The organism is Nocardioides lianchengensis (assembly GCF_900101465.1).
GTDB lineage: Bacteria > Actinomycetota > Actinomycetes > Propionibacteriales > Nocardioidaceae > Nocardioides > Nocardioides lianchengensis.
Window position 1 is genome coordinate 55,189 of record NZ_FMZM01000010.1, and the last position, 57,217, is coordinate 112,405.

A 57,217-nucleotide genomic window follows, 5' to 3' on the forward strand; every position below is an offset into this window, starting at 1 on the left:
GAGCAGTGAAGGACGAAGTCCTGAACGCCCGTCGAGACCCCCGCAGCCCTGCCGCTGACCTGGTTCGAGTCGGTCTCTGCCGTGGCGTCTGCACGGGGCACCAGGCCGGTTCAAAGACATTTACTGAAAGAAGGGGGCTCACCGTCCGCGGTGATCAAGGGCCATCACCAGGCTGCTTCTGGCTTTCGGTTCCTTGGGGTCGACCGTTCGAACAAGGCTGTTGACAACCCTGGCATTCGACAATGTGTTCGAGTAGCATGGGCACATGGCTCGGGACCTCGACAACTGCGACACTGCCACCGCGGTGCTCGCCTTCGTCCGCGCCCGACGCACCGTCCAGTTGCAGGCCGAGGCCGACCAGCTCGCCGCCGCGGTCACCTGGGCCGGGATGCACTCCACCGGCTCCCTGTCAGATGCGGCAGCCGTGTGGATCCCGGGCTGTGAGGACGAGATGGCCATCGCCGGCCCCGGCGCACCGTTGATCGCGGAGTTCAGTGTGCTGGAGTTCTCCGCCGCACTGGGCCTGTCGTCGGACTCGGGGCGGATCTACCTCGGCCACGCCGTCGAGCTCGCCCACCGCCTCCCCAGGGTCTACGAACGCGTCCAGTCGTTGGACCTCCCGGTGTGGAAGGCCCGCCGGATCGCGGCCGAGACCATCGACCTCCCACTCGACGGAGCCGAGTTCGTCGACCTTCACGTCGCCGCGACCGCGCACAAGATCTCCATCGCCCAACTCGACCGGACCATCGAAGAAGCCCGGGTCCGCTTCGACCCCGAGACCGCCGCCCAGCGCGCCCGGGACGCGGCAGAGGTCCGGCACTTCGACATCGAGACCCAGCAGGTCTCCTACGACGGTCACGTCGAGGTCCGCGGCACCCTGGACCTGGTCGACGCACTCGACCTGGAGGACGCGGTCGCCCGCGGTGCGACCCACCTCGGCACCATCGCCGACGGCCTGTCACTCGACGCCCGCCGCTCCATCGCCGTGGGTGACCTGGCCCGACGCCAGCTCACCCTCGACCTGAACGCCGAAGCCGAGCCCGACCGGAAGCGGCCCCGTCAGGTCGTCGTGCACGTGCATCTCGCCGACGCCGCCATCGCCCGCGTCGAGAACACCCGCACCCTGATCTCGGTCGAGCAAGTGCGGTCCTGGTGTCAGAGCGGAGACAGCCAGGTCGTGATCAAGCCGGTCATCGACCTGGCCGGTCACGTGCACGTGGATGCCTACGAGGTCCCCGACCGGTTGAAGGAACGCCAGGCCCTCCTCCAGCACTCCTGCGTGTTCCCGTGGTGCCGACGCAGGGCCAGATCGTGCGACCACGACCACAGCGACCCAGCCTCGAACGGCGGCGCCACGTGCGACTGCAACATCGCACCACTGTGCCGACGACATCACCGCGCCAAGACCCACACCAGATGGCGCTACGACAAGGTCGACGACACCACCTTCATCTGGCGATCACCCAACGGTCTGATCTTCCGACGCGACCACACCGGCACCACCACCCCGCAGCCCTGACCGAGCACGCTCGGCAGGGCTACGGGCACGTGCACAGGCGCGGCACAGCCGTCTCCGGGTCCACGGATGACGCCGTCTCCTAGCGTCCGGGCCATGCCCTCCCCCACCCTGTCCCGCGAGGACGCCGCCAGCCGGGTCACGGCGTTCGTCTACGGGAACGTGGTCGCGCTCGCGAGCCTGGTGCCGCTGACCAGGGAGGACGCCGAGATCGGGCGCAGTGCGCTCATCGTGCTGGGGGCGGCGGTGGCGACGTTCGTGGCACACGCCTTCGCCGAGTCGGCGGGGCGGCGGGTGCGCAGCGACGAGCGGCTGACGGCGCGTCAGCTCGTGGACGAGGTCCGGGACTCGGTGCCGGTGCTGACCGCGGGGGCGGTGTGCGCGGTGGTGCTGGCCGCCGCGTGGGCAGGCGGGCTGCCCGGGCACCTGGCCGTGCTGGCCGCCGAGGGGTGGGTGCTGCTGCGGCTGGCGGCGACGGGGCCGATCGTCGGGGCGATCCGGGGCACCGCCGTCTCGATGCGCACGCTGCTCGCCGGGGTGGGGCTCGCGCTCGTCGGGGCGTGCGTCACCGGGGCCAAGCTGGCGTTGACCCACTGACAGGGACGCCCCGGCTCAACCGAAGGCGACCGAGAGCATCCCGAGGCACATCTCGTCGGTGGTGCCGTCGGCCCAGACGACGTACTTGTCCTCGCGCTGGGTCGCGAAGGCCGGCAGCCGGTCGCGCAGCCGCTGACCGTGCGTGCAGGTGATCTTGACCGTGTCCCAGGTGTCGAGGCGCACCGGGTCGATCGGCCGTGAGCCCTGGTCGTCGAAGTCCCACACCGGGATGTCGAGGATCGTCCGTGCCTCGGGCGTGCCGGGGTTGGTCTCGATGCGGAGCTGCTGGCCGAGCAGGTGCATGTGGCCCGCCGCGCCCAGGACGGTCACCGGCTGCTGGACCCGGCGTACGCACGAGCTGCGGCGCGACGCGACCGGCTTGCCGCCGCAGAGGAAGTAGAGGAGATCGGCGGTCGAGCCCGGTCCCTGGCCGAACCGCTCCTTGGCGTCCGCCACCGCGGCGTCACGCTCGCACAGCGGCGAGGCGTCGCGCCCCTTCCGGCAGGGCAGCTCGACCGGGGCCGGCATCAGGAAGGTGTGCAGCGCGGTCAGGTCGCGCGTGCGCGGCATCGTGCGGATCTGGGTCGACGACACGTCGGGCTCGGACCCGGCCAGCAGGTTGTAGTGGACCTGCATGACGATCCGGCTGCCCTTCGGCAGGTCGGTGCCGTAGCCGTCGCGGGTCACGACCTCGTCGCCGCCGGGCGCCCAGGCTCCGAGCCACGGGGCGTCGTCGAGCTGGGCGAACTCGCCCTCCAGGGCAGTGCCGCCGAAGCAGGTCCAGCCCTGGTCGTCGGGGGTCTCGGCGTCCTTGGCCTCGGCCTTCGCGACGTCCTCCGGCAGGATCCGGAACAGGATCACGTGGTGGACGACGTCGGGGTTGCCGGGCAGCACGTTGGTGCCGGTCAGCCAGGAGTCGCGCTTCAGCTGGGGGTCGAGCAGGAAGCAGCGGTAGTCGTCGGTGCCGACGCCCGTGGGCGCGGCGGGCGTGTACGCCGCCGGCATGGTGAGCGTCCGGCGGCGCTCGCCCTTCCGCAGAGGCTGGAGCTTCCCGGGCTTCGCCGCGTGGGCGGCGTGGGCGGTGGCGGCCTCGGACCCCGACGGCTCCGCGGCAGCCGCGGACGTCCCGGGCTCGGACGGCGCGGGGTCGCCGGGCTGCAGCCCCGGCTCGCTGTCGGCACTGCACGCGACCGTCGCCAGCAGCAGCGCGGCCGCCGCGGCGAGGACGCGCAGCCGGCTCATCCGGGCGGCCACGACAGCGGCCGTCCGGCGATGACGTGCAGGTGGGTGTGGAAGACGCTCTGCCCCGCGCCCGCTCCGGTGTTGTAGACGAGGCGGTAGTCGTCGTACCCCTCGGCGGCGGCGACCGCCGCGGCGGCCGTGACGAGCTCGGCACTGGCGGTCGGGTCGCCCGCGGCGAGCTCGGCGGCGTTCGCGTAGTGGTCGCGCGGCACCACGAGCACGTGCGTCGGCGCCTGGGCGTTGATGTCGCGGAACGCGACCGTCCGCTCGGTGACGTGCACGGTGTCGGCCGGGATCTCACCGGCCACGATCTTGCAGAACAGGCAGTCGTCCATGAAGTTCCTCCCGGGCGAGCGTAAACCTCCGGGACGGTTCGCGCGTCGCACTAGCGTGACGGTGGTGACCGAGCGGACCGCGTGGACGGCGGACGAGGCTCTCGAGCAGCTGTACGCCGCCCACTGGCGGCGGCTCGTGCGGCTCTCCGTGCTGCTGGTGCGCGACACCGCGACCGCCGAGGAGGTGGTCCAGGACGCCTTCGTCGCGGTGCACGCCCGCTGGGCCCGGCTGCGCGACCCCGACCGCGCTCTCGCCTACCTGCGCCAAAGCGTGGTGAATCGCTCGAGGTCGGCGTTGCGGCACCGCACGGTGGTCGCCCGGCACCTCGCCCGGGCGCCGGAGCCTCCCGTCGTACCGGGCGCCGACGAAGCGGCCCTCGACCGGGACCGTCGAGCGGGGGTGCTCGACGCGATGCGGGCCCTGCCCCGACGGCAGCGCGAGGTGCTGGCCCTGCGCTACTACCTGGACCTGAGCGAGGCCGAGATCGCCGACACGCTCGGCATCTCCCCCGGGGCCGTCAAGAGCCACGCCTCCCGCGGCGCCGCCACCCTCCGCTCCCTGCTCGAGAAGGACCTGTGATGGACGACCTGCACGCGCTGCTCGACGACGCCGTCGCCGACGTCGAGCCCGCCGACCGGCTGGGCGAGATCCGGGCGCGGACCCGGCGGCCGGCCCGCCGCCCGGGACGGTACGCCGTGGGCGCCGCCGTGCTCACGACCGCCGCGACGGTCGCGGCGGTGGTCGTCGTGACGGACGGGCCGGCCTCCGACCCCGAGGTCGCCGCCGGAGCGGACCCGTCGGTGCTGGTGCCGGTCTACTTCGTCGGCGACACACCCCGCGGCGCCCGGCTCTTCCGCGAGTTCGACCGCGTCCCCGGAGACGACCGGGGGGCAGCGGCCCTCGCCCTCCTGCAGGCGGAGCCGTCCGACCCCGACTACCGGACGGCGTGGCAGCCGGGATCCCTCCTCGACGTCACGCTGACCGACGGGACCATCGTGGTCCGGCTCGGCACGGGCGCCCCCGGCGGGGCCGATGGCGACCTGTCCGTCCAGCAGGTCGTCCACACGGTCCAGGCCGCCCTGCAGTCCCGGGCTCCGGTGCAGCTCGTCCTCCGGGACGGTGATCTTGTCGACCGGCCCGTGACCGCCCGACCGGCCCTCGACGTCCTCAGCCACGTCAACATCAGCGACCCCACCGAGGGTCGGGTGGTGAGCGGCTCGTTCACCGCCCGTGGCGTGGCCAGCTCGCCCGAGGCGACCGTGCCCTGGGAGCTGCGGCGCGGCGACGAGGTCGTGCGCGACGGCTTCGCGACGGCCGAGGGCTGGCTGGACCGCCTCTACCCCTGGGAGACCGCCGTCGACGTGTCCGGGCTGGAGCCGGGCGAGTACACCTTCGTGGCCAGGACGGCCGACGAGTCGGGCGGCGAGGGCCCCGGCCCCGACGTCGACACGCGTACCGTCGTGGTGGAGTAGGTCCGACGTGTTCACGCCGCTAGAGCAGAGGATGGAGCCATGACTGCGCTTCCCCGCCGTACCCGCGTCGCCGCCCTGGCGATGACCGCCGCCCTCGGGACCGCCCTCGCCGGCTGTGGATCGGACGACGGCTCCTCGAGCTCCGCGGCCTCCGACCCCACCGACAGCAGCACCGCCCCGTCCGAGCCGGCCGACTCCGCGGAGCCGACCGACGACGGTGGGTCGGGCGAGGAGGTGACCGTGCCGGTCTACTTCGTCGGCGACACCGGCACCGGTCCGCGCCTGTTCCGCGAGTTCCGCAAGGTCCCCTCCGACAACCCGCTCGAGGAGGCGGCAGCGCTGATGGCCGCCGGCGACGCGCTCGACCCCGACTACCGCTCGGTGTTCCCCGAGGGCTCCTTCCAGGCCGTCACGTACGCCGACGGCGCGTTCCGGGTCGACCTCGCCGACGACGCGTGGGTGGCCCCCGCCGGCCTGAACGGCTCCGACGAGGCGATCCTCGGCGTCCAGCAGCTCGTCTACACGCTGCAGGGCGTCCAGCAGGACCGTGCGCCGGTCACCGTCTACCTCGACGACGCCCCCGTCACCCTTTTCGGTGTCGACACCGCGGAGGGCGTGACCGCCGAGCCCGACATCGACATCCTCAACCTGGTCAGCGTGACCTCGCCCGAGGAGGGCGCCACGGTCGGCGACACCTTCACGGCCAGCGGCATCGCCAGCTCCTACGAGGCGAACGTCCCGTGGGAGATCCGGAAGGGCGACGAGAAGGTGCTCGACGGCTTCGCGACCGCCGAGGGCTGGATGGACGAGCTGTTCCCCTGGGAGACCGAGGTCGACGTGTCCGGCCTGGAGCCCGGCGAGTACACCTTCGTCGCGCTCACGGACGACCCGTCGGGCGGCATGGAGGGCCCCGGGGCCCAGCAGGACACCAAGACCATCACGATCGAGTAGCCCGCGGTGAGGCTCTCCCGGCAGCGCCTGAACCGCACGCTGCTGCACCGCCAGCACCTGCTGGCCCGCACCGACGCGGGCGTGGCGGAGCTGGTCGGGCACCTGGTCGGACTGCAGGCCCAGGAGAGCCTCCCGCCGTACCTCTCGCTGCACGCGCGGCTGCGGACCCTCGACCCCGAGGACGTCACCCGCGGGCTGGAGGACCGCAGCCTGGTGCGGCTGCTGACCATGCGCGGGACGATCCACCTCCTCCGCGCCGTGGACGCACAGCCGCTGCGCGCGTGGACGCAGCCGCGAATGGAGCAGGAGCTGCGTTCCAGCCAGAACGTGCGCGGGGCGGCCGACGTCGACCGGGCCACCTTCGACACGGCGCTCCGGACGATCCTGGCCGAGGGCCCGCTGCCGCAGAAGGCGATCGGCCAGCGTCTCGCGGAGGTCTTCGCCGACCGGCCGGCGACCGCCCTCGGGCAGGTCGCCCGGGTAGCCGCTCCTCTGGTCCAGCTGCCGCCGCGGGGGTGCTGGAAGCAGGCGGGCGGCGTGGTGTACCAGTACGCCGACCGCTGGCTGGGCGGTCCGGGCACGGAGCCCGACGTACCGGGGATCGTGCGGCGCTACCTGCGCGCCTTCGGACCGGCGTCGGCCGCCGACGTCACGGCCTGGTCGGCGATCACGCGACTCGGGCCGGTCCTCGCGGCGATGGACGACCTGGTCCGGCACGAGGACGAGGACGGCCGGCCGCTCTACGACGTCCCGGACGGCGTGCTCGCCGACGAGGACGTCCCTGCCCCCGTGCGGCTGCTGGGCTGCTACGACAACGTGTGGCTCTCCCACGCCCGGCGCGACCGGGTCACCGACCCGGAGAAGCGGACGGCGTGGATGGGCGTCAACGGCGGTACGGCGAACTCGCTGTTCGTCGACGGCTGGCTCGAGGGCCTGTGGCGGGTCGAGGACGGACGCGTGGTGGTCATCGAGACGCTGCGGACGCTGACCCGGGCCGAACGGGCGGAGCTGGCCGAGGAGTCGGCGCGGGTCGAGGAGCTGCTGAGGTCCTAGCCCCAGCGGGGAGTGCGGGCGAGCAGCGCCGCGACCGCGACGACCCCCGCGGTGGAGGTGCGCAGCACCTCGTCGCCGAGCCGGACCGAGGTCGCGCCGGCGGCCACGAACGCCGCGACCTCGTCGTCGGTGAGGCCGCCCTCCGGGCCCACCACGACCAGCAACGGCCCCTCGGCGGGGACCTCCAGCGCGGCCAGCGGGAGCGTGGCCTCCTCGTGCAGCACGACCGCGAGCGCGGCCGGCCCGACGAGCGCGACGACGTCGTCGGTCGAGGCCAGCGGGTCGACCTCGGGGAACCAGGAGCGCCGGGCCTGCTTGGCGGCCTCCCGGGCCGTCGCGCGCCAGCGAGCGAGGGACTTCTCGGCCCGCTCGCCCTTCCACACCGCGACGCTGCGGGCGGCTGCCCACGGCACCACCCGGGCCACGCCGACCTCGGTCAGCACCTCGACGGCCAGCTCGCCGCGGTCGCCCTTCGGCAGGGCCTGGACGACGGTGACCGCGGGCGTCGGGGCCGGCGCGGTGTCGACCGTCGTCGCGGTCACGGCGAAGACCCGCTTGCCGGTCGAGGCGACCTCGCCGACCACGGACGTGCCGCGGCCGTCGGTGAGGACGACCGACTCGCCGACCCGCAGCCGTCGTACGGCGACGGCGTGGTGGGCCTCGTCGCCCTCGACCGTCACCAGCGAGCCGACGCGGACGCCGTCCAACGACGGCACCAGGTGGACGGGGAGGGACATCAGCGCGACATCAGTGCTGGTTGAACGCGTCCCGGAGCCGGCCGAAGACCGACTTGGAGCCGGGCTTCAGCTGACCGGTCGGCTCCTCCTCGCCGCGGATCGCCGCCAGCTCGCGCAGCAGCTCCTCCTGGCGCGGGTCGAGCTTGGTCGGCGTCTCCACCGCGATGGTCACGATCAGGTCGCCGCGCCCGCCGCGCAGGCCGGGGACGCCCCGCGCGCGCAGGACCTGCTGGGTGCCGGACTGGGTGCCGGGGCGTACGTCGAGGGGGAAGGTCGTCTCGACGCCCGAGTCGCCGCCCTGCTCGACGTCGGCCTCCAGCGTCGGCAGCGTCAGCGTGGTGCCGAGCGCGGCCGCCGACATGGGGACGGTGACGGTGCAGTGGAGGTCGTTGCCCTGACGGGTGAAGACGTCGTGGGCCGCGACGTGGATCTCGACGTAGAGGTCTCCGGCCGGGCCGCCGCCGGGGCCGACCTCGCCCTGCTCGGAGAGCTGGACCCGGGTGCCGGTGTCGACGCCTGCCGGGATCTTGACGGTGAGCGACCGACGCGAGCGGACCCGACCGTCACCGGAGCACTCGCGGCACGGCTCGGGGATGACCGTGCCGAGCCCGCGGCAGGCCGCGCACGGACGCAGGGTGCGGATCTCGCCGAGGAACGACCGCTGCACGTGGGCGACCTCGCCCTGCCCGCGGCAGGTCTCGCACGGCACCGCGTGGGTGCCGGGTGCGGCGCCCTCGCCGTGGCAGGTGCTGCAGAGGACGGCGGTGTCGACGGTCAGCTCGCGGGTGACGCCGAACGCGGCCTCGGCCAGCTCGACCTCGAGCCGGATCAGCGCGTCCTGGCCGCGCCGGGTGCGGGGCCGCGGACCGCGCCCGCCGGCCGCGCCCCCGGGACCGGCCTGGCCGCCGAAGAACGCGTCCATGATGTCGGTGAAGGAGAAGCCCGCTCCCTGGCCGAAGCCGCCGGCGCCGCCGCCGAACGGGTCGCCGCCGCGGTCGAAGGCCGCCCGCTTCTGCGGGTCCGAGAGGATCTCGTAGGCCCGCGAGACCTCCTTGAACCTCTCCTGGGTCTCGGGGTCCGGGTTGACGTCGGGGTGCAGTTGACGGGCGAGGCGCCGGTAGGCCTTCTTGATGGCGTCGGCGTCCGCGTCGCGGGCGACACCGAGAAGCTCGTACGGGTCCTGGCTCACAGGTGGTTCCTATCGGTGGTTCGGTGGTGGTGGGTACGGCGGGGTGGGCGTCAGCCCTCGTCGAGGATGCGGGAGACGTAGCGGGCGACCGCGCGCACCGCGGCCATCGTCCCCGGGTAGTCCATGCGGGTCGGGCCGACGATGCCCAGCGTGGCCAGCGCGTCGTCGCGCGGGCCGTAGCCGGTGGCCACCACGCTGGTGGAGGCCAGCTCCTCGTAGGGCCCCTCGGCACCGATCCGGACGGTGACCATCCCGCCGGTGCTCGCCTCGCCAAGGAGCTTCAGCAGCACGACGTGCTCCTCCAGCGCCTCCAGCAGCGGACGGACGGCCGAGTCGAAGGAGTCGCCGTACCGGGCGAGGTTGGCGGCGCCGCCGACAGCGATCCGACCGTCGGAGCGGTGGTCGAGCATCGCCTCGACGAGCACGTCGACGACCGCCGCCGTCGCGCCGCCGTCGATTTCGGGCACGGCCGCCCGGAGTGCGGTCACGGCCTCAGCGATGATCTCGCCGGTGGCGGCCCGGTTGATCCGGGTGCGCAGCGCGGCCAGGTCGTCGTCGGCGAGATCGGCGTCGAGCTCGACCAGGCGCTGCTCGACGCGGCCGGTGCTGAGGATGAGGACGACGAGCAGCCGGTTGGGCGCGAGCGAGACCAGCTCGACGTGGCGCACGGTCGAGCGGGAGAGCGTGGGGTACTGCACGACCGCGACCTGGCGGGTCAGCTGGGAGAGCATCCGCACCGAGCGCTGCACGACGTCGTCGAGGTCGACCGCGCCGTCGAGGAAGGTCGAGATCGCGCGCTTCTCGGCGGCGCTCATCGGCTTGACCGTGGAGAGCCGGTCGACGAAGAGCCGGTAGCCTTTGTCGGTCGGCACCCGGCCCGCGCTGGTGTGGGGCTGGGTGATGTAGCCCTCGTCCTCGAGCGCGGCCATGTCGTTGCGGACCGTGGCCGGCGAGACGCCGAGGCCGTGCCGCTCGACCAGCGCCTTGGACCCGACCGGCTCCTCGGTGGCGACGTAGTCCTCGACGATCGCCCGCAGGACCGCGAGCCGCCGCTCCTCCTGCATCTCGCCTCCTCCGCTGCCCGCCTGGCACTCGATTGACCGGAGTGCCAACTCTACTAGCAGGCCTTGACGGAGCACGGTTCGCGATCCGGACCACCGACTTCCGCGTCGCCGATCGATCGCGTAGGTTAGCCTTGCCTAAGTTGACCAGGAGGCGCCATGACCGCGGATCCCACCACCCGTCCGATGCTCGACCCCGCCCAGCTCGCGGGCGAGGCCCGGAGCATCCTCGCGTGCCCGGCCGGCGTGAGCCTGGTCGTCGACGGCCACCCGAGCGTGCTCGCCGAGGACGCCCTCGGCATGCAGGACGTGCACGGCACCCCGACGTTCTCCTGCCCGCCGGGCAGCGAGCTCGCGGACGCTGCCGAGCACCACCGCAGCGCCCTGATCACGGTCGAGAGCGGCCTCGGCGGCCCCGGCTCCGACGAGCGGGCCGTCACGCTGACCCTCGCCGGTCGCCTCGAGACGCGTGGGGTCGAGGACTGTGCCTGCTGCGAGGAGACCCGCCACGTGGTCGTCCTGGAGCTTAACTTCGCACTGCTGACCCGGCCCACGCCGACGGGCGACGACCGTCCCGACCAGCAGCACCGGGTCCCGCTCGAGCACTTCCGCTCCCCGTCCCACCACCTCAACCGCGGCTACCTGCAGCGCTCGGTCGAGCACGCCAACACCTGCCACCAGGAGGAGCTGCGCCGGGCCGTCTCCACGACGACCGGCATCCCGATGTCCCGGCTGGTCGGGGTGGCGCTCGCCGACCTCTCCCCCGCCAGCGTCCAGGTGCGGTGGATCGACGTCGACGGCGCCCACCTCACCGACATCGAGTTCCCCCGCACCGCCCGCAGCACGGCGGAGCTGGGCGAGATGCTGCGCCGCGAGCTGCACGCCGGGCTCTGCTGACCCCGGTGGCCTAGCCTGCAGGCGTGCCCTTCACCGAGGTCGCGGACCGGATCTGGGTCGCGCGCTACACCTGGTTCGACGTCAACGTGACCCTCGTCGGCGGTGCCGACGGACTGCTGGTCGTCGACACGCACGCCTCCGGCCTCGCCGCGCGGGAGGTCGTCGAGGACGTACGCCGGCTCGGCGTGGGCCCCGTCGTGGGCATCGTCAACACCCACGAGCACTTCGACCACACCTTCGGCAACGACGAGTTCCGGACGTCGTACGGCGCCGTCCCGATCCACGCCCACGAGACCGCCGCGGCCGGCACCGTCGCCGCGGGCGAGCGGATCCGGGCCCTGTACGACGCCGACCGCGACGACCCGCAGCGCGAGGAGGTGCTGGCGACCCGGATCGTGCCGGCCGACCACACCTTCTCCTCGGCGCTCACGCTCGACCTCGGCGACCGGTTCGTCGAGCTGGTGCACCCCGGACGTGGCCACACCGGCGGCGACCTGGTCGTCCGGGTCCCGGACGCGGACGTGCTGCTCGCCGGCGACCTGGTCGAGGAGTCGGCGGCGCGGCACGCCGTCCCGGGGTTCGGGGGCGACTGCTACCCGCTGGAATGGCCGTGGACCCTCGACATCGTCCTGGGCCTGACCACCTCGGCCAGCGTCGTCGTCCCGGGGCACGGTGCGCCCGTGGACCGCGACTTCGTCGAGGAGCAGCGCAACGCGATCGGGATCGTCGCCGAGAACATCCGCACCCTGGCCGCACAGGGTGTGCCGGCCGAGCAGGCCCTGGCCGCGACCCAGTGGCCCTACCCGACCGAGGAGCTCGCCGACGCCGTACGCCGGGGCTACGAGCAGCTGCCCCGGAGCGGGAAGCGCCTGCCGCTGGCCTGAGCGGGTACCACCGGGGCATGAGCGAGCACGAGAACGAGCCCGGGGTCCCCGACGAGGCGCTGCCCGAGGACCTGGTCCCGGCCGACGACAACCCGCTGGCCGAGGGCCTCGACGACGGCGAGACCGTCGAGGGCCTGCTGGACGGCGGCAAGCAGGCCGACCAGTCCTCGGAGGAGTCGGAAGAGTCACAGGACGAGTGATCCGGCGCGGCCTGCCGTCAACTGTCGGCGGTGGGACCTAGCGTGATGACGTGGCAGATCGATACGGCTCCGACGTCCTCTCCGGCGACTGGCGCGCGCCCAAGCGTGGGCGGGCCGTCGAGGCGCCGGCCGAGCTCGGCGCCGTGGTCGAGGAGGTCACCACCGACTGGGTGGGCGAGATCGTCGCGGTCGACCGCGACCTGCACACCCTGACCCTCGAGGACCGGCGCTCGCGGCGGCGCACCTTCCCCCTCGGAGCCGGCTTCCTGCTCGAGGGTCGCCCGGTGATCCTGGTGGCGCCGGTGCGCCAGAGCGCCCCCGCGAAGCCGACGCACACCGCGTCCGGCTCGGTCGCCGTCCACGACGCGAAGGCCCGGGTCGCCCGGGCCAGCCGGATCTTCGTCGAGGGTCGCCACGACGCCGAGCTGGTCGAGAAGGTGTGGGGCGACGACCTGCGCGTCGAGGGCGTGGTCGTGGAGTACCTCGACGGCGTCGACGACCTCTCCGAGCACCTCCGCGCCTTCCGCCCCGGCCCGGACCGCAAGGTCGGCGTGCTCGTCGACCACCTGGTCCGCGGCTCCAAGGAGAGCCGGATCGCCCAGGCGGTCGCGAAGTCACCGGTCGGCAAGCACGTGCTGATCGTCGGCCACCCGTTCATCGACGTCTGGGCCGCGGTCAAGCCGGAGCGGGTCGGCCTCGAGCGCTGGCCCGACATCCCGCGCTCGATCGAGTGGAAGAAGGGCGTCTGCCAGCACCTCGGCTGGCCGCACCGCGACCAGGCCGACATCGCCCGCGCCTGGAAGCAGATCCTCGGCCGCGTCTCGTCGTACCACGACCTCGACCCGGCCCTCCTCGGCCGCGTCGAGGAGCTCATCGACTTCGTCACCGCCTCTCCGGCGTGACCGGGCGAGGCACGAGCCGGTCACGCCGGAGAGCAGGCGGGGAGGTCGAGTAGCCGGGTTCCGACCGAGCTCGCGAGGACGGAACCCGGCGTACCGAGACCCATCTGATCTCGCAGACAGATCAGCTGCGGAGCATCAGCCCCTGCGCGTCCTTGCTGTCCGAGGCCAGCAGGATGATGCCGTCGATGATCGGCCACAGCGAGCCGATGCCGCAGGTGAAGAGCGTGACCAGCAACTGCGCGACGCCGATGCCGGTGTCGCCGATGTAGAAACGGCCGATGCCGAGCGGCAGCAGGATCTGCAGCAGCCCGGCGACCAGCTTGGACTTCTCGGAGTACGGGATGCCGGTCGTCGGGTGGATGCCGTACGGCGCGGCGGGCGAGGCGCCGTACGGCGCGCCCGGGAAGCCGGGGTAGGCCGGGTAGCCGGGCTGCGGCTGGGTGTAGCCCTGCGTGTACGGCGGGGGCGGCTGCTGACCCCACGACTCCTGTGACGGAGGCGGCGGCTGCTGGCTGTAGGGCTCCTGGCCGTAGGGCCGCGCGCCGTAGGGCTGGGTGGGCTCCTCGCCCGAGGGGTCCTGCGGGCTGGGGTACTCCGGTCCCTGCGTCATGCGCACACCCTAGGACCCTCAGGGCAGCAGGTCGCGGACCACCGCGTCGGCGAGCAGCCGGCCCCGCGGGGTGAGGACCAGCCGCTCGGACGCGATCGTGAGCAGACCGTCGGCGACCAGGCCCCCGACCGCGGCCCGGCCGGCCCGGTCGAGCACGTTCACCGGCAGCCCGTCGCGCAGCCGCAGCTCGAGGAGCACCTGCTCGACCCGGCGGTCCTCCTGGCCGAGCAGCTCGCGGGCGTGGGCGGGGCTGCGGTCGGCGGCCAGCCGGTCGGCGTACGCGGCCGGGTGCTTGACGTTCCACCAGCGGACGCCGCCGACGTGCGAGTGCGCGCCGGGGCCGACACCCCACCAGTCGGCGCCGGTCCAGTAGAGGAGGTTGTGGCGGCACCGGGTGGCCGGCCCGGTCGACCAGTTCGACACCTCGTACCAGCCGAGGCCGGCGGCCTCGAACCGCTCGTCGGCGAGCTGGTACTTGTCGGCGAGATCGTCCTCGTCGGGCATCGGCAGCTCGCCGCGGCGGACCTGGCGGGCCAGGGCGGTGCCGTCCTCGACGATGAGGGAGTACGCCGAGACGTGGTCCGGCGCGCACGCGAGGGCCGCCTCGACCGACGCCTCCCAGTCCGCGACGCTCTCCCCCGGCGTGCCGTAGATGAGGTCGAGGCTGACGTTGTCGAAGCCGGCCTGGCGCGCCCACTGCACCGCCGCGGGCACCCGGAGCGGGTCGTGGGTCCGGTCCAGCACCTTCAGCACGTGGTCGACCGAGGACTGCATGCCGAACGAGAGCCGGTTGATGCCGACCGCGCGCAGCTCCTCCAGGTCCCACAGCGCGACGCTGTCGGGGTTGGACTCGGTCGTCACCTCGGCGTCGTCGGCCAGGCCGAACTCGGCCGCGATCGCGGCGACCACCGAGCCGAGGTCGGCCGCGCTCAGCAGGGTGGGCGTGCCGCCGCCGAAGAAGACGGTCGAGACCGGGAGGTCGACGTCGCCGAGCACGGCCCGCGCCCGTCGTACCTCCGTGATGGCGGCCTCGGCGTACGTCGCCCGGGAGGCGCCGGGCGCCCCGCCGACCGGGCCGAGCTCCTCGGCGGTGTAGGTGTTGAAGTCGCAGTAGCCGCAGCGCACCGTGCAGAACGGGACGTGGACGTAGAAGCCGAACGACCGCTGGCCGAGCTCCGCGAGCGCGGTCTCGGGCAGCGTCCCGTCGGCGGGGACGGGGTCGCCCGCGGGCAGGGCGGAAGGCACCCGCCCATCATCCCCCGGCGGACGCGCACCCCGGCAATCGCCTCAGATCGGGACGTTCAGGGTGAGCGTGTAGCCCTCGTCGATTGACCCCGTCGCCTTGGCCATCTGCAGCGAGTAGCCGTCGGAGAAGATGTTGTCGCTGTCCAGCGGGGTCTGCTCCATGTTGGTCGCGCTCTGCTCGTAGCCCTCGGTCGCGTAGACCTCGTCGCAGGTCGCCTCGGGGATGGCCAGCTGCGAGGTGCGGAGCTTGTTCGTGTACGTCGTCGCGTCGGCCAGCGACTGGTAGACCTCGAAGTGCATGTGCGGCCAGCGGCCGGAGTACGCCGCGGGGAAGATCGTCGTGAACTCGACCATCCCGTCGGCGTCGGTCTCCTGGACCCCGCGCAGGTAGTTCTCGTCGACGACCGCCTCGGAGTACATCGAGTAGTCGCCGTTGCGGTCGCAGTGCCACAGGTAGACCGCGGCGCCGCTGAGGACGGTGATGTCGTCGCCGTTGAGGTCGTAGACCTTCAGCCGGACCGTGGTCGGGACGCCCTCGGCCACCCCGGAGGCGTCGCCGAAGCTGGTGGTGAGGTCGCTGCGGACGATCCCGGACTCGCTGAGCACGTTGGGCCCGTTGGAGCCGTCACCCGGGTAGGGGCCGGCGGTCTCCTCGGGGATCTCGCCGTCGGCGACCTCCACGTCCGACTCGGTGCCCATCCGCCCGCCGCCGCCCGGCGCACCGTCGGGCGGGGTGCCGCCGGGGCCGCCGCCGGCGGACGCGGACGCGCTCGCGGAGGAGCTGATCGTCGTACTGCTGCCGTCGGAGCCGCAGGCGACCAGCGCCGCCGCGGCACCGACGCCGCCGAAGATCGACAGGACGCCGCGCCGGCCGAGCCGGTTGCGCTCCACGATCTTGGGGAGGTCGTGGGAGAGGCCGAGGTCGTGATCCTCTAGCTCGTCGTGGCCGTGGTGGTGATCGCTCATGGGGACCATGGAAGGCCAGGATCCTGTGCGTCGCCTGTGCGCCACCGGTGATTGAGCAGCGAAGGACGAAGTCCTGAACGCCCGTCGAAACCCCCTCAGCCGGCAGGTGACGGTGGGCACTGTCAGTGGAAGTCCCGTGACCGGTGCCGGGCCTTCAGGGCCGCTCCGGCGGTCGGATCGACCTCCTCCAGCGGACCGAGGCGGTCGGCGAGGAGATTGGTGGCGCCGTCCTCGTGCTCGAGCACGCCGCGGATGACCATGCCGGCCGACGAGGTGGCGACCTCGCGGTAGCGGCGCCAGACCCCGACCGTGACGATGACGTTGAGCATGCCGGTCTCGTCCTCGAGGTTGAGGAAGGTGACGCCACCGGCGGTGCCCGGGCGCTGACGGTGGGTGATCATGCCGGCGACGCTGACCCGGCGGCCGGAGTCGACCTGCTGGAGGTCGGTGACGCTGCGGATCCCGCCGGCGGCCAGCCGCGGCCGGAGGTGGACGAAGGGGTGCGCCTCGGGGGTCATGCCGGTGGCCCACAGGTCGGCGAGGGTGGTCTCGACCGCGCCCATCTCGGGCAGCTCGGGGGCGTCGGCGGTCATCCGCAGCCCCTCCAGCTGGTCGTCGCGCTCGGTCCAGCCGGCGTTCCACAGCGCGCGGCGGCGGCTCAGCCCGGCGCTCTCGAACACCCCCGCGGTGGCCAGCGCCTCCAGCTGCCGTGCGTCCAGGCCGGCGCGCCGCGACAGGTCGAGCTGGTCGTCGAAGGGCCGCTCGGCGCGGGCGGCGACGATCCGCTCGGCGACCGCGGTGCCGATGCCACGCACGGAGTCCAGCCCCAGCCGGACGGCGTACGACGTGTCGCGCCGGTGGGCCGGGGTCGGGTCGGGCGTCCCGGGGACGAAGTCCGTCCGGTCGGGGTGGTCGCGGAGGCAGTCGGCCAGGCCGGTCGCGCCGGGGGCGGCCCCGGGCAGCAGCTCCAGGTCGGCCGTGGCCCGCGATACGGCGAGGTCGGGGCGCAGCACGCTGACGCCATGTCGCCGGGCGTCGCCGACCAGGGACTGCGGGGAGTAGAAGCCCATCGGCTGGGCCCGCAGCAGCGCGGCCAGGAACGCCCCGGGGTAGTGCAGCTTGAACCACGAGCTGGCGTAGACGAGCTTGGCGAAGGACAGCGAGTGGCTCTCGGCGAAGCCGAAGTTCGCGAAGGAGAGGATCTTCAGGTAGATCGCGTCGGCGTCCTCGCCGACCAGCCCGCGGCGGGCCATCCCGGCGTACAGCTTCTCCTTGATGCTCTCGATCCGCTCGATGCCGCGCTTGGAGCCCATCGCCCGACGCAGCAGGTCGGCCTCGTCGGGGGTGCAGTCCCCGATGGCCTTGGCCATGTCCATCAGCTGCTCCTGGAAGAGTGGGACGCCGAGGGTGCGCTCCAGCACCGGGACCAGGTCCTCGTGGGGGTAGGTGATCGGCTCGCGGCCGGTGGCGCGGCGGATGTAGGGATGGACGGCGCCGCCCTGGATCGGGCCGGGCCGGATCAGCGCGATCTCGATGGCCAGGTCGTAGAACGTGCGCGGCTGCAGCCGCGGCAGGGTGCCGATCTGGGCCCGGCTCTCGACCTGGAAGACCCCGATCGAGTCGGCCCGGCAGAGCATGTCGAAGACCGCCGGCTCCTCCTTCGGCACCGTGCTCAGCTCCCACGCCTCCCCGAGGTGCGTCTCGGAGATCCGCATCATGTGGTCGAGGGCGGAGAGCATGCCGAGGCCGAGCAGGTCGAACTTCACCAGGCCCATGAACTCGCAGGCGTCCTTGTCCCACTGCAGCACGGTGCGCTTGTCCATCCGGGCCCGCTCGATCGGGCAGACCTCGCCGATCGGCCGCTCGGTGAGCACCATCCCGCCGGAGTGGATGCCGAGGTGGCGCGGCGCCCCGAGCAGGTCGTTGGCCAGCTCGACGACCTGCTGGGGCACGTCATCGCCGGCCGTCACCTCGCTCCAGGAGCTGACCTGCTTGGACCACGCGTCCTGCTGGCCGGGGGCGTGCCCGAGCGCCTTGGCGGCGTCGCGGACGGCCATCTTGGGGCGGTAGCCGATCACGTTGGCGACCTGGGCGGCGTTGTGGCGGCCGTAGGTGTCGTAGACCCACTGGATGACCTCCTCGCGGCGGTCGGAGTCGAAGTCGACGTCGATGTCGGGCTCCTCGTCGCGGTGGGAGGAGATGAACCGCTCGAACGGCAGCCGGTAGAAGACCGGGTCGATCGCGGTGATGCCGAGGGCGTAGCAGACCGCCGAGCTGGCCGCGCTCCCCCGGCCCTGGCAGAGGATCTGCTGGGACCGGGCGAACTCGACGATGTCGTGGACGATGACGAAGTAGCCGGCGAAGTCCTTGCGGTCGATCACCTCCAGCTCCATCTCGACCTTGGCCCGCGCGTCGACCTCGAGGTCGCGGCCGGCGTACCGCTCGGCGAAGCCGCGCTCGGTCAGCTCGCGCAGCCGGCTCATCGGCGTGTGCCCCTCGGGGATGCCGTTCTTGGGCAGCCGCGGGGTGGCCTTCTGGAGGTCGAAGGCGCACTCGTCGGCGAGGACGACGCTGCGCGGGACGGCATCGGGATGCCGGGCGAAGCGGCGGGCCATCTCCGCGCCGGAGCGCAGGCTGGCCGCGCCCGACGGCCGCAGCCAGCCGTCCATCTCGGCCAGGCTCCGCCGGGCCCGTACGGCGGCCATCGCCGCCGCGGTCCGGTGCCCGGAGGGGGTCGCGTGGTGGACGTTGTTGGTGGCGACGACCGGCAGCCCGCGGTCGGCCGCCACCGCGGCCAGCTGGTCGTTGTGGGACGTGTCGAGGGGGAAGCCGTGGTCGGTCAGCTCGACCGCGACGTGCTCGGCGCCGAAGCGCGCGACCAGCAGGTCGACCTCCTCGGCGGCCGCCCGGGGGCCGGCGCTCGCGAGGGCCTGGCGGACGGTGCCCTTGCGGCAGCCGGTGAGCACCAGCCAGTGGCCCCGCCCCCGCTCGGCCAGCTCGTCGAGGTCGTAGAGCGGGCGGCCCTTCTCGTCGCCGCGCAGCTGGGCGTCGGTGATCGCGGCGGCCAGCCGGTGGTAGCCCTCCACCCCCCGGGCCAGCACCAGCAGGTGACTGCCCTCCGGGTCGGCCACGCCCAGCTGCGGCCGGCTCAGGCCCAGCGAGAGCTCGGCGCCGTAGACGGTGCGCACGTCGTGCTGCTGCGCGGTCTCGGCGAACAGCGGAGCGCCGTAGAAGCCGTCGTGGTCGGTGATGGCCAGCGCGTGCATACCCAGCCGGGCCGCCTCGACGACCAGGTGGTCCGGCCCGCTGGCGCCGTCGAGGAAGCTGAAGCTGCTGTGGCAGTGCAGCTCGGCGTACGGCGTGACCGGGCCGGACGGGCGGGTGACCACGACCTGCTCGCGCCGGTGCTTGCGCGTCGAGATCGGGGCCTCGGGATCGGTCGGCCGCCGGCGGCCGGAGAGCCGGGCCTCCAGGTCGCCCCAGGACATGTTGGCGGGGTTGTTCCAGCCCACTAGTCGTACCCTGCCTCGGTCCACCAGACGTCGCCGTCGAGGGTGAGCAGCCAGGCCCGCCCGTCGACGCCGACCACCTGGAAGCGGGCCACCCGGCGGCCGCCGGACTCCCACCACTGCTCCTCGACCACCCACGGTCCGGCCCAGGCCGCGACCGGCTGGCGGTCCTCGTCGGGACCGGGCCGGAAGACCGCCGGGTCGGCGCTCAGCGCCCCTCGGTCGTCGAGGGCGACCGGGCGGCGGGCGGCGTCGTACACCTCGGCGGGCCAGGGGGTGCGCAGCACCCGCGCCGGGGCGGGCGGGGGCAGGCTGCCGGGCCACGGCGGACCCGTCGGACGCAGCCCGGTCGGCCGCTCGCCCCACGGCACCCAGGCCTGGCGGTCGGCCGGACCCCGCCCGCCCTGGAGGACGGGTACGACGACCGCGTCGTGGCCGAGCATGCCCTGCACCCGGGCGATGCCGCGCTCGACCCGCTCGTCGGTGCCGCCCCACAGCACGTCGGCGTGCACCGCGTCGGGGACCACGGTCTCGGGCACGAACCGAACCCGCTCCACCGGCCGGCTCACGTCACCGGCCCTGAACCCACCCTGCAACTGCCAGTGCAGCCGGTCGACCAGGTCGGCGGCGGTGAAGAACCGGGGGTGCAGCCAGCTCCGCACCGACGCCGGCCGACCCTCGGGGTCCTCACCCTCGCAGCGCGCCTCGACCCGCACCTCGGTGCAGACCAGCCCCTGCTGGGCGAGACCCGCCACGAACGCCTCGGCCGTACGGCGGGCGCTGAACACGATCGTCTCCGCCGAGTCGAGAGGCGGCTCGAAGTCGACGTGCCGCTCGAGCTCCGGCGGCGGCGTGCGGGTGGGGAGGTGGACCGCCCCGTCGCCACCGACCACCCGGTGCACCCAGGCGACGTGGCTGCCGAACCGGTCGCGGACGTCGGCCGCGCGCAGCCGGCCCAGGTCGCCGAGGGTGCGCAGCCCCAGCCGGCGCAGCAGGCTCACCGCGTCGGGGTCGTCGAGCACCTCGACCGGCAGCGTGCGCAGGAAGTCGGGCGACCCGCCCGCGGGCACCACCAGGCTCTCCTGCGACCGGGCCCGGCGCGCGGCCTGCTCGGCGGTGAACAGCTCGTCGGCCACGCCGGTGCGGCTGTCCCAGACCCCCAGCGTCACCAGCCGCTCGGCGAGCACCGCGCCCGCCTCCTCCTCGCCGCCGTAGAAGCGGCCCGGCGAGCGCAGGGCCACCAGCCCGGGTCGCAGCGGGGCGATGCCGGGGCGGAGCTGCTCGACCGCGACCAGCACGTCCTCGAAGGCGCGCGCGTCGCGCTCGGGCGACGCCGCCAGCACGGCCAGCTCGGGGCACCGGCCCTGGGCGTCGCGCCGCCGCATCCCCCGTCGTACGCCGAGGGCGCGGGCGGGCTCGTTGCAGGCCTGGACCAGGTTGGCGTGGAAGACCGCCGCGGGCAGCCGGTCGGGCAGCCCGGCCTCGCCGGCGGCCGCGACCACCGGCCAGTCCGGGCACCAGACCACCAGGACCCGCTTCTCCAGGACGCCGGTCATCCGGCCTCCTCCAGAGCGCGTACGGCGGGCTCGGCCCGGCGCGCCCCGGCCACCGGGTCGGGCAGCCACAGCTCGGAGCGGCGGGGCGGCGCCGCCCCCCGTCGTACGACGACCGCGGCCCGGCGGGCCCGGAGGTGCCCGTGGCCCTGCCCGACCCCCGACCAGACCGGCTCCTCGACGCCGAGCCGGGCCTCGCAGCGCGGCCACTCGCCCTGGACCAGCAGCACCGCGGCGCGCTTGCGCAGCCGCGCCCCCATCCGCTCGGCGACCGAGGCCGCGACCCGGCCGCCCGGGCGCACCAGCACGACCGGCGCGACGTCGACGAGCGCGGCGGTGACCTCCAGCCACTGCTCCCCCGGCTCGGGCACCAGCACGGTGCGCGACAGCTCGACGCCGGCCTCGGCCGCGGCCTCGACCCCGAAGTCGGGGATCCCGACGACCGCGCACCACTCCCCGGCCCGCGACGGCCCGGCCAGCAGGGTCATCGCCAGGCCCAGCCCGTCGACCTCGTAGCTGGCGCCGGCGTACAGCTGCACCACCCCGGACAGCGCCGGGTGGACCGGCAGCGCCGCCCGGGGCATCCCGCCGGCCATCCCCTGCATGCGCGCCCGCAGCTGGTCCAGCTGGCTCAGGTCGGGGGCGGCGGAGGACACACCCCATCATCGAACACCTGTTCGAACGAGTCAATCCGGACCCCGAACTGCCGAGTCGGCGCGAGCTCGCGCCGACTCGGCAGCGAGCTCACGCCGACTCGGCGTGGAGCGGGCTCAGACGTAGAAGGCCGCGATGCGGTCCTTGTTGTTGTCCTCGACGATGTTGCGCTTGACCTTCATCGAGGGCGTGAGCTCCCCGGACTCGATGGTCAGGTCGTGGTCGAGGATCTCCCACTTCTTGATGGTCTCCCAGCGGTTCAGCCTGGCGTTCAGCTGCTCGACGTACCCGCCGACGAGCGCCTTGACCTCCGGGGACGACACGATCTCGGTGTACGACTTACCGGCCTGGCCGTTCTCCTCGGCCCAGCCCGCGATCGCGTCGGGGTCGAGGGTGACCAGCGCGACCACGAAGTTGCGCTCGTTGCCGAAGACCATGAACTGGCTGGTGTAGGGGCAGATCGCCTTGAACTTCGACTCGATCGCCGACGGGGCGATGTACTTGCCGCCGGAGGTCTTGAAGAGGTCCTTGATCCGGCCGGTGATGGTGAGGAAGCCGTCGGCGTCGATGCTGCCCTTGTCGCCGGTGCGCAGCCAGCCGTCCTCGGTGAACGCCTTGGCGGTCTCCTCGGGGAGGTTGTGGTAGCCCTCCATGACGTGGGGGCCCTTGATCTGGACCTCGTCGCCCTCGCCGATGCGGATCTCCGCGCCGGGCAGCGCGGGGCCGACCGTGCCGATCTTGTACTCCTCGGGGTGGTTGACCGTCGCGCCCGCGGAGTTCTCGGTCATGCCGTAGCCCTCGAGGATGAGGATGCCGGCCGCGTGGAACCACTCCGCGATCTCGGAGTTCAGCGCCGCGGACCCGGAGATGAAGAACCGGACCCGGCCACCGAACCGGTCGCGCACCTTGCTGAAGACCAGCTTGTCGAAGAGCCCGTGCTGCAGGTTGAGCAGGAACGGGACGCCCTGCCCCTCGCGCTTGAGCTTGTCGACCTTGATGCCGACCTCGAACGCCTTGAGGAACAGCTTCTCCTTCAGACCGCCCTCGGCCGCCTGCATCGTGACGATCCGGCCGTGGGCCTTCTCGAAGATGCGCGGCGCGGCGCCCATGAAGGTGGGCTTCACGATGCCGAGGTTCTCGACGATCTTGTCGACCCGGCCGTCGATGGCCGTCGCGAAGCCGCAGGCCAGCTGGGTCGAGAGCAGCACCTTGCCGAACACGTGGGCCATCGGCAGCCACAGGAACTGCAGGTCGTCCTCGTGCAGGATGTCCTGGGCCTTGATCGCCGCGCCCTCATAGACCCAGGAGCTGTGCTTGAGCCGCACGCCCTTGGGCTTGCCGGTGGTGCCGGAGGTGTAGACCAGCGTCGCCAGCTGGTCCGGCGGGATCGACTTGGCGGTCTGCTCGATCACGTCGGGGTGGTCGGCGAGGTAGGCCTCACCGAGCTCGGCGAGACCGTCGAGGTCGATGATCCAGTCACCGTCGGTGGCGCCGTCGAAGGTCACGACCTTCGCCAGGTGCGGCAGCTCGTTCTTGTGCTCGCGCAGCTTGGCGATCTGCTCGTCGTCCTCGGCGAAGACCACGCGGCACTCCGCGTCACCGAGGATGTACGCCGTGTCCTCGCCGTTCGTGGTCGGGTAGACGGTGGTCGTCGCGGCCCCGGCGCACATCACGGCCAGGTCGGAGAGGATCCACTCGTAGCGGGTGCCGGCGGCGATGCCGACCCGCTGCTCGGGCTCGAGGCCGAGGGCGAGCAGCCCGGCGGCGAGCCGGGAGACCCGGTCCCCGGCCTGCTGCCAGGTGACGGACTCCCAGGCCTCCCCTCGCGGGAAGCGGAAGGCCTCGGTGCCGGGGGTGGCGGCCACCCGGTTGAGGAACTGCACGGCCACGTTGGGCTCGAGATGGTCGACGAAGCTCGTGTCATGGTTGGCGGGCATGTCACTCCTGCAGGGGATGGCGGCGGGAGGCTGGCGGTCCCCGGCACCCTCCCAAGCGCGGCTTGTTGCGGAGTAACCTACGTCACTAGACAACTCGCGGGTAACCCGAACGGGCGAGCGTGTCCGGAATCCTCAGGTGGGTTGCCCGCGTCGCGTCGTACGACTGGTCGGCGCCGGCCGGATGAGAGTTTCATCGGCTGGCCGATGAAACTGGAGCCTGGACGATGAACCTTTGTCGTCCCGGCGTGAGTTTCATCGGCCAGCCGATGAAACTCACGCGCCACCCCTCAGCCCTGCGCGGCGACGTACTCCTGGGCGCGGCGGCGCACCTTGGCCGCCAGGCCGTCGACGTCGACCAGCCGCGGGAGCAGGTGGTGGTCGAGCAGCAGGGCCCGGAAGACCAGCGAGACGGTCACCCCGTGACCGGGCTGGTGGACGACCTCGAGCGGGTCGCCGGCCGCGAGCTCGCCCTCGGCGAGCACCCGCAGGTAGGGACCGGGGCGGGCCACCTGGGCGAAGCGGCGGACCCAGGCGGTGTCGTCGTACCCGGAGCGGCCCATCCAGACCTTGAAGTCCTGGCAGGGGGTGCGGACCGAGGCGACCTCGAGGACGACGTCGCCGATCCGCCACCGCTCGCCGATCTCGGCCTCGTTGACGTCGATGCCGGCGGTGGTGAGGTTCTCGCCGAACTGGCCGTCGCGGACCTCCTGCCCGAGCTCGGCGGCCCACGCGTCGAGGTCCTCACGGGCGAAGGCGTAGACGGCCTGGTCGGCGCCGCCGTGGTGGCGCCGGTCGGACACCTGGTCACCGGCGAGACCGAGCCGGCCGACCATGACCGGTCCGGGGACGGCGAGCTTGTCGATGCTGGTGCGGCCGATCATCGCCCAGTCCGCCTCGCGGGGCGTGCCGACGTTGACGGAGACGAGGTGGCTCACTCCTGCACCGCCTTGGCGATCGTCACGCACGTGGTCAGCCAGCCCTTGTCCGGCGACCGCGGCTCCTCCAGCTCCCAGAGGGCCTGGTGCAGCATCCGCACCACCACCCAGTCGCGAGCCCGGTCCTCGTCGAGCCCCGCCGCGTCGATCGTCGCGTGGAAGCGCCGTCGTACGCCGTCGCGGTAGTCGCCGGCCAGCTCGTCCCAGCGGTTCCAGAGCAACGGCGCGACCTCGTAGTGCGGGTCGCCGCTGACCGGCTTGGGGTCGATGACCAGCCACGGCTCGCGGTCGGCGGCGAGCACGTTCTCGTAGTGCAGGTCGCCGTGGATCATCGTGCCGTCGCTGCCGGGGTCGGCGACCAAGTCGCGCCCGAGCGAGACCGCCTGCTCGACCAGCCGGTGTGGGACCGGGGCGTCGCGGGGCAGGGCGGCCAGCCGGTCGGTCCAGGCCTCGACGTACGACGTGAGCGGCCGCAGCTGGGGCGGCGCCGGGACGTGGATCCGCGCGTAGAGCCCGCCGACCACCTCGCAGGCCTCGACGTCCCACACCTGCGTCAGGTCCTCCTGGTGCAGTCGCTCGAGGAGCAGCAGCCGGCGGCCGGGGTCGGCGCGCAGCAGGCGTACGGCGCCGTCGCCCCCGATCCGCTGCAGCGCGAGCGCCTCATGCGTCTCCTCCTCGAGACCGGGCACCGGCGGGCAGACCAGCTTCAGGACGGCCCGGGTCCCCGAGCGGTCGAGGACCGGGAGCACCAGCGCGGTCCAGCCGTGCATCGGCTCGCCGTCCCGGGTCAGCTCCCACTCGGCCAGCACGTCGTCGACGAGCCGCGGCAGCCGGTCGACCCAGGCCGCCCAGGCGGGACCCCGATCGGCGAACCCGAGGACGAACGGCGGGAGCGTCAGCGGCACCTTCCCATCCTGGCAGGCGGGACCCGGGGTTTCCCGACCCCCGACCACGGGGCATGAGTCCCCCGTTCGTCTCGGCCGAGGAACGCCGAGGAACCCAGGGGGCCCGCATGCGCGCAGGCGCACGAGACGCACTGCCGCTGCGCGGCATCCGCCCGCTGCTGGTCCTGGTCGACCCGCTCTCGGTCCTGCTGGCCGTGGTGGTCCTCCGGCCGGGCTGGTCGGCGACCGTGGTCGCCGTGGGCACCGTCGCCGCCGTGCTGGCCGCTGCCGGGACCGGGCTGCACCGCTCACGCCTGGTCCTGTCGGTCATCGAGGACGTCCCCAAGCTGGCCTTCACCGCCGCGGTGGCGGCGACCGTGCTGCTGGTCGCCGCCCCCAGCCGCCGGCTCGACACCTCGACCCTGCTCGAGCTGGCGACCACCGCCGGCGTGACGTTCGTGGCGATGGTGGTGCTCCGGACGGCGGTCTACGCGCTGGCCCACGCGCTGCGGCGCAGCGGCCGCAGCTCCCACCCCGTGATCGTCGTCGGCGCCGGGACGGTCGGGGTCCGGTTGACCCGGACCTTCCTGGCCCGCCCCCAGCACGGCCTCCGCCCGGTCGGCATCGTCGACTCGGCCCCGCAGGTCGACCCGCGCGACCTGCCGGTCCCCTACCTCGGCGGCCTGGACCGGCTCGAGAGCGCGATGGTCGACCTCGGCGTCCACGACGTCGTCTTCGCCTTCCCCGACCAGCCGGACGCGGAGACCACCGACGTCGTACGCCGGTGCCTGGAGCGCGACCACCAGGTCTTCGTCGTCCCCCGCTTCTTCGAGATGATGGGGCTCGACCACCACCGCCGGGTCGAGGTGGTCGGTGACATCGCCCTGATGCGCCTGCGGCGCTGGGGGCTGCGCCCGGTGACCCTCCTCCTGAAGCGGCTGCTCGACGTCACCGCGTCCGGGGTCGCCCTGGTGCTGCTCGCCCCGATCATGCTCGCCTGCGCCCTGGCCGTGCGGGTCGAGACCGGACCCGGCGTGATCTTCCGCCAGCTGCGGGTCGGCCGGCACGGCCGGCCGTTCCAGCTCTACAAGTTCCGCTCGCTGAAGCCCGCCTCGGAGGCGGAGAGCGCGACCGCCTGGTCCATCGACCACGACGACCGGCTCGGCCCGGTGGGCCGGTTCCTGCGGCGGACCAGCCTCGACGAGCTGCCCCAGCTGGTCAACGTGCTGCGCGGCGACATGAGCCTGGTCGGCCCGCGTCCGGAACGGCCCTACTTCGTGCAGGAGTTCACCGCCCAGCACGAGCGGTACGACGACCGCCACCGGGTCGCTGCCGGCCTCACGGGGTGGGCCCAGGTCAACGACCTGCGCGGCGACACCCCCATCGAGGCCAGGGTCCGCTTCGACAACCACTACATCGAGAACTGGTCGCTGTGGACGGACGTGAAGATCCTGCTCCGCACCGCCCGCACCCTGGCCCGGCCGGCGCCCGGCGGGGACCGGCCGCTGGTGCTGATGCCGGCCTCGGAGGCCGAGGAGGACGCGCGCCGGACCCCGCCCACGCGGCTCGGTGACGCCGTACCCCGCGTCCTGCACGTCGCCCAGCCCACCACCGAGGGCGTGGCCGACGTCCTGCTCGGCTACGTGCGCGACCAGGTCGCCCGGGGCTGGGACGTGACGGTCGCCTGCCCGTCGTCCGGCTGGCTGGCCGCGGCCGCCCGCGGGGCCGGCGCCCGGGTGCTGCGCTGGGAGGCCCGGCGCAGCCCCGGCCCCACGGTCCCCGGAGAGGTACGACGGCTGCAGCGCATCGTCGATCGGGTCGACCCCGACGTCGTCCACCTGCACAGCGCCAAGGCCGGGCTCGCGGGGCGGCTGGCCGTGCGCGGCCGTCGTACCACCCTGTTCCAGCCGCACGCGTGGTCCTTCGAGGCCGTGCGCGGCCCGCTGCGCTGGGCGACGATCCGCTGGGAGCGGCACGCCCAGCGCTGGACCACCGAGCTGGTCTGCGTGAGTCGCGGCGAGCAGCTCGTCGGCGAGCAGCAGGGCATCCGTGCCGGCGCGACGGTGGCCTTCAACGGCGTGGACGTCGAGCGGTTCCACCCCCGGGGCGACGCGGCCCGGCAGGCGGCCCGCCGCCGGCTGGGCCTGCCCGACGTCCCCACCGTGCTGTGCGTGGGGAGGTTGACGGCGCAGAAGGGTCAGGGCGACCTGCTCGACGCCTGGCCGCACGTCCGCGAGCGGGTGCCCGGCGCGCTGCTGGTCCTGGTCGGCGACGGGCCCGACCGCGACGAGCTCCAGCAGCGGGCCGACACGCTCGACGACGTCAGGCTGGTCGGCTCCCGCAACGACGTCGAGGACTGGCTGGCCGCCGCCGACGTGGTGGCGGCGCCCTCGCGCTGGGAGGGCATGGCGGTCGCGCCGCTGGAGGCGATGGCCGCGGGCCGCAGCGTCGTGGCGACCCGGACCACCGGCATGGAGGACAGCGTTCCGCCGCAGGCCGGGGTGCTGGTCGACGTCGGGAACGTGCGTCAGCTCGCCGACAGCATCATCGCCCGGCTGGTCGACGCCGACCGCGCCGCCAGCGAGGGCGAGGCCGGTCGCGCCCACGTCGAGTCCCACCACGACGTCCGCGCGTCGGCCCGCGAGGTGGCCCGCCAGACGCTCCGGCACTTCCGCAACGGCCGCGGCGAGGGCGACGTCCTGGTCGCCCTCCAGCCGCTCGCCCTGACCGGTCAGGTCTCGGTCGACCGCCGACCCGCCGCCCGCTTCGCGGAGGTACGGCGGGTCCGCACCGACTGATCCGTCAGGCCGCGGCGCGCACGGTGCGCGGTGCCCGCGTCGTCTGCTTGGACAGCAGCACCGTGCCGAGCAGCCGGGCACCGACCGAGCGGACCCGGGTCGCGGCCCGGTGCAGCTGCTGCGGCGAGACCGCGCCCGACGAGACCGTCAGCACCAGCGACCCGCCGGCCGCCATCACCCGCGCGTCGTCGCAGACGTCCAGCGCCGGGGCCAGCACCACGACGACGTCGAAGCGCCGGGTGGCCTCCTGCATGACCGTCGCGAACCGGGTCTCCAGCAGCCGCTCGGTCGGCTCGCCGCCCCAGTCCCCCGACGGGAGCACCTGCAGGCCGTCGACCGGGCCCTGGCTGAGCCCGTCGACCAGGTCGGCCCCGGTCAGGACGTCGTACAGGCCGGCGGTGCCGGGGGCAGTCGCGATCGGGCGGCCGTGGCGCGTGCCCAGCCGTCCGTCGACCAGGACCACCTGCCGGCCGGCGACGGCCAGCGAGACGGCCAGGTTGGCGCCGAGCCAGACGCTGGCGTCGTCCTCGGTCGCACCGGCGACGACCAGCAGGTCGACCGGCTCGGAGCTGGCCTCGGCCTCGAGGGCGATGCGCAGCCGGCGGAAGGTGTCGGCGGCCGCCGTACCCGGGTAGAGCGACGGCAGCGTGGTCGAGTCGCGGGGCCGGGCGATGCGGGCCAGCACCGGCGCGCCGGCCGCGCTTTCGGCCTCGCGGGGCGTCTCGACGCTCGTCGTACGACGGTCGCGCATCAGCGCCGCCCCGGTGGCCAGGATCAGGCCGAGCACCACCGCGACGCCGCCGCCGAGCAGCAGGTCCGGGCTGGAGAAGGTGCGCGGCGGGACGGCCTCGTTGCTGACCGTGAACAGGAACGATCCGGTGCTGGGATCGTAGAGGGGCAGCACGTCCGCGACCAGGTTGGCGATCTCGGCCGCGACCTGCGGGTCCGCGTCGTCCACCGTGACCTGGATCAGGATGGTGCCCTCGACCCACGCCCCGGCGACCGAGCGGCGCAGCTCGTCGACCGAGCGGTCCACGCTCAGCCGGCCGCGCACCTCATCGAGGACGTCGCGGGAGTTGGCCAGCTCCGCGAGGGTCCCCCGCAGCGAGTCCGGGTCCTCCACGCCCGCGCCCGCGGGGTCCTCGGCGGTCGCGACCGTCGTCGTCGCGGTGTAGGTCTTGGGCGCGGCCCACAGGCCGAGGCCCGCAGCGCTCCCCGTCACCAGCAGCACGACCAGCACGAGCAGCTTGTGGCGCCACAGGGCACCACCGACTTCCTTCAGTTCCATGTCAACTCCACCGCGTGTCCCCCACGCAAGTCGGAGCGAGGGAGATCTTCCCTCGCTCGGTGCAACAGGCGACCCGGGTCACGGGCGCCTCGATCGGTTGAGCTCGTCGTAGATCCGCTGGTAGCGGGCCCGCATCGTCTCCACGGAGAAGCGCGCGGTCGCGGCCGCGCGACCGCGGGCGGCCATCTCGGCCCGCTGCGAGGCGCTGCCCAGCACGCGCAGCAGCCCGTCGGCCAGCGCGGCCGGAGACCCGGGGGCCACCAGCTCGACCGTGCGGGCGTCGAGGGAGCGCAGGCCGCCGACCGCGGACGCGACGACCGGTACGCCGGCCGCCATCGCCTCGAGCACGGTCATCGGCAGTCCCTCGCGGTCGGAGGGCAGCACCAGGACGTCGGCGGCCGCCAGCAGCCGGGCCGCGTCGCGCCGCTGGCCGAGCAGCCGCACCCGGTGCTCCAGGCCGGCCGCGCGGACCTGCTCCGCGACCCGGTCACGGTGCTCGCCGTCGCCCGCGACCAGGAGCACGGCGGGAGCCGGCACCCGCCGCCAGGCCTCGACCAGCAGATCATGGCGCTTGGGCGGGGCGAGCCGGGCCAGGCACAGCACGACCGGGACGTCGGGCGCGATCCCGAGGTCGGCCCGCGCCCGGTCGCGGCCCGGTCCGGCGCCCATCTCGGCCGCGTTCTCCACGACGTCCAGGCGGGTACGGCGCAGGCCGTGCTGCTCCAGGCGCGCGGCGACGTCGTCGGAGACCGCGACGACCCGGTCGGCGACCCGGTCGAGCACCCGGGCCGCGGTCGGGTAGTCGCTCTCGGCCAGGCCGTGCACGGTGCTCATCAGCGGCGTACGACGGGCGGGCCAGCGGGCCCCGAGGTGGGCCGCCACGGAGGCGCGCACGTTGTGGGCGTGCAGCACGTCGACCGGGCGGCGCAGCACCTCGCCCCGGATCCGCGCGGCGGCCACGCCGAGCGCGCCCGGGCCGCGCGAGCGCAGGGGTACGGCGACGGTGCGCACCCCGCGTTCCTGCAGGTGCTCGGCCCGCCAGCCCGGCTCGCTCGCCACCGCAACGTGGTCGCCCTGGTCGGCGAGGTGGGCGACCAGGTCGCTGACCACCGTCTCGGCGCCGCCCGTGCCCATCTCGGCGATGACCATCAGCGCCCTCACGCGACCGCCCTCCCGTAGACGGCCTGGAGCCCGTCGACGCAGTGCCGCAGCGTCCAGCCCGACCCGATCCGCTCGTGGGCGGCCGCCCCCATCGCCGCCGCCCGGCCGGGGGTGTGCAGGACGTCGGCGAGCGCGTCGGCGAAGGCCACCGGGTCACCGGCCGCGCAGAGCCGGCCCTCCACGCCGTCGCGCACCAGCTCGGGCACGCCGCCCACCGCGGTCGCGACGACCGGGCGCCCGGAGGCCATCGCCTGCAGCACGACGAGCGGGCAGTTCTCGGCCGCCGAGGTCAGGGCGAGCGCGTGCGCACCGGCGAGGTGCGGGCGCGGGTCGGCGACCCGGCCGGTCAGGGTCACGCGGGCGGCGAGCGGGCCCCGGCGTACCCGGTCCTCGACGTGGGCCCGGTCGGGCCCGTCGCCCACCACGACCACCCGGACGTCGGGCAGCCGCTCGGCGGCGTCGAGCAGGACGTCGAGCCGCTTGACGCCGCCCATCAGACCCACCCAGACGACCGTCGGCGGACCGTCCGGCAGCGGCGTGGCCGGGTAGTGGTCCGGGTCGACCCCGTTGGCGACGACGTGCACCCGGTCGGCGGGCAGGCCGACGTGCTCGACGGCGTACGACGCGACCGCGGCGCTCGGCGTCACCACGCGGGCCCGCCCCCAGCGGGTGACCAGCCGCTCGCCGGTCAGGTAGTAGAGCCGGTCGCGACGCCGGCGCGGCCCGGCGAGCGCGTTGCCGGCGACCAGGTCGGACAGCCCGTCGGCGACGCCGTGCAGGGTGTAGACGACCCGCGTGCCCGGCAGCAGTGGACCGGCCGCGCGGGCCAGCCAGCCGGCCCGGCGGTCGTGGGCGTGCAGAACCTCCGGGCGCAGCCGTCCGAGCAGGCGGCCGGTCGCCACGGCGCCGGCCGCGTCGCGCTTGCTGGTCGGCGCCACGTCGTGCCAGGTCACGCCGGCGGCCCGGGCCCGGTCGGTCCCGGGGCCGACCGGCCCGACGAGATGGCTGTCCACGCCCCGCGCCGCCAGCTCGGCGGCCACGTCGGCGGCGTGGTCGACCGGCCCGCCCTCGGCCTGGGACAGCAGCTGGACGACGCGGCTCACGTCGTCGCCCCCGTCTCCCGCGGCGACCGCACGGCGAGCCCGGCGCCGAGAGCCACCAGCAGCCAGAGCGGGAGGAAGTACTGCTCGGTGACGAAGGTGGCGGCGGCCGCCGTACCGGCGAGGGCGGAGCAGACCGCGCCGGCGAGCGGGTCGCGCTCGCGCCGCCAGGTCAGCAGGGCGGCCAGGAAGCCGGTGACCAGGACGGCGAGGAAGGCGAGCAGCCCGAGCAGGCCGAGCTCGCTGGACGTCTCCAGATAGGTGTTGTGGGCGACGTCGAGCCGGTGGTTGACGTCGTCGGGCAGCCGGTCGAGGTAGTCGCCGTGGGAGAGCTGGAAGGCACCGGGACCGAGCCCGAGCACCGGGTTCTCGAGCGTCATCCGGCCCGCGGACTCCCAGAGGTCGAGCCGCTCGGAGACGTTCTGGTCGGCGACGTGCTCCTTCTGGTCGAGGCTGGTCGCGACCAGGCCGGGGACGGCGACCAGGCTCAGCGCGACCAGCAGGCCGAGCAGCGTGGTCAGCCCGGCCAGCGCGCGCAGCGAGAGCTGCCCGAGCACGACGGCGACGAGCAGGGCCACCCCGGCGCCGACCAGGGCGCCGCGCGAGAGGGTGCCGAGCAGGGCGAGCAGGAGCAGCGCGGTCGCGACGCCGTACGGCCAGCGCGTGGTGGCGCGCGACCGCAGGCCGAGGGCGAGCGGGAGCGCGGCCAGCAGGAAGAAGGCCAGGTCGTTGGGGTCGCCGAGCGGGCCGACGACCCGCCGCTCGTCGGCGAGCAGGTAGGTCAGCAGGCCGCACAGCGCGGCCGCGGTGCAGGACCAGACGTAGGCCCGGGCCAGCCGGGCCGGGCTGACGAGCGCCGGCAGGCAGTCGAGGAGGACGGCGACGACGGCGAGGAAGCCGGCCCAGCGCAGCAGGACGGCGAGGCCCGCGGTCCCGTTGGTGTGCGCGACCGTCGCCGCGAGCAGCACGACGAGCAGGCCGAGCACGGACAGCAGCACCGGAGCGTGCACGGCCCCCGGCAGCGGCCCGCGGCAGCGGCGCAGCAGCCACGCCGCGACCAGCAGCACGGCCAGCACCTTGACCACGCGCCCGTCGATCACGTGGAGGTAGTCCTCGAACACCGCCGAGGCCACCACGGCCAGGGCCGCCCACTCGACGTGCAGCAGCAGGGCGGTGCCGACGACGGCGGCCGCCAGGCCGCCCACCACCAGGACCGGCTGCACGCCCGCGGCGAAGCCGAGCAGCGCGGCCAGCCCGACGACGAGGACGACCGGGCCCCGGCTGCGCGAGCCGGAGCCGGTGGTCTCCTCGACCACGGCCAGGGAGGTCACGCGGGCCCCCGGCGGCGCCAGGTGTCGAGCGGGCGCAGGTAGGTGTAGGCGCCGTCGAGGATCAGCCGCAGGTCGGCCGCCGCGGCCGGCACGAACGACCGGCGCAGCTCCAGCGGGTGGGTGCGGGCGGTGTTGGTGCCGCGGTCGACGGTGATGCCCGTGGTGTAGCCGGCCCGCTCGGCCGCAGCACGGACCGCGCCCGACCAGCCTCCCGTCGGGTAGGCGACCGCGCGCACGGGCCGCCCGAGCAGGTCCTCCAGCCGGGTGCGCGACTCCCCCAGCTCGTGCTCCAGCAGGGCCGGGTCCAGGCCCGGCAGCCACGGGTGGGTGACCGTGTGCGAGCCGAGCGCGAGCCCCTGGCCCGCGGCCTCCACGAGCTCGTCGGCGGTGGCCAGCCGGATCCGGTCCGGCTCCCGCTCGCCCTCGTCCCAGGCGAAGCGCATCGGTCCGACCAGGCTGCCCGTGACCACGAAGAGGGTGGCGTCCAGGCCGCGCTCCTTCAGCAGCGGCCAGGCCGTCTCGACCACGCTGGCGTAGCCGTCGTCGAAGGTCAGCGCGACGGCCCGCGGGGGCAGCGTCCCGGCCTGGAGCCGGGCGACGGCCGACTCCAGCGGCAGCACCTGCGCGTCCACCTTCTCCAGCACGTCGAGGTGGGCGCGGAAGTCGTCGACCCCCGTCGAGAGCCCGTCGGTACGACGGCCGTCGACCCGGTGCCAGCCGATCACGGTCAGGCCGTGCTGGCGGCGCAGCCGCCGACCGGTCCGGGCCAGCGGTCGCAGGGTCCGGGCGATCGCCCGGGTGGGAGCCTTCACGACGTCCTCCTGATGAGCCGGGCCGCGGCGAGCAGGTGCTGGCGGTCGAGCAGCCAGACCGGGACGGCGTACGCCGCGGCGCCGAGCAGCGCGAGCCCGACCAGGCTGCCGACGCTCGGGCCGTCGAGGGCGAGCAGGGTCCGGGCGGCGAGCACCACCACGACCATCGCCACGACGCCCGCGGCGGCGGGACGGAGCGCCCGGCCCAGGGCCCGCAGCGAGAAGCCGCGCACCAGGACCCGGGCCAGCGTGACGGCGAGCAGCGCGACGCACCCGGCGACCGCGAGCTGGGTGACCGCGACCGGGACCACGCCGTGGTGCGCCACCACCGACAGGCTGGCGACGAGCAGCAGCAGGTGGCACAGCCGCACGGTCATCGTCACGGCGGGCCGTCCCGACGCGTTGAGGGTCACCTGCACCAGCTGACCGACGCTGAGCAGCACGGCGTACCCGGCGAGCCAGGCGACGACGGGCACGCCCGGCTCCCACTTCTCGCCGAGCAGGGTGAGGTGGTCGGCCAGCAGCGCGACGCCCGCACAGAGCGGCAGCACCAGGGTCAGCGTCGCCGTCATCACCACGGTCGCGGCCTCACCCAGCCGCCGCCCGCGCATCCGGCACAGGTAGGGGAACGCGGCTCCGGTGATGACCACGACGATCATCAGGTACGGCATGAACGAGAGCCGGAAGGCCAGCGAGTACTGGCCGAGCGCGACCGGGCCGAGCACCGCGGAGACGATGAGATAGTCGACGTTGAGCTGGACCAGCTCCAGCAGGTTCGCGCCGGCGTACGGACCGCCGTAGGTCAGCAGGCCGCGGGCGTCCTCGCGGTTCCAGCCCGGCAGCACCGGCGGGTGCACGCACCACGACAGCAGCAGGGTGAGGACGGCCTGGACGACCTGACCCGCGACCAGCGCCATCACGCCGCTGCCGCCGGCGACCAGGGCGATGGCGACGACCGCGCCGACGACCGAGGAGACCGTGTCCGGGACGATCCGCCGCAGGAACAGCAGGCGCCGGCGCAGCAGCTCGTTGGTGACGGCGGCGACGGCCAGGCAGGGCAGGACGGCGGTCAGGCCACGGATCACCGGGGCGCCGTCGGCCGCGCCGAGGGTGCGGGCGAGCCAGGGCGCTGCGGCCCACAGCAGCCCCGCGAGCGCGATCCCCATGCCGGCGCCGATCGTGACCGCCGTGCGCGCGGCGCGCTCGACGTCACCGCGCCAGTAGACGAGCGCGCTCGCCGTCCCGAGGCTGGTGACGACCGCCGAGGCGTTCGCGACCAGGGTGCCGAGCGCGACCAGGCCCAGGGCCTCCGGGGCGAGCAGGGCCGCGAGGGCCAGCAGCACCACCGTCTGGGACGTCTTGACCACGATGCCGTTGGTGGCCAGCCACAGCGCGCCGCGGGCGGTCCGCGCCGCGGCCAGCCCCTCGGTCCCGGTGGTCGGGACGGCCACGGGTGTCTCCAGACCGGTGCGCGCGGCGCTGAGGTGGGCGGCCAGCTCGTGGGGCGGAAGGTCGTGCTCGGACCGGTTGCGCAGGTAGAGCACCACCGCGGCCAGCACCAGGGCCCGGCGCTCGGCGCGGTCCCACCCGGTCCACGGCCGGCCCGCCACCTCGGCGTCGCCGAGCAGGTCGACCTCGTCGACCAGCCGGAACAGCTCGGTGGTGACGTTGCGCCCCGGCTCCCCCGCCTCGCGCAGCGCCGGACGGAGCACCCGGTCCAGGCCCAGCGGTGCGTCCGCCGAGGCGTTGTCCCAGTCGATGACGACCCGCCGGTCACCGTCGGCGAGCACGTTGCCGGACCACAGGTCGCCGTGGCACCAGGCCGTCGGGACGCCTCGCTCCAGCACCGCCAGCTGCTCGGCCCAGGCCGCCCGCACCTCGAGCGGGACGACGTGCGCGCGCTCGCACCAGTCCGCAGCCCAGCCCGGCCCGGTCTCACCGGTCGGCCGGGCGGCCAGCGCGTCGACGACCGCCTCCGCGCCGTCGGCCTGCGACTCGGCGGTCGGCCACGGCCACCCGCCGGTCGAGCGGCGTCGCGGCACCCACTCCACCGCGACCCACGGAAGGCCGCGGACCGTGCCGGAGGCGAGCGTGGCGGGCAGCAGCGGCGCCAGCTCCGGCACGTCGGCGAGCACGGCCCGCGACGGGTCGGGATCGCGGTCGGGATGCACGATCGACAGCCGTACGGCGACGTCGCCGTCCGCGGTGCGCACGCGCAGGACCGTGTGGCCGGCGGTCACCACACCGACCAGTCGGCCGGGGACACCGGTGGCGTGCTCGAGCTGGGCGAGCACCTCGTCGGCGAGCGTCGGCCGATCCGCACCGGTGACGTCGAGGAAGCTGCCGTGCCGCCGCGCGAGGGCCAGCGCCGCGCGCCGTCGTACCCACGCGGCGGGATCGGCGACGCCCGAGACCGGCCAGCCCCGGCGCCAGACGAGCTCGGGCCGGTCGGCCGCCGGGTAGACGGCGTGCTGCCCGTGCGGTCCGAGCACGGCGACCGTCCCGCCCGGCGCGACCCGGTGGCGCAGCGCCTCGACGTCGTGGCCGGCCGCCTCGACGACGAGCAGCGTCCAGCCGTCGGCCGGGGCCTCGTCGAGGGTGGTCGCCTCCGGCAGCGCGGCCGCGAGGTGCGGCCGCAGGACCTCGCCGACGGCGAGCACCGGGACCGGCCCCGGCTCGGCCGGCAGCAGGACGCGGACAGCGGCCAGCCGGTCGCCGACCGTCCAGTGCGGCAGCGTCCGGGTCATCGTGTGCCTACCATGACGCCCGGCGCCGCGCGGCGCACGAGGACGGGGACACGGGTGCACACACGACGCAGGGCCGGGGCGGTGGCGCTGGCACTGACCGCGCTCGTCGCATCGCTCGCCGGATGCGCCCAGCTCACCGGCGCCGACGCCGACGTGGCGGACCCGGCCGCGGGCACGACGGGGTCGACCGAGGTGCTGGCCACCCAGGAGTGGGGCGAGCTCGACGGCCTGGTCTCGGTGCTCGTCCGCAACGACGGCGACCGGACCCTGCGGCGGGCCACGGCCGTCGTCACCGCCGTCGACGAGCGCGGGGTGACCCTGGCGTCATCGGCGGTCCAGTCGGCACGCGGCGACTGCTGCACGGTGCTCGACCTCCCTCCGGGAACGACGTACGGGCTGTACTTCGACACGCAGGTGGACCCGGCCGCGATCGCGGACGTCGAGGTTCGCTACCGCGACGTGTCGTGGGCCAACGACGAGACCATCTCGTCGGTCACGGCCGAGTCGGTCGGGATCCGCGGCAGCGCCGAGGGCACGGTCGTGCTCGCCGACGTGACACCCGCGGGCACGGCCGTCGACGTGGCGACCGTCCAGGCGACGCTGGCCCGGCCGGACGGGACGTTCCTCGCCGTGGTCTCCGGGCGCTGGCACTGCTTCCCCGCCGACCAGGTGCAGCGCATCGAGATGGAGCTGCTGCACCCGGTGCCCGCCGGGACCACGGTGACGGGCGTGCAGGTGCTCCCGATCCGCCCGCCCAACGCCGCGACGGACTACGTCGACGAGGCCACGCCCGTCGCCGAGGGGTGCGCCGACGGGCCGTGACCCGGTCACGTCCGGGGGGTGCGGAAGAGCCACCCGAGCGGGCGCTGGTCCGCCTCGGACTCGGGTCCGGACGGGTACGTCGGCGCCGGCGCCGGCTCGGTCGGCAGCGTCTTCACGGCGACGGTCGGCTCGGGCGTGGGCCCAGGCGCGGGCGGCGCCTCGACGGTGTCCGGCTCAGCGGCCGGGGCCTCGTCCGCGGTCGCCGAGGAACGAGCGGCCAGGTCGTCGAGGACGGCCTCGGTGCGCGCTGCACGCTCGGCCGTCTCGGCCGCCGCGGCGAGCTCGCGCGGCGACGGACCCGCCGGCGTCTCGGGCAGCCGCTCGACGGCGTCGCTGCGGACCTGGTGCAGCGAGCGCTCCATCTCGGAGACCGACCCCTCCGCCTGCTGCAGGGTGCTCCCGAGGCCGCGCACGACCGTCTCGATGCCGGCGAGCAGCTCCTCGGCGCGCTGTCGCACCCCGTGCAGCCGCTCGCGGTTCTCGGCCTCGAGCTCGGCCAGGAACTGCTCCCGGGCCGCCTCGGCGTCGGCCCGTGCCTGTGCCCGAAGCCGGTCCGCCGACTCGCGGGCCTGGGCGAGGATGCCGTCGGCGCGCTCCCGGGCCTCGGCGGTGACCTGCTCGGCGCTGCTGCGCGCCTGCTGGGTCAGCTCGGCGGCGAGCGTCTCGGCCTCGGCGACCAGGCGCTCGGCGTCGACCCCGGCCTGGCGGCGCACCTGGGCCGCCTCGGCCAGGATCGCGTCGGCTTCCTGGCGTGCTCCGAGCGTGGCCCGGAAGGACTCCGCTCGGTCTCGTACGTCGGTGCTGTTGGTGGCGTGGTCGGACATGGCTCCGCCCTCGTTGTTCGGCACGGACATTTCCCCCCTGGAAACGTTCGATCGCCCTAGGTGCCCGAGAAGGCGACACCCTGACGTCTGCTCGGAACCGCGATGGTGTAAACGTCAATCTCTCCTTGGCATCAGGCCTAGGCTCCGGGCGTGGACACCCCCCGGCCCGTCGCCGCGACCCTCGTCAGCGACCTCGAGGAGGCCGGTCCGGCGTGGGACCGACTGGTCGACGAGAGCCCGGTCCCGTCCCCCTTCCTGAGGTCCTGGTGGTTGCGGTACACGTGTACCGAAACAGGTTCTTACCTGGCCTTTCACCGAACGGGCGAGGGGCTGGTCGGCGGCCTCCCGATCGCCCGGGACCGGCATCTCGGCGTGCCCCGGATCCGGTTCGGGGGCGCCGGCGTGCTGTGTCCGGACCACCTCGATCTGCTGTGCCGGGCAGGGGTGGAGAACGAGCTGAACGCACCGCTTATGACCTGGCTCACACGGCATCGGAACCTGATCGTCGACCTGAGTGGTCTGGTCCAGGGCTCGGTCCTCGGCCGGGTCCTCGGACGACCCGTCGAGGCGATCGACGTGGCGCCGTACGCCGCCCTGCCGGTCGCGCCCGCCGAGTACCTCGCCACCCGGTCGTCGGGCACCCGGCGCAGCGCCCGGCGCTCCGACCGCCGGCTGGTCGAGGCCGGGGCCCGGCACCACCGCGTGCCGCGCGAGGGCCTCGCCACCGCCCTCGCGGACTTCCGCCGGCTGCACGAGGCCCGACCGGACCGCGCCCCCCTGCTGGCCGAGCTGCCCCGACTGGCCCGCGCGCTCGACGCCGGCCTCGCGGCCGGCGAGGCCCGGGTCGACGTGCTGGAGACCGGTGGGCGCGCGCAGGCGGTCTCGCTGGCCTTCGTCGTGGCGGGCCGACTGAGCCTCTACCAGGTCGCCCGCTCGCTGGAGCGCGCCGACGACGGGGCCGGCACGGTCCTGCTCCACCGGGTCGTCGCGGACGCGGTGGCCGACGGCTGCCACGAGGTCGACTTCCTGCGCGGCGACGAGGGCTACAAGGACTCGCTCGCCGATGATCGGCGCAGCATCGGGCGGATCAGGTTCGCCCGCGGCGCGCTCGCTACCGGTGTCCTCGGTGCGCGGTCGCTCGCCGCGACCGCGCGCCGACGGGTCGAGCGGTCAGTGTGAGGCGGAGGTGTCCGGGCGCAACCGCCGGCGCAGCGCGGCGTACCCGCGCATGGCGCCGGCCTTCGCGCGGTCGCGCCGCGGCGCGTCGCCGTACGGACGGGGCGTCAGGCCGGTGCGTCGTACCTTCTCGTTGAGGGCCTGGACCAGCGACTCGTCCTCGTTGTCGCGGTTGAAGAACGTCACCGTGAGCGACAGCGACGTGGTGTCGCCGTTGCTCAGCCAGTGCGGGGTGTACGGCGGGATGTAGGCGCCGTCGCCGGGCCCGAGCGCGAGCTCGTCGGTCTGCTCGGGCATCGTCTCCAGCTTGCCGAAGGACGAGCCGCCCCAGTAGCGACGTACCTCGCGCTCGCGCTGCTCGTCGTCGGCGAACCGGCCGAAGCCGAGCCGGCGGCGGCCCTGCAGCTGCAGGCAGAAGCTCTGCTCGATGTCGAAGTGCGCCGAGGTCACCGACCGCGGCGAGCTCGCGAAGACGAAGCCCATCCGGCGGCGCAGGGTGCCGGCCTCCACGCCGGCCTGACGGGCGAGCTCGTCGACGATCTCGTCGACCAGCCGGTGGTACGACGCCACCCGCTCGATGTTCAGCAGGGTGAACCAGGAGTCGTTGGCCGCCAGCGAGCGGATCTGCTCGCTGATGGCCCGGATCGCGAGCGCGTCGGCCGCGCCGTCGGCGGCGACCAGCTCCTTCTCGGCCTTCTCCGCCGAGATGGAGTCCGGGCCGAGCTGCTCGGCCAGGTCGGCGATGGCGTCGAGCTGCAGCAGCGGGTGGTCCGGCAGCCGGTGCCGCAGCGCCAGCGGCCGCCGCTCGGCCAGGTGTGCTCCGAGCAGGCCGTCGCCGTCGATCAGGGGTGCGTCGCTCATCGGTGGTCCTCGCGTACGGGCGGGCCCGGTCGCCCGCCGAGACGCCCGGTCACTACCCGTCCTGACGGACCGCCAACCGCACCGCCTACTTCTTGGCGGTCTTCTCGGTCGGCTGCGTGGTGGAGAGCGCGGCGACGAAGGCCTCCGGCGGGACCTCGACGGTGCCGATGTTCTTCATCCGCTTCTTGCCGGCCTTCTGCTTCTCCAGCAGCTTGCGCTTGCGGGTGATGTCGCCGCCGTAGCACTTGGCCAGGACGTCCTTGCGGATCGCGCGGATGTTCTCGCGGGCGATGACGCGGGCACCGATGGCGGCCTGGATCGGGACCTCGAACTGCTGGCGCGGGATCAGGTCCTTCAGCTTCCCGGCCATCATCACGCCGTAGGAGTACGCAGCGTCCTTGTGGATGATCGCGGAGAAGGCGTCAACGGGCTCGCCCTGCAGGAGGATGTCGACCTTGACCAGGTCGGCCGCCTGCTCGCCGGACCGCTCGTAGTCGAGCGAGGCGTAGCCCTTGGTGCGCGACTTCAGCTGGTCGAAGAAGTCGAAGACGATCTCGCCCATGGGCAGCGTGTAGCGCATCTCGACGCGGTCCTCGGAGAGGTAGTCCATCCCCTGCAGGCTGCCGCGCTTGTTCTGGCAGAGCTCCATGATCGTGCCGATGTAGTCGCTCGGGCTCAGGATGGTGGCCTTGACGACCGGCTCGCGGACCTCGGAGATCTTGCCCTCGGGGTACTCGCTGGGGTTGGTCACCACGATCTCGGAGCCGTCCTCCATGACCACGTCGTAGACCACGTTGGGTGCGGTCGAGATCAGGTCGAGGTTGAACTCGCGCTCGAGGCGGTCGCGGGTGATCTCCATGTGCAGCAGGCCGAGGAAGCCGATCCGGAAGCCGAAGCCGAGGGCCCCGGAGGTCTCGGGCTCGAAGGTCAGCGCGGCGTCGTTGAGCTGCAGCCGCTCCAGGGCGTCACGCAGCGTCGGGTAGTCGTCGCCGTCGATCGGGTAGAGCCCCGAGTAGACCATCGGGTTGGGGTGCTTGTAGCCGCCGAGCGCCTCGGTGGCGCCGTGGTGCTGGCTGGTGACGGTGTCGCCGACCCGGGACTGGCGGACGTCCTTCACCCCGGTGATGAGGTAGCCCACCTCACCGACGCCGAGGTCCCCGGCCTTGACCGGCTCGGGGCTGATCACGCCGACCTCGAGCATCTCGTGCACGGCACCGGTCGACATCATCTTGATCCGGTCGCGGTGGGTGAGCTTGCCGTCGACGACCCGGACGTAGGTGACCACGCCGCGGTAGGTGTCGTAGACCGAGTCGAAGATCAGGGCCCGGGCGGGCGCGTCGGCGTCGCCGACCGGCGGCGGGGTCTCCTTGACGATGTGGTTGAGGAGGCCCTCGACGCCCAGGCCGGTCTTGGCGCTGACCCGCAGCACGTCGTCGGGCTCGCAGCCGACCAGGCCGGCCAGCTCCGCGGCGTACTTGTCGGGGTTGGCGCCGGGCAGGTCGATCTTGTTGAGCACCGGGATGATGTGCAGGTCGGCGCCCATGGCGAGGTAGAGGTTGGCCAGGGTCTGCGCCTCGATGCCCTGGGCGGCGTCGACCAGCAGGATGGCGGCCTCGCACGCCTCCAGCGACCGCGACACCTCGTAGGTGAAGTCGACGTGGCCCGGGGTGTCGATCATGTTCAGCACGTAGGTGCCGGGCTCGGCGGCCTCGTCGTTGCCGGCGGGGACCGTCCACGGCATCCGCACGGCCTGGCTCTTGATGGTGATCCCGCGCTCGCGCTCGATGTCCATCCGGTCGAGGTACTGCGCCCGCGCCGCGCGCGCGTCGACGACACCGGTCAGCTGCAGCATCCGGTCGGCCAGCGTCGACTTGCCGTGGTCGATGTGGGCGATGATGCAGAAGTTCCGGATGATCGCCGGATCGGTGCGGCCCGGGGGCGGCGCGGTGTTCGTGGGCACGAATGTCTCTCGTTCGAGTGCTCGGGGACCCGTCGATTCTCCCACACGGGCCCCGCGATCACGCCTTCCGCGGTCCGGGGCGGAGCACCCGGGCGAGCACGTCGCCGGGGGCCGGCAGGGCATCGGGCCGATGGCGAGGGCGAGCGCCGCACCCGACCCCTCGGGGTTCGGGAGTGGGTACGGCGGGCACCGTGAGCACATGAGCTGGGACGTGGTGGTCGTGGACGTGGCGCGACCGAGGCCTCGGGTCGCCGAGCTCGACGAGGCCCTGGTGCGCCCACTCGGCCCGGCCGACGACCTGCGTGCCTGGCTGTCCGAGGAGCTGCCGGGCACGGACTGGTCCGACCCGCGCTGGGGCGCGTGGTCCGACGGCGAGCACCTCTTCGAGCTGAGCCTCGACGAGGACCCCGTCACGATGCTGATGATCGGGGTGCGCGGCGGCGGCGACCCGGTCGCGGTGCTGCGCCGACTGACGCAGGCCCACGACTGGAGTGTGGTCGACACCAGCACGGGCGACTGGCTCGACCTCGACGACGGGGACGACGGCGGCGCCGGCTGGATGGGGTTCCGGGCCTTCCGCGACCACGACGTCACTCGGGGCTCGTGACCGCCTCCTTGGTCTTGGCGATCGCGAAGCCCCACGCCTGACCGAGCGTCGGCTGGGGCGGGATCGACACCTCGTCGGGGTTGGTGAGCACGTCGAGCAGCACCGGGCCGTCGTACGCCATCGTCTCGGCCACCGCGGCCTCCAGGTCGTGGGGGTCCTCGACCCGGATGCCTCGCATGCCCACCGCCTCGGCCACCTTCGCGAAGTCGGGGTTGTGCAGCACGGTGCCGAACTCGGGCAGGCCGGCCTGCTCCATCTCCAGCTTGACCATGCCGAGCCGACCGTTGTCGAAGATCACCAGCTTCACCGGGAGGTCGTGGCTCACGGCCGTGAGCAGGTCGCCCATCAGCATCGACAGGCCGCCGTCGCCGCAGCAGGCGACCACCTGCCGCGTCCGGTCGAGCCCCGCGGCGCCGAGGGCCTGCGGCATGGCGTTGGCCATCGAGCCGAGGTTGAACGAGCCGAGGAGCCGGCGCTCACCGGTCATCCGGACGAACCGGGCGAGCCAGGTGGTGGCCATGCCGGTGTCGACCGTGAACACCGCGTCGGGGGCGGCGTACCGGTCCAGCAGCCCGGCGAGCAGCTCGGGCCGGATCCGGCCCTCGGGATTGTCGACCTTCCGGCGGAGCAGGCCCTTCGGCTTCCGGTCGTACGACGGGTCGAGGAACTGCTGCTGCCGCTCCCGCCACGCGTCGTACGACGCCCGCGCCTTGTCCAGGTGTCCTCCGTCGGTCCGGGGCCGGACCCGCTCCACCAGGGCCTGCACGGCGAGCCGGGCGTCGCCGACCACGGCGTGCTCCACCGGCGTACGGCGGCCGACGTGCGAGCCGTCCGCATCGACCTGCACCGTCGTGGTGCCGTGCGGGAGGAACTGCATGTAGGGGAAGTCGGTGCCGAGCATCAGCAGCAGGTCGCACTTCTCGAAGGCCACGGCGCTGGCGTGGTTGCCCAGCAGCCCGGACTGCCCGACCTCGAACGGGTTGTCCTGCTCGAGGCCCTCCTTGGCCTTCAGGGTCAGCACCATCGGCGCCTGCAGTCGCTCTGCGAGCGCGAGCACCTCGGCCCGGGCGTGCCGGGCGCCCTGACCGACGAGCAAGGTCACCCGCTCCGCACCGTCGATCGCCCGGACCGCGGCGGCGACCGACTCCTCCGACGGCGGGACCGGCGGCGGCTCGACGACGAAGCGCGGGACCGCCGTGCCCTTCGGCACCTCCAGCTCCCCCACGTCGCCGGGCAGGGTGAGCACGGCGACCCCGCGCTCCTGCAGGGCGGCGTTCCCGGCCTGCTCGATCAGGCGTGGCAGCTGGTCGACGCTGGTGACCGTCGCGCGGAAGACCGCCACGTCGGCGAAGAGGGCGTCGTTGTCGACCTCCTGGAAGAAGTCGCTGCCGATGTCCTCGCGCGGGACCTGGCCGCAGATCGCCAGGACCGGGGCATGGGACTTCTTGGCGTCGTAGAGCCCGTTGAGCAGGTGCACGGCACCGGGTCCGACGGTGCCCATGCACACGCCGAGCCGGCCGGTGAGCTGGGCCTGGGCGCCGGCCGCGAAGGCGCCCACCTCCTCGTGTCGGACCCCGATCCACTCGATCCGGTCCTCCCGCCGGATCGCGTCGGTCACCGGGTTGAGCGCATCGCCGACCACGCCCCACACCTGGGTCACGCCGTGCTCGGCGAGGGTCTCGATCAACAGCTCCGCGACAGTGGTCATCACCTCCGGTACCCGGACCCGGCAGGATGTCCCGGTGATCGCGACCACCGTGCCCTTCGGCCGCACCGCCCGCCGCCTGGAGTGGGCCCACCTGCCCCCACACGTGAGGGCCCTCGTGGAGCGTGAGTGCGGCTCGGCCGTGGTCGAGGCGACCTCGCAGGGCGGCGGCTTCACCCCCGGCTTCGCGTCGGTGCTGCGCTGCGAGGACGGCAGCCGTCACTTCGTGAAGGCGGCGTCCACCAAGGCCCAGCGGGCCTTCGCCCTCTCCTACCGCGAGGAGGCCCGCAAGCTCGGCGCCCTGCCGCCCGAGGCCCCGGCGCCGCGGCTGATGTGGCTGCACGACCGCGACGACTGGGTGGTCCTGGGGATCGAGCACGTCGAGGCCGCGACCCCGCGGCGCCCCTGGAGGGTGGGCGACGTCGAGGGCGCGGCCGCGATGCTCGAGTCCCTGGCGGCCACGCTGACCCCCGCTCCGCCGGCCCTCGACCTGACCCCGGTCGCCGACGACCTCGCCGACTGGCCGGCCGCGTGGGACCACGTGCGCCTCACCCGTCCGGACCTCACCCACCTCGACGACGCCGCCGGGCTCGCTGCCGGCTTCGCCGCCGTGGGTGCCGGCGACACCGTCGTGCACACCGACGTCCGTGACGACAACCTGCTGCTCGCCGCCGACGGCCGGGTCGTGCTCTGCGACTGGAACTGGCCCGTGCTCGGCGCCGCCTGGCTCGACACCGTGCTGCTGATGGTCGGCCCGCGGGGTGACGGCCTGGACGTCGACGCGCTCTTGGCGCGACTCCCCCTGACACGCGACGTTCCCGCCGACCACGTCGACGCGTTCCTCGCGCTGCTCACGGGCTACTTCTGGAAGCAGGGCGACGAACGGGTGCCGCCCGCCTCGCCGTACCTGCGCGACTTCCAGCGCTGGCAGGGTGACGTGGTCTGGGACTGGCTGGCCGAGCGTCGCGGCTGGCATGACCCGGCCTGACTCCTGCGTGATTTGGGCGGCCCGCCGCGCCACTGTTAATCTCGTACGTCGCGTGTCTGGCCGTAGCCGTCCGCCGACCGCGCACCACGAACTTTCCTAGCTTCATCCACACCTACGACGAAGGCGCAGAAGTGGCGAACATCAAGTCCCAGATCAAGCGGAACAAGCAGAACGAGAAGGCGCACGAGCGCAACAAGGCCGTGAAGACCGGCCTGAAGTCTGCTGTCCGCAAGTTCCGCGAGCTCGCGGAGGCCGGTGACAAGGAGGCCGCGACCGTGGCCGGCCGCGACGCCGCCAAGAAGCTCGACAAGGCCGCCTCCAAGGGCGTCATCCACAAGAACCAGGCCGCGAACCGCAAGTCCGCGATCGCCAAGAAGACCGCCTCTCTCTGAGTCGTTCTCGCCAAGGCGCCGCCCCCTCGGGGTCGGCGCCTTTTTGGCGTGGTGCCGCTGGTCGAGTGCCGCCGAGGGCCGAGGCGGTGTATCGAGACCTAGCGGCCCTCGCGCAGCCCCGTGACCGTGAGCACCAGGCGCTCCAGGGTGTACGACGCGTCGGTCGCCGCGCCCTTGATGTCGGCGTCGGCCTGGGCGACCGCGCGGATCGCCCGGGCGATCCCGGCGTCGCTCCAGCCGCGGGCCTGGTCGCGCAGGGTGCGCAGCTTCCACGGCGGCACCCCGACCTCGCGGGCCAGGTCGGCGTCGCGCATCCGGCCGGGCGCGGACTTGAACCGGGCCAGCCCGCGGGCGCTGCCGGCGAAGGCCGAGGTGACCAGGACGGCGGCGGTGCCGCCCTCCAGCGCCCAGCGCAGCTCCTCGAGGGCGGCCTGGCGGCGACCGGAGAACGCGGCGTCGGCGACGGCGAAGGACTTGGCCTCGGCGCGGCCGCCGTAGTACTTCTGCACCTTCTCGAGGTCGATGGGCGCGCCCGCGAAGTCGTTGGTGAGCTGGTGGGCGGCGGCCGACAGCGAGCGCAGGTCCTGGCCGACGGCCTGGACCAGGAACGCCGCCCCCTCCTGGTCGATGCTCGAGCCGTGGCTGCGCACCTCGCTGGCCACGAAGGCCGGCAGCTCGGACGGGCGCAGCTCGCCGGACTTGGACTCGGTGACCGTGGCCAGCTTGCGCAGCTTGGTCAGCACCCCGGAGCCCTTCGGGCCGCCGCCGTGGACCAGGACCAAAGCGACCTCGTCGGCGGGCGCCGCGGCGTAGCCCAGCAGTCCCTCGACCGACTCCTCCGGCAGGTTCTCCAGCGACCGCACCACGACGCAGCGGATGCTGGAGAAGAGAGACGGCGCCGCCAGCTCGCCGAGCGTGGCCAGGGACAGCTCGGACGCGGCGGTCTCGGCCAGCTCGGCCTCGGCATCGTGGGCCCGGACGGCGGCCCGGACGGCCACCACCGTGCGCTCGTTGAGGAACTCCTCCTTGCCGGTCACCAGGGTGACCCGACCGAGGACGTCTGCTGCCTGAGGACCGCTCGCCATGATGGGTCCAGCCTCCCACACGGGACCGACGCTCAGCCCCGGGTGGCGGTCGCCGGATCACCGTCGTCGGCCACCACCGCGAGGTCGCCGTCCTCGTCGGTGCGCAGCACCTCGGCGCCGGTCTCGGACAGCGGGTCCAGGACCTCCGGGGACGGGTGTCCGTAGTCGTTGTCGGCGCCCACGGAGACCAGCACGACCTCGGCCCCCAGCGCCGCGAGGAAGGCAGGGTCCTGGTGCCGGCTGCCGTGGTGGGGCAGCTTCAGGACGTCGACCCGCAGGCCGGGCAGCGAGCGGGCCAGCCCCGCCTGGCCCGGCGGCTCGAGGTCGCCGGTCAGCAGCATCCGGATCCCGCGCACCTCGACGAGCAGGACGACGCTCGCGTCGTTGGCGGCGCTCCCGTCCCCGGGACCGTCCCGCACCGGGCCAGCCGGGCCGAGCACCTGGACCGTCGCCTCCCCGACCCGCCGGGTGCCCGGGACCGCGGTCCGGACCGGCACGTCGGCCCCGACCGTGGCGTCCCGGACCAGGTCCACGCCCCCGGGCGGATCGAGCACGGGCGTGATCTCGACGACGCCGACCTCGCGCCCCCCGAGCACCCCGGACAGCCCGTCGACGTGGTCGGCGTGGAAGTGGGTGAGCACGACCAGCGGCACCGCGCTGACCCCGAGCCGGTCGAGGCACCCGTCCACCGCTCCCGGGTCGGGTCCGGCGTCGACCACCATCGCCGCCCCCGGCCCGACCCGGACCACGAGCGCGTCGCCCTGGCCCACGTCGCAGGCCACGAGCACCCAGCCGTCCGGCGGCCAGCCCGGGCTCGGCAGCCGGACCACGACGGTCACCACCATCACCAGGCAGCAGGCGAGGCCCCCGGCGCGGTGGCGCAGCAGCCGCGGGGCCAGGACGGCGATCGCCACGCTCAGCGCCGTCAGGACGAGCAGCGAGAGCGGCCCGGTCCCCCAGTCGACCGCCGACGCCGGCAGGTCCGCGCCGCGGCGCGCGACCAGCACGATCCACCCGACGCACCAGGACGCGAGCGTGCCCGCCACCCGCCCGAGCGGCCCCCAGACCAGCCCCACCAGGCCTCCCAGCAGCCCCAGCACCGTGGCAGGCCCGACGACCGGGGCGACCAGCAGGTTGGCCGCCACGGCGACCAGACTCACCTGGCCCGAGATCGCGGCGACCAGCGGCGTGCACGCCAGCTGGGCCGCCGCCGGCACCGCGATCGCCTCGGCCAGCCACCGCGGCAGCCACCGCGCGAGGGCGTCGCGCCACCCCGGCGCCAGGACCAGGATGCCCGCGGTGGCCAGCACCGACAGGGCAAAGCCGATCGACACCGCGAGCGCCGGCTGGAGCAGGAGCAGCGCCGTGACGGCCACTCCGAGGGCCCGGAACCCTCGCCTCCGACCGTCGGTCCCCATGCCCAGCAGGCCGACCGTGCCCATCGCCGCGGCCCGGACCACGCTGGGCTCCGTGCGGGCGAGCAGCACGAACCCGCAGATGCCCGCGGCACCGACCAGGTAGAGCCAGCGCCCGCGCACCCCCAGCCACCGGCACCCGACCAGCAGGAACCCGACGACCAGGGTCAGGTTGGTGCCGGACACGGCCAGCAGGTGGGTCAGCCCGGTCGTCCGGAAGTCGTCGGCGAGCGCAGGATCGAGGCCGCCGTCGTCGCCGTCGACCAGGGCCGGGACCAGCGCGCGCTGGTCGGCGGGCCGGTGGGCCACCGAGTCGCGCACCGATGCCCGCACCCGGTCGGCCGCGCGCCACCACACGTCCGGCGCCGCCACAGGCACCGGCTCCCCCGCCGCCCCGAGGACCGCGGCGACGTCGCCGTCGTCGGAGGGCGAGAGCCGGCCCGTCGCCCGCACCGTCGTACCGAGCGGCACCGACCTCCAGGCGTCGTCACCCAGCACCAGCACCGGCGTCGCCAGCGAGTACGACGAGCCGCGACCGGTCACGGCCCGGACCTCGACGCGGAGCATGACCTGGTCGGCGAACCGCCCGTGCACGACCCGCGGGTCGGAGGTCACCGTGGCCACCACCGTCGCCACGGCCCCGTCGGCCGCCAGCCGGGCCACCGGGTTGCGGGCGACCTGCTCCTGCCGCAGGAGGGCAGCGCCGGCCACGGCCGCGCCGACGAGCAGGACCGCCACCGCGGTCAGCGCCGCCCGCCGCCCGCGTCTCCGGGCGAGGACCGGCACCGCACCCAGGACCCCGAGGCCCGCGGCCAGGACCGGTGGCCACGAGCCGTGGTGGCCCAGGAGCCCACCCGCCCACGCCGCCAGGCCGAGCAGCGGCATCCGGAGGTCCGGCCGGTCCCGGACCTCCCCGGGGTCGAGCCGCACCTCACACCGTGACGTGCGGCGTCAGCGTCGCGAGCGTCTTGTCGCCGATGCCGTCGACCTCCAGCAGCTCCTGGACCGCCGTGAAGCCGCCGTGCTCGTCGCGCCAGGCCACGATCGCCTGGGCGGTCACCGGGCCGATCTCGGGCAGCAGCTCCAGCTCCGCAGCGGTGGCGGTGTTGAGGTTGACCAGCGTCCCGGCCGCCGGGGCGGCACCGCCGGGCGCCGCGGACCCTCCGGCCCCCGCCACCGGGCCGGCCGGCTCCCCCACCACGACCTGCTCGCCGTCGACGAGCACCCGGGCCAGGTTCAGCGACGAGAGATCGACGCCGCGGCGGGCGCCGCCTGCGGCCTCGACGGCGTCCACCACCCGCGAGCCGGCGTCGAGGACCGCGATGCCGGGTCGGCGTACCTTGCCTGTCACGTCGACGGTCACGGAGCCGCCTGCCTCCGGCGCGGCCGCCGCCCCGGAGGCGGGCGCTTCGAGGGCGGCCGGGGACGCCTCCGTGCCCTCTGCGGGCGCCGCCTCGAACCGCCCCGCCACCGGGTCGGCGTCACCACGGACGACCCACCAGCAGGTGACCGCCAGCCCCAGCGCCACCAGCACCGCGACCACCGCGAGGTGGGCCGGCCCCAGCCCCACGGGTCCGCGCAGCGGCTCCGGCAGCAGCCCCGCCAGGGCCCGGCCGGGAGCGAGCCGGCGCCGGGCGGCGTGCCGTCCGGGTCGGGGCACCTCGGGTGCGAGCTCGTCGAGGTCGGGCACGTACGGCGCCGGATCCGGCACCGGACCCGGCACCGGACCCGGACCCAGGCGAGGCGCGGCGAGGCGGGTGTGGTCGCTCCACCAGTCGTCGGGACTGTCCGGAACCTCCGGCCCCTCGTCTTCGGGTCGCGCCGCCGCCAGCTCGGCGCTCAGCTGCGCGAGCCGTCGCGAGACGGCCTCCTGGTGCTCGGGGCTCGGGCGGCGGGTGCGCATGGCACCAACCTAGGAAGATCCGTGGCCGTCCGGGACCGGGTGGCGCCGACCTGTGGAGAGCGTGCGCCGGGCGGGGTCCTGTGGACGCTTCGGGGGTTTCGAGACGGGACTTCGTCCCTCCTCAACCACCGGGTCAGAGCCGGGGGGCCACGCAGACCGCGATCATGCCGGGACCGACGTGGGCGCCGAGCACCGCCCCGAGCTCACCGCACCAGATGTCGCGGTCGCCGTCGGGTCCCGCCAGGTTGGGCGCGAGCCGGCCGGCGAGCCTCTCGACCAGCTGGGCCGCCCGCTCGGCGTTGGCGAGATGGCCCACCCACACGTCCACCTGCGCCTCGCCCGCGGCCGTCACCGCGATCTCCTCGAGCCGACCGAGCGCCCGGGCCGACGTACGCACGCGCTCGAGCGAGGCGACCTTGCCGTCCTCGATCTGCAGCAGCGGCTTGACCGCGAGGGCTCCTCCGAACAGCGCCGCGGCCGCGCCGATCCGACCGCCCCGGCGCAGGTACTCGAGGGTGTCGACGTAGAACAGCGAGGTGGAGGCGGCCGCGCGGGCCCGGGCGGCCTCGGCGGCCTCGGCGGCGCTCCCGCCCCGGGCGACCACCTCGGCGGCGGCCAGCGCGGCGTACCCGGTCGCGACGCCGACCTGGCGACTGTCGACGGTGACGACCGGGACCGGCGAGTCCCGCGCAGCCAGCTGGGCCGACTCGAAGGTGCCGCTCATGTCGCCGGAGAGGTGCACGGACACGATCTCGGTCGCGCCCTCGCGGGCCGCCTCCTCGTAGACGGCCAGCATCGCCGACGGCGAGGGCCGCGACGTACTGACCGGCGTCCAGGCCCGCAGCGCCTCGGCGAGCCGCGCGGGCGTGGCCTCCGGCGACCCCTCGTCGTGGACCTCGGCCCCGATCACCACCTGGAGCGGGACGACGACGATGCCGTGCTCGGCCGCCACCTCCGGCGGGAGGCTGGCGGTCGAGTCGGTGACGACGACCACGGGCATGCGACGAAGGTTAGAGGACCGGCCTCAGACGACCACGTTGACCAGCTTGGGGGCGCGGACGACGACCTTGCGGACGGGGCGACCGTCGATCGCGGCCACGACGCCCGGGTCGGCCAGGGCCAGGGCCTCCAGGTCGGCCTCGGTGATGTCGGGAGACACCTCCAGGCGGGCCTTGACCTTGCCCTGGATCTGCACGATCGCGGTCACCGAGTCCTCGACCAGCAGCGCCGGGTCGACGACCGGCCAGTCGGCGCGGGCGACGGTGGGCCGGTGGCCCAGGCGCTCCCACATCTCCTCCGCCGTGTACGGCGCCACCAGCGACAGCACGATCGCCACCGCCTCGGCGGCCTCGCGGACCGCCGGGTCGGCGGGGCCGCAGCCGGAGTCGATGGCCTTGCGGGTCGCGTTGACCAGCTCCATGACGCGCGCGATCACCACGTTGAAGCGGTACGACTCGACCAGCACCTCGGCCTCGTGGACGGTGCGGTGGGTGAGCTGGCGCAGCGCCCGGTCACCGGTGGTGACGTCCGCGCCGGGCTCGGAGGTCACGTCGTTGGCCAGCCGCCAGGCGCGCTGCAGGAAGCGCAGCGAGCCGGCCGGCGACACGTCGGCCCAGTCGATGTTGTCCTCGGGCGGGCTCGCGAAGACCAGAGTCAGCCGGACGGCGTCGACGCCGAACTCGTCGAGCTGGTCGCCCAGGCTGATGCCGTTGCCCAGCGACTTGCTCATCTTGCGGCCGTTGTTGATGACCTTGCCCTGCGACAGGTACGCCGAGAACGGCTCGTCCCAGTCGATCAGCCCGATGTCGCGCAGCACCTTGGTGAAGAAGCGCGCGTACAGCAGGTGCAGCACGGCGTGCTCGTCGCCGCCGATGTACAGGTCGACCGGGCCCCACGCGTTGGCCAGCGCGGTGTCGAACGCCTGGGTGTCGTCGTGCGGCGACAGGTAGCGGAAGAAGTACCAGGACGAGTCGACGAAGGTGTCCATCGTGTCCGTGTCGCGCCGCGCCGGGCCGCCGCACGACGGGCAGTCGACCTCGACCCACTCGGTGGCCGCCCCCAAGGGCGACGTGCCCTTGGGCTTCAGGTCGGCGCCGCGCAGCTCGGGCAGCTCGACCGGCAGCTGGTCCTCCGGGACCGGGACCTCGCCGCACGCCTCGCAGTGGATGATCGGGATCGGGCAGCCCCAGTAGCGCTGGCGGCTCAGCAGCCAGTCGCGCAGCCGGAAGTTGACCGTGCCCTCCCCCGTGCCGGCGGCCTGCAGCTGCTCGATGGTGGTCCGGATGCCGGTCGCCTTGTCGGCGATCCCGTCCAGGGCGCCGGAGTTGACGTAGGTGCCGTCCCCCGTGGTGGCGACGTACGACGACGCCGGGTCCTCCTCGCCGGTGTCGACGACCATCCGCACGGGCAGGTCGAACTTCCGGGCGAAGTCCAGGTCGCGCTGGTCGTGCGCGGGCACCGCCATGATCGCGCCGGTGCCGTAGTCGGCCAGCACGTAGTCGGCGGCCCACACGGGGATCCGCTCGCCGTTGACCGGGTTCGTGGCGTGCACGCCCAGGAAGACGCCGGTCTTGGGGCGATCGGTGGCCAGCCGGTCGATGTCGGAGGCCTTGCGGATCTCCTCGACGTACGCCTCGTACGCCGGGCGCTGCTCGTCGGTGACGACCTCGGCGGCCAGCCCGGCGTCGGCCGCGACGACCATGAACGTCGCGCCGTGCAGCGTGTCCGGGCGGGTCGTGTAGACGGTGACCGGTTCGTCGCGGCCATCCAGGACGAAGTCGACGTGGGCGCCCTCGGAACGGCCGATCCAGTTGCGCTGGGCGTTGACGACCTTGCCGATCCAGGTGTCCTGCAGCGCGTCCAGACCGTCGTACAGCTCCTGGGCGTAGTCGGTGGTCTTGAAGTACCACTGGGTCAGCTCGCGCTTGGTGACCTCGGCGCCGCAGCGCTCGCAGGTGCCGTCGGCCAGCACCTGCTCGTTGGCCAGCACGGTCTGGTCCTGCGGGCACCAGTTGACCGGGGAGTTCTTGCGGTAGGCCAGGCCCCGCTCGCGGATCTTCAGGAACAGCCACTGGGTCCAGCGGTAGTACTCCGGGTCGGAGGTGTGCAGCCGGCGCGACCAGTCGAAGCTGGTGGCGTAGCGCTGCATGGAGTGCAGCTGGGTCTCGATGTTGGCGTAGGTGTAGGTCGCCGGGTGCTCGTCGTTGCGGATCGCGGCGTTCTCGGCCGGCAGCCCGAACGAGTCCCAGCCCATCGGGTTGAGCACCTCGAAGCCGCGGAACCACCAGTAGCGCGCGATGACGTCGTGGATCGCGAACACCTCGGCGTGACCCATGTGCAGGTCACCCGAGGGGTAGGGGAACATCGTCAGCGCGTACTTCTTCTCGCGCGGCGAGTCGTCGTCGGCGCGGAACGGCTGCAGCTGGTCCCAGACCGGCAGCCACTTGTCCTGCACGGCCTGCACGTCGTACGTCTCGGCGCCGGTCTCGGTGGTCTGCTGCTCGCTCATCTCGTTCTCTCTCGCGCTCTCTCGTCTGGCTGCTCCGGGCACAAAAAAACCCCTCGGACACGAGGGGCGGCCGCGTCGGGTGGTGCTCGTCGACGCGGCTAGGTAAGGAGCAGGGTCCTGCGCATGCCGACCACTCTACCGGAGGGTCAGGACGCGGCGGAGTCGACGACCCGGGCCCCGAGCAGCAGCGGCATCAGGGCGCGCACCTGACCGGTGATCCGGTCGAGAGCAGCGGCCTCGCCACCCGCCAGCGCGAGCAGTGCCTGCTGGAAGACCCCGTCGAGGACGCCGTACGCCGTGTCGCTGGTCGCCACGACCTCGCGCCCGGCGAGCTCCGCGTAGCGGGTCACGACGCGCCAGATCATCTCCTCCAGGGTCCGGTCGATCATCGTGACCGCCTCACGGAGCTGCTCCTCGAACATGCTCTGGGCGCGGAGGTCGTACCAGAGGCGGTGCATCGGGGCCTCCTCGTGCAGCGTCTCGACCAGCTTGGCCGCGAACGCGTCGAGCAGCCCGTCGGCGGTCGTCGACTCGGAGACGACCGCGTCGTAGCGGGTCACGCAGCGGGCCTTGTAGTAGCGCACGCAGTAGACGATCAGCTCGATCTTGTCGCGGAAGTAGTAGTGCACGACGCCATGGCTGAACTCGGAGTTGGTGGCGATCTCGCGCAGGCTCGCCCGCGCGTAGCCGAGCTCGCCGAGCGTCTTCAGCGCCGACTCGGCGAGCTGGTTGCGGCGGGCGTCGACCTTGTCGGCGGCCCGGGTGGTGAGCGCGGTCATCGGTCGCATCCTAGGACTTCCTGATTTTCTTGACAATTGTCCAGAGAAATCTTGACAGTCGTCAAGATCCTCGTAGGTTGTGAGCGGCACCACATCCACCGTTTTCCGCTGACGAAGGAGTCACGATGACCGTTCTCGACCTGACCGGCCGCAAGGCACTGGTGACGGGAGGCGCCCAGGGCCTGGGCGAGGGCATGTCCCGGGCGCTGGCCGCGGCCGGCGCGCACGTGGTCGTCGCCGACCTGCAGGACGACCTCGGCGCCCAGGTCGCGGAGTCCCTGGGCGAGGGCCACGGCTTCGTGCACCTCGACGTGACCGACGACGCCAGCTGGGAGTCGGCGGTCGCCGAGGCCACGGCGCTGCTCGGCGGGCTCGACATCGTCGTGAACAACGCCGGCATCGAGATCACCAGCCTGATCGTCGACCTCGACCCCGACCAGGTGCGCAAGCAGCTCGACGTCAACCTGCTCGGCACCTCGCTCGGCATCAAGCACGCCTTCCGCACCATGCGACCCGGCGGCGCCGCGGGCCAGGGCGGCGCGGTCATCAACGTCGCCTCGGTCGCCGCGACCATCGCGTTCCCCGGCATCGCCGTCTACTCCGCCACCAAGTCCGGCGTCGACCGGCTGACCCGGGTGGCGGCCATGGAGTCGGGCAAGCTCGGCTACGGCGTACGCGTCAACTGCATCTACCCCGGCCTGGTGCCCACCGCCATGGGGGCCGGCCTGGCCAACGACGTCGCCGGGCTCGGCCTCTTCAGCTCCCCCGAGGAGGCCGTCGGCGCCGTCATCGAGCTGACTCCGTCGGGCCGCCTCGGCGAGGTCGCCGACATGGCCGACGCCGTGGTCTTCCTGGCCTCCGACGCTGCGCGCTTCGTCAACGGGGCCGGCCTGCCCGTCGACGGCGGAATGGGGATGTGAGATGAGCACCGACAAGCAGGTCGTCGTCTACGGCGCCTCCGGCTACACCGGCCGGCTCATCTGCGAGTACCTCCGCGAGTACGGCGTCCCCTTCGTCGCGGCCGGCCGCGACGAGGACCGGCTCCAGGCGTCCATGGACAAGCACGTCCCCGGCATCGAGACCGCGTCGTACGACGTCGTGCAGGTCATCCACGACGTGGACTCGCTGACCGAGCTGTTCAGCGGCGCGTCCGTCGTCCTGAACACGGTCGGCCCGTTCAGCAAGTGGGGACCGGAGGTCGTCGAGGCGTGCCTCGCCGCGGGCGCGCACTACACCGACACCACGGGCGAGCAGGACTGGCTGATCACCTGCGACGAGCAGTACGGCGCCGACTTCGCCGCCGCCGGACTGCTGCTCTCCCCCGGCCTGGCGCAGATGTACACGACCGGGGAGATCGCCGCCGAGATCGCCCTGGAGACCCCCGGGCTCGACACCCTCGACATCGCGGTGTTCTGGGGCGGCAGCCCGACGATCGCCTCGACCCAGACGATCCTGTTCAACGCGGCCCTGTCCGGGGCGCACTACCTGGAGCAGAACGCCTACGTGCCGTTCGACCCGGAGGGCGGGCACACCGAGCTGGTGCTGCCCGGGCAGCACGAGGTGGCACTCGCCCTGCCGTGGGGTGGCACGTCCCACCCGGTCTGGTACCGCCGGGACCCGCGGGTCGCCAACGTCAAGGCGCTGGGCGGGGTGTTCAACAAGCAGCTGATGCTGGCCGTCCCGCAGATCGTGGCCGGGGCCGTCGAGGCGACCAAGGACATGAACCCCGACGACAAGTACGCCGCGCTGGTGGCCACCGCCTCGCAGGTGATGAGCGAGATGCCGCCGCGCGAGAACCCGCGGCTGAACAAGTCGCTGGACTCGGTGCACGCGTCCGGCCCGCTCGGGCGTGCGCACTGCGTGATCCACGGCAACCAGAACTACAAGCAGACCGGGCTGATGCAGGCGTACGCGGCGTACTCCCTGCTCCAGCAGCCGCCCCGACGGGTCGGCTTCGCGTCGGGCTGCCAGGCCTTCGGCCACCGCGAGCTGCTCGGCGTGCTGCGCTCGTTCGGGCTCGTGCAGGCCCCCGTCCTGACCGTCGAGGGCTGACGTCGTGCGGCTCGTCGACTACCTCGACAAGGGCTGGTCGATCGGGCCGGACGCGCCCTGCCTCACGACCGACGGCACCACCAGCTCGTACGCCGAGGTGCGGGAGCTGAGCTTCCGCATCTCGGCGGGCCTGGTCGGCCAGGGCGTCCGGCCCGGCGACGCGGTCGCGATCCTGTCGGCCAACGACCCGCTGGCCTTCACCACGGTCCTCGGGATCAGCCGGGCCGGCGCGGTCTGGTGCCCGATCAACCCCCGCAACGAGGCGTCCGAGAACCGTGACCTGCTCGCCCTCTTCGGCTGCGGGGCGCTGGTCTTCCAGGCGTCGTTCGCTCCCCTGGTCGACCAGATCCGCGGCGAGCTGCCCGAGCTGACGACCCTGGTCTGCCTGGACGGCGACGTGGAGTGGGCGCTGGACTGGGAGTCGTTCCTGGACGCCGAGCACCGGGAGGTCACCCCGGTCGACGACGTCGCCATGATCGTCGGCACCGGCGGCACCACGGGCACCCCGAAGGGCGTGCTGCTCACTGGCACCAACCTCGAGACGATGACCGCGATCACGCTCATGAGCTACCC

49 protein-coding genes (1 of these 49 cut by a window edge) are annotated in these 57,217 nt (G+C 73.9%); 19 read left to right on the forward strand and 30 right to left on the reverse strand.

Annotated elements, in window-relative coordinates; genetic code table 11:
* The first annotated feature begins 265 nt into the window (after positions 1-265).
* Both BLT76_RS17855 and BLT76_RS17860 read left to right on the forward strand, forming a co-directional pair.
* Positions 266-1,519, forward strand: a complete 1,254-nt coding sequence (locus tag BLT76_RS17855; RefSeq protein ID WP_090859294.1) for an HNH endonuclease signature motif containing protein — start codon at positions 266-268, stop codon at positions 1,517-1,519.
* Between the two features lie 93 nt (positions 1,520-1,612).
* A complete protein-coding gene (locus BLT76_RS17860) occupies positions 1,613-2,113 on the forward strand; it encodes a hypothetical protein (RefSeq protein WP_211753046.1) in 501 nt (166 codons plus the stop codon).
* A gap of 15 nt (positions 2,114-2,128) precedes the next feature.
* Here the strand turns inward: BLT76_RS17860 and BLT76_RS17865 are convergent, their stop codons facing one another.
* Positions 2,129-3,355, reverse strand: coding sequence for a hypothetical protein (locus BLT76_RS17865; protein ID WP_090859619.1), 1,227 nt, complete (start codon positions 3,353-3,355; stop codon positions 2,129-2,131).
* Positions 3,352-3,690 carry an HIT domain-containing protein gene (locus BLT76_RS17870; protein ID WP_090859298.1) on the reverse strand — a complete coding sequence of 113 codons (339 nt, stop codon included), beginning with the start codon at positions 3,688-3,690 and terminating at the stop codon, positions 3,352-3,354. The genes BLT76_RS17865 and BLT76_RS17870 overlap by 4 nt, the downstream gene beginning before the upstream one ends.
* 64 nt (positions 3,691-3,754) lie before the next feature.
* On the opposite strand from BLT76_RS17870, the gene BLT76_RS17875 reads away from it, so the two are divergent.
* From BLT76_RS17875 to BLT76_RS17890, 4 genes are read left to right on the forward strand one after another with little or no spacing between them, the layout of a single operon-like run.
* A complete protein-coding gene (locus BLT76_RS17875; RefSeq protein WP_244509465.1) occupies positions 3,755-4,270 on the forward strand; it encodes a SigE family RNA polymerase sigma factor in 516 nt (171 codons plus the stop codon).
* Positions 4,270-5,163 carry a Gmad2 immunoglobulin-like domain-containing protein gene (locus BLT76_RS17880; RefSeq protein WP_090859302.1) on the forward strand — a complete coding sequence of 298 codons (894 nt, stop codon included), beginning with the start codon at positions 4,270-4,272 and terminating at the stop codon, positions 5,161-5,163. Before BLT76_RS17875 ends, BLT76_RS17880 begins: the two co-directional genes overlap by 1 nt.
* A 39-nt stretch (positions 5,164-5,202) precedes the next feature.
* The gene (locus BLT76_RS17885) at positions 5,203-6,114 is read left to right on the forward strand and encodes a Gmad2 immunoglobulin-like domain-containing protein (protein ID WP_090859305.1); all 912 of its coding nucleotides are present in this window, start codon (positions 5,203-5,205) and stop codon (positions 6,112-6,114) included.
* Positions 6,115-6,120: 6 nt separating this feature from the next.
* Positions 6,121-7,167 carry a winged helix DNA-binding domain-containing protein gene (locus BLT76_RS17890; protein ID WP_090859306.1) on the forward strand — a complete coding sequence of 349 codons (1,047 nt, stop codon included), beginning with the start codon at positions 6,121-6,123 and terminating at the stop codon, positions 7,165-7,167.
* Here BLT76_RS17890 and BLT76_RS17895 read toward each other — a convergent pair.
* From BLT76_RS17895 to hrcA, 3 genes are read right to left on the reverse strand one after another with little or no spacing between them, the layout of a single operon-like run.
* The gene (locus BLT76_RS17895) at positions 7,164-7,904 is read right to left on the reverse strand and encodes a 16S rRNA (uracil(1498)-N(3))-methyltransferase (protein ID WP_090859307.1); all 741 of its coding nucleotides are present in this window, start codon (positions 7,902-7,904) and stop codon (positions 7,164-7,166) included. The genes BLT76_RS17890 and BLT76_RS17895 overlap by 4 nt on opposite strands.
* 10 nt (positions 7,905-7,914) lie before the next feature.
* Positions 7,915-9,093 (reverse strand): molecular chaperone DnaJ, encoded by a 1,179-nt coding sequence (gene dnaJ, locus BLT76_RS17900; protein WP_090859309.1) that lies wholly within the window; start codon positions 9,091-9,093, stop codon positions 7,915-7,917.
* A 50-nt stretch (positions 9,094-9,143) separates the two neighbouring features.
* Positions 9,144-10,157: a heat-inducible transcriptional repressor HrcA gene (gene hrcA / locus BLT76_RS17905; RefSeq protein ID WP_090859311.1), complete on the reverse strand. Its 1,014-nt coding sequence runs from the start codon at positions 10,155-10,157 to the stop codon at positions 9,144-9,146.
* 156 nt (positions 10,158-10,313) lie between these two features.
* On the opposite strand from hrcA, the gene BLT76_RS17910 reads away from it, so the two are divergent.
* Genes BLT76_RS17910 through BLT76_RS17925 form a run of 4 tightly spaced genes read left to right on the forward strand, consistent with a single transcriptional unit; the run spans position 10,314 to position 13,037 of the window.
* Complete coding sequence (locus BLT76_RS17910) at positions 10,314-11,051, forward strand: hypothetical protein (RefSeq protein ID WP_090859312.1); 738 nt, start codon at positions 10,314-10,316, stop codon at positions 11,049-11,051.
* Between the two features lie 23 nt (positions 11,052-11,074).
* Complete coding sequence (locus BLT76_RS17915; RefSeq protein ID WP_090859314.1) at positions 11,075-11,935, forward strand: MBL fold metallo-hydrolase; 861 nt, start codon at positions 11,075-11,077, stop codon at positions 11,933-11,935.
* Positions 11,936-11,952: 17 nt separating this feature from the next.
* Complete coding sequence (locus BLT76_RS17920) at positions 11,953-12,135, forward strand: hypothetical protein (RefSeq protein ID WP_090859316.1); 183 nt, start codon at positions 11,953-11,955, stop codon at positions 12,133-12,135.
* A 50-nt stretch (positions 12,136-12,185) separates the two neighbouring features.
* Complete coding sequence (locus BLT76_RS17925) at positions 12,186-13,037, forward strand: DUF3097 domain-containing protein (RefSeq protein ID WP_090859318.1); 852 nt, start codon at positions 12,186-12,188, stop codon at positions 13,035-13,037.
* Between the two features lie 121 nt (positions 13,038-13,158).
* On the opposite strand, the gene BLT76_RS17930 is transcribed toward BLT76_RS17925, so the two are convergent.
* The 9 genes from BLT76_RS17930 to BLT76_RS17970 all read right to left on the reverse strand — a co-directional run bounded on the left by BLT76_RS17930 (position 13,159) and on the right by BLT76_RS17970 (position 25,351).
* Positions 13,159-13,647, reverse strand: a complete 489-nt coding sequence (locus BLT76_RS17930; RefSeq protein ID WP_090859320.1) for a TM2 domain-containing protein — start codon at positions 13,645-13,647, stop codon at positions 13,159-13,161.
* Positions 13,648-13,665: 18 nt separating this feature from the next.
* Positions 13,666-14,892 (reverse strand): radical SAM family heme chaperone HemW, encoded by a 1,227-nt coding sequence (gene hemW / locus BLT76_RS17935; protein ID WP_090859322.1) that lies wholly within the window; start codon positions 14,890-14,892, stop codon positions 13,666-13,668.
* Positions 14,893-14,934: 42 nt separating this feature from the next.
* The gene (locus tag BLT76_RS17940) at positions 14,935-15,858 is read right to left on the reverse strand and encodes a dioxygenase family protein (protein ID WP_090859621.1); all 924 of its coding nucleotides are present in this window, start codon (positions 15,856-15,858) and stop codon (positions 14,935-14,937) included.
* Positions 15,859-15,980: 122 nt separating this feature from the next.
* Entirely contained in the window at positions 15,981-19,370 is a 3,390-nt protein-coding gene (locus BLT76_RS17945) for an error-prone DNA polymerase (protein ID WP_090859324.1), read from the reverse strand.
* Positions 19,370-20,923: a DNA polymerase Y family protein gene (locus tag BLT76_RS17950; RefSeq protein WP_090859326.1), complete on the reverse strand. Its 1,554-nt coding sequence runs from the start codon at positions 20,921-20,923 to the stop codon at positions 19,370-19,372. The genes BLT76_RS17945 and BLT76_RS17950 overlap by 1 nt, the downstream gene beginning before the upstream one ends.
* On the reverse strand, positions 20,920-21,576 hold the full coding sequence (locus BLT76_RS17955) for a hypothetical protein (RefSeq protein ID WP_244509466.1): 657 nt from the start codon (positions 21,574-21,576) through the stop codon (positions 20,920-20,922). The genes BLT76_RS17950 and BLT76_RS17955 overlap by 4 nt, the downstream gene beginning before the upstream one ends.
* A 114-nt stretch (positions 21,577-21,690) precedes the next feature.
* Positions 21,691-23,511 carry an AMP-dependent synthetase/ligase gene (locus BLT76_RS17960; protein WP_090859328.1) on the reverse strand — a complete coding sequence of 607 codons (1,821 nt, stop codon included), beginning with the start codon at positions 23,509-23,511 and terminating at the stop codon, positions 21,691-21,693.
* A 287-nt stretch (positions 23,512-23,798) separates the two neighbouring features.
* Positions 23,799-24,446 carry an MOSC domain-containing protein gene (locus BLT76_RS17965; RefSeq protein WP_211753048.1) on the reverse strand — a complete coding sequence of 216 codons (648 nt, stop codon included), beginning with the start codon at positions 24,444-24,446 and terminating at the stop codon, positions 23,799-23,801.
* The gene (locus BLT76_RS17970) at positions 24,443-25,351 is read right to left on the reverse strand and encodes an aminoglycoside phosphotransferase family protein (RefSeq protein WP_170867125.1); all 909 of its coding nucleotides are present in this window, start codon (positions 25,349-25,351) and stop codon (positions 24,443-24,445) included. The genes BLT76_RS17965 and BLT76_RS17970 overlap by 4 nt, the downstream gene beginning before the upstream one ends.
* 107 nt (positions 25,352-25,458) lie before the next feature.
* Here BLT76_RS17970 and BLT76_RS17975 point away from each other — a divergent pair, with 107 nt between their 5' ends.
* Complete coding sequence (locus BLT76_RS17975) at positions 25,459-28,128, forward strand: exopolysaccharide biosynthesis polyprenyl glycosylphosphotransferase (RefSeq protein ID WP_170867126.1); 2,670 nt, start codon at positions 25,459-25,461, stop codon at positions 28,126-28,128.
* A 4-nt stretch (positions 28,129-28,132) separates the two neighbouring features.
* On the opposite strand, the gene BLT76_RS17980 is transcribed toward BLT76_RS17975, so the two are convergent.
* The 6 genes from BLT76_RS17980 to BLT76_RS18005 all read right to left on the reverse strand — a co-directional run bounded on the left by BLT76_RS17980 (position 28,133) and on the right by BLT76_RS18005 (position 36,567).
* On the reverse strand, positions 28,133-29,416 hold the full coding sequence (locus BLT76_RS17980; protein ID WP_090859332.1) for a Wzz/FepE/Etk N-terminal domain-containing protein: 1,284 nt from the start codon (positions 29,414-29,416) through the stop codon (positions 28,133-28,135).
* Between the two features lie 78 nt (positions 29,417-29,494).
* The gene (locus tag BLT76_RS17985) at positions 29,495-30,577 is read right to left on the reverse strand and encodes a glycosyltransferase (protein ID WP_139175657.1); all 1,083 of its coding nucleotides are present in this window, start codon (positions 30,575-30,577) and stop codon (positions 29,495-29,497) included.
* The gene (locus BLT76_RS25800) at positions 30,574-31,680 is read right to left on the reverse strand and encodes a glycosyltransferase family 4 protein (protein WP_170867127.1); all 1,107 of its coding nucleotides are present in this window, start codon (positions 31,678-31,680) and stop codon (positions 30,574-30,576) included. The genes BLT76_RS17985 and BLT76_RS25800 overlap by 4 nt, the downstream gene beginning before the upstream one ends.
* Positions 31,677-33,008 carry an O-antigen ligase family protein gene (locus BLT76_RS17995; RefSeq protein ID WP_090859337.1) on the reverse strand — a complete coding sequence of 444 codons (1,332 nt, stop codon included), beginning with the start codon at positions 33,006-33,008 and terminating at the stop codon, positions 31,677-31,679. The genes BLT76_RS25800 and BLT76_RS17995 overlap by 4 nt, the downstream gene beginning before the upstream one ends.
* Entirely contained in the window at positions 33,005-33,820 is an 816-nt protein-coding gene (locus BLT76_RS25805; protein WP_170867128.1) for a polysaccharide deacetylase family protein, read from the reverse strand. Before BLT76_RS25805 ends, BLT76_RS17995 begins: the two co-directional genes overlap by 4 nt.
* A complete protein-coding gene (locus tag BLT76_RS18005) occupies positions 33,817-36,567 on the reverse strand; it encodes an oligosaccharide flippase family protein (RefSeq protein ID WP_090859341.1) in 2,751 nt (916 codons plus the stop codon). Before BLT76_RS18005 ends, BLT76_RS25805 begins: the two co-directional genes overlap by 4 nt.
* 81 nt (positions 36,568-36,648) lie before the next feature.
* Here BLT76_RS18005 and BLT76_RS18010 point away from each other — a divergent pair, with 81 nt between their 5' ends.
* Positions 36,649-37,389, forward strand: a complete 741-nt coding sequence (locus tag BLT76_RS18010; RefSeq protein ID WP_090859343.1) for a COG1361 family protein — start codon at positions 36,649-36,651, stop codon at positions 37,387-37,389.
* Positions 37,390-37,394: 5 nt separating this feature from the next.
* Here the strand turns inward: BLT76_RS18010 and BLT76_RS18015 are convergent, their stop codons facing one another.
* On the reverse strand, positions 37,395-38,213 hold the full coding sequence (locus BLT76_RS18015) for a V-type ATP synthase subunit E family protein (RefSeq protein ID WP_139175660.1): 819 nt from the start codon (positions 38,211-38,213) through the stop codon (positions 37,395-37,397).
* A 471-nt stretch (positions 38,214-38,684) separates the two neighbouring features.
* On the opposite strand from BLT76_RS18015, the gene BLT76_RS18020 reads away from it, so the two are divergent.
* On the forward strand, positions 38,685-39,392 hold the full coding sequence (locus BLT76_RS18020; protein WP_090859347.1) for a GNAT family N-acetyltransferase: 708 nt from the start codon (positions 38,685-38,687) through the stop codon (positions 39,390-39,392).
* On the opposite strand, the gene BLT76_RS18025 is transcribed toward BLT76_RS18020, so the two are convergent.
* Together BLT76_RS18025 and lepA are read right to left on the reverse strand one after the other, a co-directional pair.
* Complete coding sequence (locus BLT76_RS18025; RefSeq protein ID WP_090859349.1) at positions 39,384-40,250, reverse strand: JmjC domain-containing protein; 867 nt, start codon at positions 40,248-40,250, stop codon at positions 39,384-39,386. The genes BLT76_RS18020 and BLT76_RS18025 overlap by 9 nt on opposite strands.
* Before the next feature lie 85 nt (positions 40,251-40,335).
* The gene (lepA, locus tag BLT76_RS18030; RefSeq protein WP_090859351.1) at positions 40,336-42,210 is read right to left on the reverse strand and encodes a translation elongation factor 4; all 1,875 of its coding nucleotides are present in this window, start codon (positions 42,208-42,210) and stop codon (positions 40,336-40,338) included.
* A gap of 199 nt (positions 42,211-42,409) precedes the next feature.
* Between lepA and BLT76_RS18035 the strand changes: the two genes are divergently transcribed.
* A complete protein-coding gene (locus tag BLT76_RS18035; RefSeq protein WP_139175664.1) occupies positions 42,410-42,817 on the forward strand; it encodes a hypothetical protein in 408 nt (135 codons plus the stop codon).
* Here the strand turns inward: BLT76_RS18035 and BLT76_RS18040 are convergent.
* Complete coding sequence (locus tag BLT76_RS18040) at positions 42,801-44,525, reverse strand: thiamine pyrophosphate-dependent enzyme (protein ID WP_090859355.1); 1,725 nt, start codon at positions 44,523-44,525, stop codon at positions 42,801-42,803. The genes BLT76_RS18035 and BLT76_RS18040 overlap by 17 nt on opposite strands.
* A 34-nt stretch (positions 44,526-44,559) precedes the next feature.
* On the opposite strand from BLT76_RS18040, the gene BLT76_RS18045 reads away from it, so the two are divergent.
* Positions 44,560-45,510 (forward strand): phosphotransferase family protein, encoded by a 951-nt coding sequence (locus BLT76_RS18045; protein WP_090859357.1) that lies wholly within the window; start codon positions 44,560-44,562, stop codon positions 45,508-45,510.
* A gap of 131 nt (positions 45,511-45,641) precedes the next feature.
* A complete protein-coding gene (gene rpsT / locus BLT76_RS18050; protein ID WP_090859359.1) occupies positions 45,642-45,902 on the forward strand; it encodes a 30S ribosomal protein S20 in 261 nt (86 codons plus the stop codon).
* Positions 45,903-46,000: 98 nt separating this feature from the next.
* On the opposite strand, the gene holA is transcribed toward rpsT, so the two are convergent.
* The 6 genes from holA to BLT76_RS18080 all read right to left on the reverse strand — a co-directional run bounded on the left by holA (position 46,001) and on the right by BLT76_RS18080 (position 54,592).
* Positions 46,001-46,987, reverse strand: a complete 987-nt coding sequence (gene holA / locus BLT76_RS18055) for a DNA polymerase III subunit delta (RefSeq protein WP_090859361.1) — start codon at positions 46,985-46,987, stop codon at positions 46,001-46,003.
* Between the two features lie 32 nt (positions 46,988-47,019).
* The gene (locus BLT76_RS18060) at positions 47,020-49,332 is read right to left on the reverse strand and encodes a ComEC/Rec2 family competence protein (protein ID WP_280139651.1); all 2,313 of its coding nucleotides are present in this window, start codon (positions 49,330-49,332) and stop codon (positions 47,020-47,022) included.
* A gap of 1 nt (position 49,333) precedes the next feature.
* Positions 49,334-50,305: a ComEA family DNA-binding protein gene (locus BLT76_RS26200; protein ID WP_179714410.1), complete on the reverse strand. Its 972-nt coding sequence runs from the start codon at positions 50,303-50,305 to the stop codon at positions 49,334-49,336.
* Between the two features lie 133 nt (positions 50,306-50,438).
* Positions 50,439-51,305: a DegV family protein gene (locus tag BLT76_RS18070; protein WP_090859363.1), complete on the reverse strand. Its 867-nt coding sequence runs from the start codon at positions 51,303-51,305 to the stop codon at positions 50,439-50,441.
* Positions 51,306-51,329: 24 nt separating this feature from the next.
* A complete protein-coding gene (leuS, locus tag BLT76_RS18075; RefSeq protein ID WP_090859365.1) occupies positions 51,330-53,813 on the reverse strand; it encodes a leucine--tRNA ligase in 2,484 nt (827 codons plus the stop codon).
* A gap of 146 nt (positions 53,814-53,959) precedes the next feature.
* Complete coding sequence (locus tag BLT76_RS18080) at positions 53,960-54,592, reverse strand: TetR/AcrR family transcriptional regulator (protein ID WP_090859367.1); 633 nt, start codon at positions 54,590-54,592, stop codon at positions 53,960-53,962.
* 125 nt (positions 54,593-54,717) lie between these two features.
* Between BLT76_RS18080 and BLT76_RS18085 the strand changes: the two genes are divergently transcribed.
* The 3 genes in view from BLT76_RS18085 to BLT76_RS18095 are tightly spaced (at most 4 nt apart) and all read left to right on the forward strand, a layout consistent with a single transcriptional unit that may run on beyond the window.
* The gene (locus BLT76_RS18085) at positions 54,718-55,512 is read left to right on the forward strand and encodes an SDR family NAD(P)-dependent oxidoreductase (RefSeq protein WP_090859369.1); all 795 of its coding nucleotides are present in this window, start codon (positions 54,718-54,720) and stop codon (positions 55,510-55,512) included.
* Position 55,513: 1 nt separating this feature from the next.
* The gene (locus BLT76_RS18090; protein ID WP_090859372.1) at positions 55,514-56,644 is read left to right on the forward strand and encodes a DUF5938 domain-containing protein; all 1,131 of its coding nucleotides are present in this window, start codon (positions 55,514-55,516) and stop codon (positions 56,642-56,644) included.
* A gap of 4 nt (positions 56,645-56,648) precedes the next feature.
* On the forward strand, positions 56,649-57,217 hold the 5' portion of the coding sequence (locus BLT76_RS18095) for an AMP-binding protein (RefSeq protein WP_090859374.1). Its footprint extends 949 nt past the window's final position; 569 of the gene's 1,518 nt are visible here — the first part of the coding sequence; it begins with the start codon at positions 56,649-56,651; its stop codon lies off the right edge, out of view.

Coding starts and splice junctions, on each gene's coding strand:
- BLT76_RS17855 (WP_090859294.1), top strand. CDS start 266: ATGGCTCGGGACCTCGACAACTGCGACACTGCCACCGCGGTGCTCGCC.
- BLT76_RS17860 (WP_211753046.1), top strand. CDS start 1,613: ATGCCCTCCCCCACCCTGTCCCGCGAGGACGCCGCCAGCCGGGTCACG.
- BLT76_RS17865 (WP_090859619.1), bottom strand. CDS start 3,355: ATGAGCCGGCTGCGCGTCCTCGCCGCGGCGGCCGCGCTGCTGCTGGCG.
- BLT76_RS17870 (WP_090859298.1), bottom strand. CDS start 3,690: ATGGACGACTGCCTGTTCTGCAAGATCGTGGCCGGTGAGATCCCGGCC.
- BLT76_RS17880 (WP_090859302.1), top strand. CDS start 4,270: ATGGACGACCTGCACGCGCTGCTCGACGACGCCGTCGCCGACGTCGAG.
- BLT76_RS17885 (WP_090859305.1), top strand. CDS start 5,203: ATGACTGCGCTTCCCCGCCGTACCCGCGTCGCCGCCCTGGCGATGACC.
- BLT76_RS17895 (WP_090859307.1), bottom strand. CDS start 7,904: ATGTCCCTCCCCGTCCACCTGGTGCCGTCGTTGGACGGCGTCCGCGTC.
- hrcA (WP_090859311.1), bottom strand. CDS start 10,157: ATGCAGGAGGAGCGGCGGCTCGCGGTCCTGCGGGCGATCGTCGAGGAC.
- BLT76_RS17910 (WP_090859312.1), top strand. CDS start 10,314: ATGACCGCGGATCCCACCACCCGTCCGATGCTCGACCCCGCCCAGCTC.
- BLT76_RS17920 (WP_090859316.1), top strand. CDS start 11,953: ATGAGCGAGCACGAGAACGAGCCCGGGGTCCCCGACGAGGCGCTGCCC.
- BLT76_RS17930 (WP_090859320.1), bottom strand. CDS start 13,647: ATGACGCAGGGACCGGAGTACCCCAGCCCGCAGGACCCCTCGGGCGAG.
- BLT76_RS17940 (WP_090859621.1), bottom strand. CDS start 15,858: ATGAGCGATCACCACCACGGCCACGACGAGCTAGAGGATCACGACCTC.
- BLT76_RS17950 (WP_090859326.1), bottom strand. CDS start 20,923: ATGACCGGCGTCCTGGAGAAGCGGGTCCTGGTGGTCTGGTGCCCGGAC.
- BLT76_RS17960 (WP_090859328.1), bottom strand. CDS start 23,511: ATGCCCGCCAACCATGACACGAGCTTCGTCGACCATCTCGAGCCCAAC.
- BLT76_RS17975 (WP_170867126.1), top strand. CDS start 25,459: ATGCGCGCAGGCGCACGAGACGCACTGCCGCTGCGCGGCATCCGCCCG.
- BLT76_RS17980 (WP_090859332.1), bottom strand. CDS start 29,416: ATGGAACTGAAGGAAGTCGGTGGTGCCCTGTGGCGCCACAAGCTGCTC.
- BLT76_RS18005 (WP_090859341.1), bottom strand. CDS start 36,567: ATGACCCGGACGCTGCCGCACTGGACGGTCGGCGACCGGCTGGCCGCT.
- BLT76_RS18015 (WP_139175660.1), bottom strand. CDS start 38,213: ATGTCCGACCACGCCACCAACAGCACCGACGTACGAGACCGAGCGGAG.
- BLT76_RS18020 (WP_090859347.1), top strand. CDS start 38,685: ATGACCTGGCTCACACGGCATCGGAACCTGATCGTCGACCTGAGTGGT.
- BLT76_RS18025 (WP_090859349.1), bottom strand. CDS start 40,250: ATGAGCGACGCACCCCTGATCGACGGCGACGGCCTGCTCGGAGCACAC.
- BLT76_RS18035 (WP_139175664.1), top strand. CDS start 42,410: ATGAGCTGGGACGTGGTGGTCGTGGACGTGGCGCGACCGAGGCCTCGG.
- BLT76_RS18040 (WP_090859355.1), bottom strand. CDS start 44,525: ATGACCACTGTCGCGGAGCTGTTGATCGAGACCCTCGCCGAGCACGGC.
- holA (WP_090859361.1), bottom strand. CDS start 46,987: ATGGCGAGCGGTCCTCAGGCAGCAGACGTCCTCGGTCGGGTCACCCTG.
- BLT76_RS26200 (WP_179714410.1), bottom strand. CDS start 50,305: ATGCGCACCCGCCGCCCGAGCCCCGAGCACCAGGAGGCCGTCTCGCGA.
- BLT76_RS18070 (WP_090859363.1), bottom strand. CDS start 51,305: ATGCCCGTGGTCGTCGTCACCGACTCGACCGCCAGCCTCCCGCCGGAG.
- leuS (WP_090859365.1), bottom strand. CDS start 53,813: ATGAGCGAGCAGCAGACCACCGAGACCGGCGCCGAGACGTACGACGTG.
- BLT76_RS18080 (WP_090859367.1), bottom strand. CDS start 54,592: ATGACCGCGCTCACCACCCGGGCCGCCGACAAGGTCGACGCCCGCCGC.
- BLT76_RS18085 (WP_090859369.1), top strand. CDS start 54,718: ATGACCGTTCTCGACCTGACCGGCCGCAAGGCACTGGTGACGGGAGGC.
- BLT76_RS18090 (WP_090859372.1), top strand. CDS start 55,514: ATGAGCACCGACAAGCAGGTCGTCGTCTACGGCGCCTCCGGCTACACC.